Source organism: Arenibacter sp. P308M17 (assembly GCF_003426735.1).
In the GTDB taxonomy this organism is placed as follows: Bacteria; Bacteroidota; Bacteroidia; order Flavobacteriales; family Flavobacteriaceae; genus Arenibacter.
The window spans coordinates 1-42,275 of record NZ_QVON01000014.1; the positions used below are offsets into that span (position 1 = coordinate 1).

28 protein-coding genes are annotated in these 42,275 nt (G+C 39.9%); 20 read left to right on the forward strand and 8 right to left on the reverse strand.

Annotation, left to right across the window (positions count from 1 at the left end; translation table 11 throughout):
• Positions 1-248: 248 nt before the first annotated feature.
• From D0S24_RS20415 to D0S24_RS20430, 4 genes are all read right to left on the reverse strand, one after another.
• Entirely contained in the window at positions 249-791 is a 543-nt protein-coding gene (locus tag D0S24_RS20415; protein ID WP_147321487.1) for a hypothetical protein, read from the reverse strand.
• 129 nt (positions 792-920) lie between these two features.
• On the reverse strand, positions 921-1,673 hold the full coding sequence (locus D0S24_RS20420) for a hypothetical protein (protein WP_117021692.1): 753 nt from the start codon (positions 1,671-1,673) through the stop codon (positions 921-923).
• Positions 1,666-2,361 (reverse strand): hypothetical protein, encoded by a 696-nt coding sequence (locus tag D0S24_RS20425; RefSeq protein ID WP_117021693.1) that lies wholly within the window; start codon positions 2,359-2,361, stop codon positions 1,666-1,668. Before D0S24_RS20425 ends, D0S24_RS20420 begins: the two co-directional genes overlap by 8 nt.
• Positions 2,362-2,460: 99 nt before the next feature.
• Complete coding sequence (locus D0S24_RS20430) at positions 2,461-3,030, reverse strand: hypothetical protein (RefSeq protein WP_117021694.1); 570 nt, start codon at positions 3,028-3,030, stop codon at positions 2,461-2,463.
• A 311-nt stretch (positions 3,031-3,341) separates the two neighbouring features.
• Between D0S24_RS20430 and D0S24_RS20435 the strand changes: the two genes are divergently transcribed.
• Both D0S24_RS20435 and D0S24_RS20440 read left to right on the forward strand, forming a co-directional pair.
• Positions 3,342-3,701 (forward strand): hypothetical protein, encoded by a 360-nt coding sequence (locus tag D0S24_RS20435; RefSeq protein ID WP_117021695.1) that lies wholly within the window; start codon positions 3,342-3,344, stop codon positions 3,699-3,701.
• Between the two features lie 152 nt (positions 3,702-3,853).
• Entirely contained in the window at positions 3,854-4,660 is an 807-nt protein-coding gene (locus D0S24_RS20440) for a hypothetical protein (protein ID WP_117021696.1), read from the forward strand.
• Positions 4,661-4,812: 152 nt separating this feature from the next.
• Here the strand turns inward: D0S24_RS20440 and D0S24_RS20445 are convergent, their stop codons facing one another.
• On the reverse strand, positions 4,813-5,214 hold the full coding sequence (locus D0S24_RS20445; protein WP_117021697.1) for a helix-turn-helix domain-containing protein: 402 nt from the start codon (positions 5,212-5,214) through the stop codon (positions 4,813-4,815).
• 124 nt (positions 5,215-5,338) lie between these two features.
• Here D0S24_RS20445 and D0S24_RS20450 point away from each other — a divergent pair, with 124 nt between their 5' ends.
• From D0S24_RS20450 to D0S24_RS20460, 3 genes are read left to right on the forward strand one after another with little or no spacing between them, the layout of a single operon-like run.
• A complete protein-coding gene (locus tag D0S24_RS20450) occupies positions 5,339-6,418 on the forward strand; it encodes a hypothetical protein (RefSeq protein ID WP_117021698.1) in 1,080 nt (359 codons plus the stop codon).
• A gap of 5 nt (positions 6,419-6,423) precedes the next feature.
• Positions 6,424-6,789, forward strand: a complete 366-nt coding sequence (locus D0S24_RS20455; protein WP_117021699.1) for a hypothetical protein — start codon at positions 6,424-6,426, stop codon at positions 6,787-6,789.
• Between the two features lie 27 nt (positions 6,790-6,816).
• Positions 6,817-7,176, forward strand: coding sequence for a hypothetical protein (locus tag D0S24_RS20460; protein ID WP_117021700.1), 360 nt, complete (start codon positions 6,817-6,819; stop codon positions 7,174-7,176).
• 1,163 nt (positions 7,177-8,339) lie between these two features.
• Here D0S24_RS20460 and D0S24_RS20465 read toward each other — a convergent pair.
• Complete coding sequence (locus D0S24_RS20465; RefSeq protein ID WP_117021701.1) at positions 8,340-9,377, reverse strand: metallophosphoesterase; 1,038 nt, start codon at positions 9,375-9,377, stop codon at positions 8,340-8,342.
• A gap of 617 nt (positions 9,378-9,994) precedes the next feature.
• Between D0S24_RS20465 and D0S24_RS21215 the strand changes: the two genes are divergently transcribed.
• From D0S24_RS21215 to D0S24_RS20510, 10 genes are all read left to right on the forward strand, one after another.
• Positions 9,995-10,168 (forward strand): hypothetical protein, encoded by a 174-nt coding sequence (locus D0S24_RS21215; RefSeq protein ID WP_181938153.1) that lies wholly within the window; start codon positions 9,995-9,997, stop codon positions 10,166-10,168.
• 411 nt (positions 10,169-10,579) lie between these two features.
• Positions 10,580-13,684 carry a TonB-dependent receptor gene (locus D0S24_RS20470; RefSeq protein ID WP_181938154.1) on the forward strand — a complete coding sequence of 1,035 codons (3,105 nt, stop codon included), beginning with the start codon at positions 10,580-10,582 and terminating at the stop codon, positions 13,682-13,684.
• Between the two features lie 17 nt (positions 13,685-13,701).
• Complete coding sequence (locus D0S24_RS20475; protein ID WP_117021704.1) at positions 13,702-15,420, forward strand: RagB/SusD family nutrient uptake outer membrane protein; 1,719 nt, start codon at positions 13,702-13,704, stop codon at positions 15,418-15,420.
• Between the two features lie 619 nt (positions 15,421-16,039).
• Positions 16,040-19,000, forward strand: a complete 2,961-nt coding sequence (locus D0S24_RS20480; protein WP_220377797.1) for a LamG domain-containing protein — start codon at positions 16,040-16,042, stop codon at positions 18,998-19,000.
• Between the two features lie 95 nt (positions 19,001-19,095).
• Positions 19,096-21,276 (forward strand): hypothetical protein, encoded by a 2,181-nt coding sequence (locus D0S24_RS20485; protein WP_147321489.1) that lies wholly within the window; start codon positions 19,096-19,098, stop codon positions 21,274-21,276.
• Positions 21,277-21,424: 148 nt separating this feature from the next.
• Positions 21,425-24,136 carry a glycosyl hydrolase 2 galactose-binding domain-containing protein gene (locus D0S24_RS20490; protein ID WP_220377798.1) on the forward strand — a complete coding sequence of 904 codons (2,712 nt, stop codon included), beginning with the start codon at positions 21,425-21,427 and terminating at the stop codon, positions 24,134-24,136.
• 217 nt (positions 24,137-24,353) lie between these two features.
• Positions 24,354-27,614, forward strand: coding sequence for a glycoside hydrolase family 2 protein (locus tag D0S24_RS20495; protein ID WP_117021707.1), 3,261 nt, complete (start codon positions 24,354-24,356; stop codon positions 27,612-27,614).
• A gap of 430 nt (positions 27,615-28,044) precedes the next feature.
• On the forward strand, positions 28,045-28,317 hold the full coding sequence (locus D0S24_RS20500) for a hypothetical protein (protein WP_117021708.1): 273 nt from the start codon (positions 28,045-28,047) through the stop codon (positions 28,315-28,317).
• 36 nt (positions 28,318-28,353) lie between these two features.
• Positions 28,354-31,389, forward strand: coding sequence for a glycoside hydrolase domain-containing protein (locus tag D0S24_RS20505; RefSeq protein ID WP_147321490.1), 3,036 nt, complete (start codon positions 28,354-28,356; stop codon positions 31,387-31,389).
• Positions 31,390-31,399: 10 nt separating this feature from the next.
• Positions 31,400-34,180 (forward strand): glycoside hydrolase family 2 protein, encoded by a 2,781-nt coding sequence (locus tag D0S24_RS20510; RefSeq protein WP_181938155.1) that lies wholly within the window; start codon positions 31,400-31,402, stop codon positions 34,178-34,180.
• A gap of 319 nt (positions 34,181-34,499) precedes the next feature.
• On the opposite strand, the gene D0S24_RS20520 is transcribed toward D0S24_RS20510, so the two are convergent.
• Positions 34,500-35,183, reverse strand: coding sequence for a GntR family transcriptional regulator (locus D0S24_RS20520; RefSeq protein ID WP_117021713.1), 684 nt, complete (start codon positions 35,181-35,183; stop codon positions 34,500-34,502).
• Positions 35,184-35,570: 387 nt separating this feature from the next.
• Between D0S24_RS20520 and D0S24_RS20530 the strand changes: the two genes are divergently transcribed.
• The 5 genes from D0S24_RS20530 to D0S24_RS20550 all read left to right on the forward strand — a co-directional run bounded on the left by D0S24_RS20530 (position 35,571) and on the right by D0S24_RS20550 (position 41,023).
• Entirely contained in the window at positions 35,571-36,941 is a 1,371-nt protein-coding gene (locus tag D0S24_RS20530; protein ID WP_147321491.1) for a hypothetical protein, read from the forward strand.
• Between the two features lie 38 nt (positions 36,942-36,979).
• Positions 36,980-37,762, forward strand: a complete 783-nt coding sequence (locus D0S24_RS20535) for an SDR family NAD(P)-dependent oxidoreductase (RefSeq protein WP_117021718.1) — start codon at positions 36,980-36,982, stop codon at positions 37,760-37,762.
• A 1-nt stretch (position 37,763) separates the two neighbouring features.
• Entirely contained in the window at positions 37,764-38,408 is a 645-nt protein-coding gene (locus tag D0S24_RS20540) for a cyclase family protein (RefSeq protein WP_117021719.1), read from the forward strand.
• A gap of 205 nt (positions 38,409-38,613) precedes the next feature.
• Positions 38,614-39,663 carry an Ldh family oxidoreductase gene (locus tag D0S24_RS20545; RefSeq protein ID WP_117021720.1) on the forward strand — a complete coding sequence of 350 codons (1,050 nt, stop codon included), beginning with the start codon at positions 38,614-38,616 and terminating at the stop codon, positions 39,661-39,663.
• Between the two features lie 22 nt (positions 39,664-39,685).
• On the forward strand, positions 39,686-41,023 hold the full coding sequence (locus tag D0S24_RS20550; protein WP_117021721.1) for a sugar porter family MFS transporter: 1,338 nt from the start codon (positions 39,686-39,688) through the stop codon (positions 41,021-41,023).
• 978 nt (positions 41,024-42,001) lie between these two features.
• Here the strand turns inward: D0S24_RS20550 and D0S24_RS20955 are convergent.
• The gene (locus D0S24_RS20955; RefSeq protein WP_147321492.1) at positions 42,002-42,196 is read right to left on the reverse strand and encodes a hypothetical protein; all 195 of its coding nucleotides are present in this window, start codon (positions 42,194-42,196) and stop codon (positions 42,002-42,004) included.
• Between the last annotated feature and the right edge of the window lie 79 nt (positions 42,197-42,275).

A 42,275-nucleotide genomic window follows, 5' to 3' on the forward strand; every position in this document is an offset into this window, starting at 1 on the left:
AATTACAAGAAATTACAGCAAGTTTAGATCAAGTTTACAAGAAGGGAATCCGGTAAATAAAATTATGCTAAGTTAGTAAATGTGGTTGGTGGGCCGCATACAACGAATAAGCATTCGTGATAATAAGCATTAGTTTATTTTACTATTCCATTTTTAAGTTGGATTGTTAATATCTGGGTTACTCAAATATTATCCCATTTGTCATATTAGTCTTGCTAGGAATTGATGTTTGCACCTCTAATCTAAAGTTATTTAATATTCAAGGATTTCTTTAATGCTTGAAAGTTGCTCCATTTTATAGAAGAATGGTCATGAATTATAAAAGTAGAATCCTTGTTGGTAATAAAATTTATTAATCCAAATTGTGAGAATTGGGGAATTGGATCATTTAATTTATGTTTCGTGAGCTCTAAAATAGCGCGATATGCCAAATCTACCTGATTTTTATCTAAGGGAATACAACTCGATTCTTGGGAGATCAACCTTTCATAATATGCTTGAAGTAATGGGGAATGGGAAGGTGGAGGCGGTTCCTTTGTTCCTTTGATTTTCTTTATATCGGCACACAATTCTTTTTCCTTAGGCATCTTTTTTATTTGTATAATAACCCTATTACCTCCCCATTCCCCTAAAGAATCATCTTGCTGGCTTAGTTCAAAAGACTGTCCTAATAAAATGGACTCCTTAAAACTCTCAATTTCACTTGTTGAAGCAATATTGGTGTTCATGGGTTGTTCACCACATGAATTTAGTATTGCGAGAATCATTATCGCCAGAATGGATTTTTGCACAACTTTTTTATTTTGAATTATGTTTTCCTATCAGGGCAAAGTCCCAATGATTTTGATACTACCTATAGACAAAGAAAACATGGAATTGAACACCAAATCCCCACTACAGAGGATATGTTGATAAGGCAATTAGTCTTGTGTTTTTTTTGATATAATTAACTCCTTTAATTTAGTCAACGAGGTTTTTATTTCTTCTGAATTGCTTTTATCGTACATCAAATTGATTTTCTTTAGCATATTCCCGTAGTTTGCCTTTGGATAAAGTTCGACCAAGTCTGTAAAATATTTATCAATCCCTTTTGCCAGCATTTTTTTTCCTTCTTCCGAATATGCTTTTTCTTCATTTATTTTGTCCAGGTAGATGTTGAAATTATCGATTAAGGTTCCGATATTGGAGTTGATTTTATTTATGATCAATTTTGAGTTGGGGTCGTCAGCTCTCTCAATGATTTGGTCATTTCCTAATTTAAAATATAGTAATTGTAGCCCAAGTCCAAATTCAAACACCGCTAATTGTTCCTTATCGTATAGGTAATTATCTTTGAGGTCTGTTGCTTGGTAAATTTTGTTCATATCTTTCCATTGACTAAAGAACTTTTGTGCGACCTCGTTTCTGTATTTAATTCCTAATTCTTTGTCTTCCAGCACTACTTTGTAGTTTTCATGGTCAACTAATTTTTCGACAATGATTCGTGTTTGTGGATCATCGAAGGAAGGAAGTTTTTCGTCACTTTCATAATCGTAATTCAATTCCAAATTGGCCGCTCGATAATCTTGAATGTCCCAGAATCGCTTTTCTGTGGGAAATGCATGTTTTTCTTCTTTACAATTAATCACTATTAAACAAAAAATAGCAATTACTACTGGTTTGGTTCTATTCATTTAATTTGATTTGTGGATTTTCAAATTCGCTCAATAAATTTAATAAACTATCAATTTGTTTTTCGTATTTTTTTTGTTCGCTAAAAACATAGCTGTGAAAGGTGTCATAATCATATTGCTGTTGAAACTCACGTTCTTCGATTTTTTTTTGGTTGATTATGTCCTTGATCTGGTCTTTTTTATTATTCTTTAATTCCGATATACACTTCTTGATTTTTCGTACATACAACTCCATTATTTTAAAGTGGTACATTTCGTGAGTTAGAAGTTCTTTACTGTTTGAATAGGAATTGTAAACGAAAGAACGTGATGGGTGGAAAAGTGATTTTATCACAACATAATCTTCCTTAATTTCACTTTCCATGGATACAACGACATAGGCAAAACGTTTATTACCGTATAGTGATTTTTTGAAAAATTCCAGCCCTCGAAAATTTTCAAAGGTGATTTGATCAATTTTGTCATAAGTAATCGGCTTTTCGTAGTCGAGGTAATTGGTGTGCGTTAAAGCGGCAAATCCCAATAATAGTGGTGTTAGGATCAGAAAACTGTATTTCAAAATGTTTTTAAGTCGTCTTAAGGGTATTTTGTTCCCTTGCTTGTTCTCCTTAATAACAATACCAATTTGATAAAATACAGGGGAAAAATAGAATGCCAAAAATGATATTATGATTAGGGTATCATTCATTAAAAATAATTATAGGATAATTGATTATCGTTTTAGGCTATGATTATTATATGGATCATTATCTTGTTAGTAGGCTGGTGGTATTCAAACATTTTTAGTTTAGTCAGTTTCTTTGGCGACGAGATCTATAAGTTGTTTCAATATAGAATTTTGGTTTGTTTCGAAGTTAATATTGGGCTCATTCTCTTCTATCATTGATGTATTTAACTTAAAATCGCTTATAACTTTTTCAAAATTTTCTCCTTTAGTTTGAAATTTAAATACCCATTCGTTGTCATGGGAAGTAACTATTTCGACAATTTTATTTGATCTTGCCGGTAGCAATTTAGCGTTTTTAATCTCGTCAAAATTTTCTGATACCATATTCAAAAAGTCATAGTTTCTAAGCTCCATTACAGGATATGTTTTGCATTCCGTAAATTTTTGTTTGTAATAAATACCGTCCGCTATCCAAAATAAATAAAGTGTTTGGTAATTGAAGCAATCATCATTTTCGGGAATATATTTAATTCCATGTTCTATAAATTGGTATTCAACGAGGAGATTGACTTTGTTGGAGATAAGGCTGTCTCTTTTAAGATTATATTCAGGGATAAAGCCTTGAGAGTATCCAACAACCGGGGTTTGAAAAATACAAACAAATATCAATATTATATCCCTGATGCCCATTAAAATGATTTACAACTTTTATGTTAATTGAAGGTAATCAATTCAAATTTAAAAAACGAGGTGTTTTAATACGCTTAATTATTAGGTATAGAAAACTCTTGGCTTGTTTCCGTCATTCGAGTTGAACAGTCTCTTAAAAATACTTAACAATGTATTGGAACAACTAACCTACAATGGTTCCTGATTCGATTTTATAGTGTTCGGGAGGATAAGCGTTAATTAAAATCGAATTAGGGGTGCATGTGGGCTATTTTGCCACGAACAGTCTTCATTGCAATTAAACAATTTTAATTTATTAGTTTAGCTTGTATATGAACTTTGACTTCAAAAAACTACAACAATGCGAATGGAATACTTTGTTCCAAATTGAAACTAAATCAAAGGAATTGATAGTAATTCTGATTTTTGAAATAATTATTGACGGAATAAAATATGAAAACGTTACGTTGGAATGTTCAAATCCCAGAAATGAATGGGCTGCTTATTGGAATGAAAATATAAGGGATTGGATAGATTACTCGGATTTTGATTTACTAATAGGTAATCGTATTACCACCTTTAATGCAAAACCAGTTGGTGGGAATTTATCCCTAAGTTTTGGTGGAAATCATGTATTAGGGTTTGCCAGGTGGGGATTTTTTTCAGACAAAGTCGAATTCAAATGTGGATAAATCAAATCTACCATATAAAATTAATTGCTAATTCGAGCCTACTTTCTAAAATTACACAGTATTTTTATTCGGTTTGCATTGGATAAATTAGTTGCTTAAACTAGGTAACTTATCATAATTTAAAACCTTATATACAACCATTAAACAATCATTTGAAGACAACAATTCTAATAATATTCATACTTTTATTTCCTGCTTGTCAAGGTGATAAAAAGTTAACCCTTAAAGATTCAAAAAGGGAAATCATATCCAGCGAAGTCCTATTGGATAGTTTATACGTGGCTTATAATGAAAATTCTGAGGAGAGAATCAAGTCATTTTTCCGAGAATGGAATAATGCCGTTCCATCCATTTCAAGCCAGATTATAAATGAATCGGATACATTGAGAAATGTCTTTAAAATCTTTAAGCAAATGTACAGACCCTGTGATTTGCTAAAGTTAGGGGATTGGGAATGGGGTAATAAATTAAATTCTAATAGCCAATATGTAATCGTCCAGAAGAATTTGACTTATGTAATTTTGGAAACAACTTCTCTGGATAGTTATAGTAGCGAAGATGTTAGAAAAATAACTATTGAAAACTTTAGGCCTTCTATACACGTTAATCCTGATAGTACCCTGTATTTAACCAGCGAATATGAAAATGCGTTAAACAAGTTTTTAGAGGATGATTCGTCTGAGGTAGGTGAAGAAAATATAATGAATCCTTCCCAGCCAAAGAATGAAAGCAAAAGGAGATACGATTTCCTGCGTAAATATATTCCAATATTACACGGACATTGGGGCGGATTATGGCATCTCGAAACCCATCCGGAAATAAATCTGATAGTACTTGACAAAACCCTATCTAAAGCTCTCGTTTTCTTTCGTGTTGGTTTCCAAGGAGGGGAGGCGCAATTGACCAAAAATAATAACGCTTGGATAATTGAAAATAGTGAAGCAACTTGGATAGAATAACTACTTGTACTACCGGAAGTCGCATCCTTCCAAAAGATGATATACTTCTATTTCATTTGTTTTTTGTTCCTCAAACAGGCTATAATAAAAAAGGGAGTGATTTTTTCACTCCCTTTCCTTTTAAAAAATACGACAGTAAAAATGTATTGTCATTATTTTTTCATCAGCTTCTCCAAATAGGAAACCTTGTCCTTTTCAGCCTCTAAGAGCCTTTCGTACAGTTTTTTGTTCTCCTCGTAAGATTCAACTAGCTTGTCCAAAGGATTGAAGTTACAATGATAGTTCACCGCAGAAGAATTGTCTTGAAAAGTATTATTCATAATATTAAAAACAGCTTCCTCCGAAAAATTTTTTATAGCTTCTGGGCTAACTCCTAAAGCACTTGCTATTTCCTTTAATTTTTCATCGTCAATGGTCTCCGATTGTTCGATGTTTGAGACTGCCTGTTGGCTAATGCCCAACTCAATGGCCAAGGTCTCCTGTTTCATGCCCCTCAGTTCCCTGATACGGCCTATTTTCCGTCCTATATGGTTATGTTTAGTCGCTGTTTCCATATTTCAAATATAAGATTTTTTGCAAAACATACAGATGTAAAAAACAATTGCTCTATGGTAAGGAACAAGGGGTTGTGGTTGGGTACGGGGAAAAGAGGTCGTTGCTTTATACCAAAACAAGATTATGGAGCTTGCAGGCAACACATCGAAAAAGGAAGAAATCCCCTTTGGTATTAGCGGTATAATTACGAAAATAGTAAAGGAAATAGAGGTCGACCGTATCTACCTGAACAGGGGTACGGACAGGCATGCGTTCACCTATCGATTGAACATTGTTACCAAGCTTATCCAGAAAGATTTTTCAGAACAGATAAGACCTGTCATCAATTCGATTTTGGAACAATACCCGGACTATACCTATACTATTTTTGCATTTGGCTATGTAAACAGTGAAATTCAACAAGGGAACTTGTATTTTCTGAACAATTGCCATGAAAAGGACCTGGTATATAAATCCAACAATAGCAACCTAATTGGGACCGATCCCGCTAGAGAGCCAACCAAACTATATGAAGAAATCAAGCAGGATTTTAAAAGGGATATGTCGCGGTTAAAATCCTTTAAAAAGGGTGTCCACTATTTTAAAACGCAGAAGAACCTATCCCAAAGCGCCTTTATGATGCACCAGACCTTTGAGCAGGGATATAGGATTTTGGAGCGTTTTATTTGTGGAAGGGTCAAGATATGCCACAGCATCAAGAACCACCAGACCTATATATTGAAATCATTGGGCAAGCTCGAAGGCACTTTCCAGATAGAATCGGATTCGGACAGCAAATTGCTCGATTTGTTGGAAGATGCCTACTCATCGGCAAGATATACCAATGACTATGATATTACCAAGAATGAAATAGAACAATTATCCCAAAAATTAGGGTCGTTCATCAAGGAAATCAAATTTTGGTTCCATCACGAGCTAACTGTTTTTGAGAAAAACATAACCGATAATCAAATTACCCAACATCCAGAACCGGAAACTGTCTCTCCAAACCATTGTGATACAGATACAGCTCATTTCGTTCGCAAATTCCAATTCGATAGTAGTTTTGAAATGCTATATCTGGTAAGATCCCTGATGAACGTATGTGTGACCTGCTTGCAAGAAGAAGTCGACCCGCCAAAAGGAGTCCGATTGGACTTTGATATCCAGAACACATTGGAATTTGCCATTCAGTTACTACCTCTTAAAGAAACCAGTCCTTAGAAATCATGAAGAATAAAAAAAAGAAAAAACAGTCCAAAAAGAAGTATGGGAAGAAGCTTCAGGAGTTGAATAAAATAGCAGAAGAACACTTTAGGCTGCTTACCCCAACGCCACAATATGTATATAGGCAAGGGAACTATCTCAACTATGCTTTTATCCTCAATTATGAAGAATTGGGGTATACGTTCGAATCTATCTTAAATGTCTGTATCATGGCATTGGACGGATATGATGGGTACAGCGAAAGGAGAGACATAAAAGAAGCACACAGACAATTTGCAGATGTACTGGAATTTGCCAAGACCTTAATACCCCATGAGGAGTTTGAGTTTTTGGACAAATCCAGAAGATTACTACTTGGGAATGATTAAGGATTTCAAAACAAACCTTTGCCAATAATGAAAAAGAAAAGCGGAAAGCACAAGCAACTGGACAGTAACAAACTGGAAGCTATTAAAGGGCTTTTAAGACCAAGAAAGCGAAACCATTATAATAACGGGGACAAACCAACACAAGATGTCACCTTCAGAGTGGCGGACAATAGCGAACTGCGTTATGTTATTTCCTGTCTTTTAAGGGTTAGCATGATGGCATTGGAGTTCGAGGGCACTTTATGCTCTCCAAGACTGCCCTATTTCTCCAAAGAGTTGGCAGTTGTGACCCTTCTTGAACTGATAGATGACCTCCTGCCCGACGACCAATTGGATAGTTATGACAAAATAGAGGAACTATTGCTATCCGATGAAGAAATCAAGTAATCCAGGATTGTCCTCATTTACCAATATTTTTGGTTTTTCGAATTTTTTCCAACCATGCCATTGCATAATAAGGTAAGTTGTGAAACAAAATGAGCAACTGATTTTCAAATCATGTTGTCCGGAAAACTTGGTTACGTAGGGGCGAAGTTTGGAGGAGCAAGAGGGTAGCGTGCTGGCGCAGCGCTACGGTTATACTTTCCTCTGGAAAGCCCTAATTTTAAAGAGTTTTTCCAAAATGTAAGTTGTTTCCCATTGCATAGCTTTTTATGAAAAAACCCTCCCGAACCAATAAAACCAATAGATTTTTGGTGAAAAAATGGTGAAAAACACTCCTGAGCGACGTTCAATCGCCACTTTGGCTATCATTTTAAAAAGCCGAAGATTGCCTTTGCGCCAAAAAATCCACCGCCTGAATCTTCATCTTTTTAAAACGTTGATTTGTCCAAGACTTTGTTGGAAGCTGAAAGGGAAAAGAATTCTCATTTTGAAAAACTATTAGACCAAAATTAATTTTTCTCTTTTAATAGAAAGTTTAAAGCCTTCAGTGATTTCACCCTAAGGCGAATTGCTTACGGTTATATTTTTTAATACAATACATAAACTCTTAATCTGCTTGACCCAATTTGTTCTATAAAAATCAGAACCTCAGAAGGCTTTTGACCCAATGGAGCAAAATTCAGATATATTTTTAAGGGTATAAATAAATGATAATCAATTGGTTGTGATTCATAACATCGCTTTAGCGTGTTATCCTCTTGCTATTCCCCCCTTAGTTTAGCAAACACACTTTACATAGAGGTTTTTATGATGAAAGTTATCAGATTAATTGCCAGCATAGCTAAATCAAGGTGTATATTTAATTTTTTTCACGTTTTATTTTGGTCAATATATCAATTAGGTTTTGAAAATCTCTTTGCAATTTGAGAACTTAAAACGAACTAATTTATTATAAATATAAGTCACACAGTATTAATAAAACAGTTACTAGGAAGATAACATCTTGCTTAAATCGATTTTGCCTGAGAAGGTTTTTGTTAATTGACCTTCTAAATAGAGCGTAATAATTTTGTGTTTTGTGCGAGAAAGTTTATTTTACTATCATTTTAAATGTTATTTCAGACAGAAATTTAGAATAGCATTATTTTTATTCGTAGTGATTGGTATTAAATTTTTCCCCAAGGGTAGTGTTTACGATCGGGATTGTCCATATAACCAACTAGTCCGTAGTCATTGAACCGGTATTCGAAAGAACCATCGGAGAACAGATCGACCACACCATAACCGGCTTCGAATTCCGGTCGGTAAGGGAGTGGGGCCTTCCAGTAATTGGCACAAACAGCACCTCCGCAGATATGGTGTACGCCTAGGTACTGGATATGGTCTATCTGGTGGTAGTGACCGCTCAGACAAAGTTTTACGTTCCTATGTTTCCGAAAAAGGTCATGAATTTTTACGATGTCCTGGTGCACACAACTATTATCAATGACCAGGCCATCTGGGTGCTTCTTACCGAGCGGTTCGAAGAAACAGGCGGCCGATAGAATTGGGGCATGGCTTGCAATCAGAATAGGTGTGATGGGGTCGGTTTCTTGGAGATCCTTTTCGAGCCAGGCGAACTGTGCATCGTCCAGATAAATTTGGAAACCTACCCAACCACCTGGCTGGGTGTCATCAAGTACAATGAAGTGCCATCCACCGTGGTCGAAGCTATAATAAGGCGAGATCATTCCGAGCTGTTCCATGGCGAGCGCCTTACCAGGAAACAAAGCTCCCTCGCCACCGTAACCCCAGTCAAAATTAACATCGTGGTTGCCCAGCGTGTAATGAACGGGCAGGTTACAATGTTCCTGCATTATCCCTCGGTAAATTTCCCACTGTGACTTGGAGATCTCCTCGGTGGCCCAAAATGCATCGGTAATAATATCTCCGGTATGCAGGATAAATTCCGGCGTGTCTTTAATAGCTTGAACGTGCTTGATAGCTTTCGGAAGGCCTTCGGGGCTCGCGCAAAGGGGCATGGTTGAACCACCTCCGACATGGGTATCACCAAAATGCGCGAATCGAAATGCACGCTTCGTTTTGACAGGTTCCTCTGTGGCTTGGGCGCACGATGTGAATCCCGATGCAAGAAGCCCGCTTCCAGCAGCGATCAATTTTTGGGTAAATTTTCTACGGTGTAAATTAAGCTTTTCTTTATTCATATAAGTCTATTTTTAGATTTCGGTCTTGTATTTATATTGAAATCAACGAATATTTTTTCATGGATTGCAATATACACTTTTAAATTCAAAAGTGTATACACTTAAAACGATAATACACTATGTAAACGTACATTTCAGAAATACCATTCAAAGGATTGTTCAAAATGATTACGTTAATTATGTATAAAAACGGATGGTCAGTTTTTCAAATTTCAATTTAGAGTATTGTCCAAGTTGTCTCTATCTTGATTGGGAAAGTTCCTGATGTTCCATCCAGTGATATCCCATTTGCACAAAATCAGTTTTTGAGGTATAAATTTCTCTAAAGGAAACTAGTTGTACTTAACTATTTTTTGGTTTTCTATTGAAACATCAATATTTGTTCTGTTGCCTTTTCCAGTATTATACTATTAAAAGGATTATGCCTAGGGTATATTTTATATTGGGTACTTATTATTGGTTGATTCCGATCCACCTTCCAGTATCCTTTGATTATTCAATTTTTAATATTCTTTTATTTTTTTAAATGTGTATGCACTTTTACGATAAAAAATATTATATTGCAATAAATTTAAAGTGCATACACTTTTAAAGATCTCTAATTTTAAATAATATTGATGATGAAAATCTTATTCCCAGACCTATTTAAAGAGCGCAGATCCGATAAAAAAAGTGATTATGAAATTAACCATAATGAGGACCATGATTTCTTTTCTGTTAGGAAAGAGTTGACTTTCAAGGGAATATATATAAGGGATCCAAACATCAGTATAACCTTGGATTCTTCCTGATAATTCGCAGTTTATGTCCGAATAATTAAAAAAATAGTATCAATGAATGTTTTTGGAATAGTATGGAAAGGAAATTTTTGAACGAATAACGGGGGACATAAATAATAAAAAATAGATCTGAAATATTCTTCAAAATGGTTGGACAGACTTTCGGGTACTATATGATAATGGCAACAATGGCCTCTTGTTTTTCAAATTTTTTTTGATGATGCAATCCAAAAGGTTAGTCAAAGAAAATCAATTTAAAAGGACGTACAATTTATACATATTTCTAAATATTTAAAATCAAATCAACTAATGTTTAATAAATCAACCATTTAAAGAATTATGAAAAAAATCAATCAACAGAGGTCTTTCCATTTGGCTTGCCCATATAAGGACCTATTAAAAATTAAGTTCACAATACTCATTATGATGGCTTTTATTGGCTGGGCCAAGGCCAATGCTTATGGGCCCAACACAAAGGTATCGTTCAAGACGGGTCCCATTACCGTAAAGATGGATCTGGAATCAATGGAACAATCTTTCGTTGTCAATGGTACCGTCACCGATAATTATGGAGAACCGTTACCGGGAGCCAATATTATGGAAAAGGGTACCTCGAACGGTACCCAAACTGATTTTGACGGAAATTTTCAGTTAAGTGTACTTGATCTGGAAGCGGTTCTGGAGGTGTCCTATCTCGGTTTTGGAACAATGGAAATTCCTTTAAAAGGACGGACCACTCTTAAGATCCAACTAGAGGAAAGTGCATCCGGTCTGGATGAGGTTGTTCTTGTTGGATATGGTTCTCAAAGCAAAGCTACATTAACCGGATCCATAACCAATATGACTACGGAAAAGATAGCGCAAATACCCTCGGCCGATCTAACCACACTGTTGGCGGGAAGGCTTTCGGGAGTAACGATCTCAAGCAATACGGGAATGCCCGGAATATCCTCGGATCTAACAATTAGGGCTAGGGGAACATGGAACAATGCTACTCCTGTGTATGTTATTGATGGTATTGTAAAGAGCAAGGCCGATTTTGATGCACTTGATGTTAATGAGGTAGAGGAAGTCAGCATCCTAAAGGATGCCGCTTCAGGGGCTATTTATGGAGCTAGGGCCGCCAATGGAGTTGTTCTGGTGAATACTAAAAAGGGACAATCCGGTAAGCCTACCATAAACTATATTTCAACCTATAGTGTGGAAAGGCCTACTATAATGCCGGAAATGATGTCCGGGATAGATATTGCCAAAATGGCGAATACTATAAGTGAATCCTCCTGGTTCTCCTGGAGTCAGGAAGATTTGGATTGGTTGCGTACCGTAAACAATGGGTATGGGTACGATTATCTGGATGAAGTCTATAAGGATCCTTATAGTAGCCGTCATGCCGTTAGTATATCAGGGGGATCCGATGCTGTTAAATACTACATAGGGGGATCTATCTTTAAACAGACGGGTTTTCTTGAACCGATCAGTTTTGATAAGAACAATTTAAGGGCAAATATTGATGTTAAAATCTCCGATAACCTAACTGCAAATGTAAATCTTGCTATTTCCAATAGCTTACGCCAAAGAATGGACCCGCCGGGTGATGGCAGTGATTCGGGAGGAGAAGGGTTATGGACAAAGTTACAGACCTGGAACTTTTACGACCCAATTTTTATAGATGGCAAGGCCCCTAATTTGGGATGGTTAGGTAATGTGGGCGGATTGATCAATGATTCCGGATATATGAAAAATAGAGGTCAAAATCAAAATGTGGTACTTGGTTTGACCTATAAGATTCCAAATTTGGAAGGCCTGTCGGCCAAGATTACCTACGCCAATAACCAGTCTACAAACGATGTGAAAATATTTCAAAAAAAGCATACGTTATACGAAATAACCGGGCATACTCCGCATAATTTTTCACAAGTGGAATTTACCGGAGAAACGGTTCAGAGCAATTGGCCATCCAGGGAATCGCTTTCGGAGACGGCCTATTTTAACAGGTCATATCAATTTAATACACAAATAAATTATAAGAGGACTTTTGGTTATCATGGTATTGATGCATTGTTCGCCTACGAACAAAGCGAGGGTTTTGACAGCAATTTTGGTGCTGGTCGCTATGATTTTCCCATCTTGGTCAGGGATCAATGGAATCAAACAAGTGGAGTACCCGAAGATTCATGGGCCGGCGGATCGGAAAGTGAAACCGGTAGATTATCGTATGTCGGCAGATTAAACTATGATTTTAGATCCAAATATTTACTTACGGCATCATTTAGATATGATGGGTCCCTCATATTTAAGCCGAGCGAACGATGGGGATTGTTCCCGTCTATTTCTGCCGGTTGGGTGGTAAGTGAAGAGAAATTCTTTGACATCAATTTTATTGAGCGATTGAAATTAAGGGCATCTTATGGTACCGTAGGTAATGACGCGGTCGATCCTTGGAGGTGGCAGGAGCAGTACGTTGCGGGTGCAGGATATTTTTTGGGGCAGAGTCCCAGGGAAGTCAAGGGAATACAATATGGAGGGATCACCAACCCCTTCATGACTTGGGAAACTTCCGAATCCACAAATTTTGGTCTTGATATAAATTTGACCAACAATCTTAGCTTTGCCCTGGATATATGGGGAAAAAGAACAAAGGATATTTTGGGATCGCAACTTGATGAGCTTCCGTCCACGGTCGGTGGAAATATACCAAATACCAATTATGGTGAAATGAAGTCCCATGGTTATGAAATAGAAGTGGACTATAACAATAATATAGGGGACTTCAACTATTACTTGGGGGCAAATTACGGATATGCCACGGATGAAGTCGTAAAAATAGCCCAGGGGGATAATATCAGGGATTTTCAAAATAGGATCGGCCGTTCCTGGAATTATATTGCCGGATTGGTTTATGACGATATTTTAAGAACCCAGGAAGATATAGATGCCTTACCAGAAGGTTATACGATCTATGGCCAGACTCCTCAATTGGGCCAGATCAATTACCGAGACATAAGCGGGGTAGATGGTGTGCCGGACGGCAAGATCGATGGTTGGGATAACACCGTAATCGCTGATAATGCCGCTCCTACTTCAACCTACGGGATCAAGCTGGGCGGTAGTCTGAAAGGAATAAGTGTAGACGTATTGTTCCAAGGAACTGGAGGCTATAAAAAAATTCTTAGTGCCCAGGCTCCGTATGGATGGACGCGGGTGTATGGTATTTGGCAGGACTATTGGTCTCCCGAGAATGTAAATGCTACCATGCCAAAACCCAACTGGGATATTGCATCGGATCGTTATCATTCTACTTTTTGGTTAAAAAATGCGGATTATATGAGACTGAGATATTTGAACATAGGGTATGATCTGCCAGAGAAAGTGCTCAATACTATTGGGGTTAAAAAATTAAAATTGTTCATTTCAGGGACTAATTTATTTACGATCTCGAAATTCAAAGACTATGATGTGGAACTGGGTAGTGCGGGCGTTTATCCAAATATGCAGAATTATAGTTTAGGTTTAGACATAACACTTTAATATAAAAAACATTACAAATGAAAATAAATAATCACCTAGTAGTACTTTTTATTCTGATGGGGCTGGCTTTTGGTTCCTGTGAAAAAGTATTCGAAAAAGAAAACCTGAATGCGATCAACCCGGAAGATGTCTGGTTGGACGAAGGACTGGCAGACGCCTATATCAACAATATTTATAGTCTATTTATGCCCGGAATGGCTTTTAACGGGGGAGCATCGGACGAGGCACCAAATTCGGATGGTTTTACCATGCAGCCCCTTCTTAAGGGAATGGCCGATATCAATACGGTAAATTATTGGCCTTATGCCAATATTAGAAAGATCAATATTTTGCTCAAAGAAGTGGAAACCAGTACCCTTGATCCCGATTTTTTGGGTAGGCTTAAAGGGCAGGCCCTGTTTTTTAGGGCCTGGGCATATTTTAATATGACAAAACTTTATGGAGGTGTCCCTCTGGTATTGCATCCACAAGGTCTGGAAGAGGAAGATTTGTCCGTTCCGAGAAGTAATGCGGCCAGCTGTTTTGAACAGATAGTTAAGGATCTGGACGAGGCAATTTCATTGTTGCCCGATGAGTGGACGGGTGCAGACTATGGTAGAATAGATAAAGGTACAGCCATGGCCTTTAAAGGCAGGGCCCTATTGTTTTATGCAAGTCCGCAATTTAACCCTACGGCGGATGCTTCCAAATGGACAGCTGCCTATAATGCCAATAGGGAAGCATTGGCCTTTTTGGAAGCTATGGGAAAGGGATTGTACCAAGGCAATTACGAGGATATTTGGTATCAGGAATTGAACGAAGAGGTAATTATGGTAAACCAATTTTTGAATCCGGGCCGTACCTATAACCAAAATGTATTAAGGCCTTTATGGGCTACCAATGGTAATGTCGGTTATGATCAACCTGCTTTAAAACTTGTAGATGCATTTCCTATGAAGGATGGATCCAATTTTAATCCCAATACCGGTTACGGAGAGTTCTATAAAAATCGTGATAATCGTTTTTATGCCAATATTGCATATAACGGGAGCTATCACTATAATATAAAAGATCTCGATGTTTTCGAGTCGTATCTATGGCTATATAAAACTGCTGCCGGAGAAGATTCGGAACAATTGTTCTATGGTTTTTCCGGATTTAGATGGACCGGGTTCTATAGATTAAAGGCAGTGGACAAGGATGTGGACGGGGCCACTATTAATCTGTCGGACGTAGATTGGATCGAAATCCGATTTGCGGAAGTCTTGATGAATTATGGCGAAGCGGCCAATGAAATTGGTAATACGGCCGAAGCACTTCAGGTATTGTACGATATAAGGGCCCGTGCAGGTATAGAAGCCGGATCCGGCAATTATGGGGTCACAGCAACGGATCAGGCCGGTATCAGGGAAGCGTATATCAACGAAAGATTTGTTGAGTTCGCTTTTGAAAATAAAAGATGGGACGACCTTAGAAGATGGAGGAGATTTGATATCCTTAACGACCAAGGAGTGCATAAGGGCTTGGCATTTACCTTAAATTCAGGAGAACAGGCACCCCAAGGTTATGATAATATTGATGATTTTTGGGATAAATTTTCATGGAGTATTTATGATGTGGAAACCGCTCCGAATGAAAGATTTAATGTCCCTGATACCTATTATTTCTTTGGGATTCCGGAATCTTATATTCAAAAGGATGCCAATTTGGAGCAGACCATCGGCTGGGACGGAGGAACTTTTGATCCCTTGAATTAATAGGAATATAAATAATTTCAAGTTTGCCCAAATGGATAGGCCAGAACATTTGTACAAATCAGTAATATTATCATTTGTATATGTATTGTAACTATTGATCATTGGAGTTAGTTAGGTTAGTTTTAGTAGAGGGAATGGGGTGTTTAAAGCACTCCATTTCTTTTTTGAATATACGGTCCAGTTTACTGGGCATAGGAGAGGAGGCCATTTTTGGATCGTTTGCATTGTTGTTAATGGTCACATAAAGAGCTTTGAAAAAAAACGGTATAAACCTGGACTGCCAAAAGTATATATATCGGAAAGAAACAGTTTTCCGATATATCTGATATCTTATTCCAAATAATTGTTAAATGTGTATACACTTTATTTGAAATTTAGTATCTTGCCGATAAAATTAATGTGTATACACTTTGATGGTGGCCATGGCACGCATTCAAAGTAAGGGCAAAGGAAATTAGTAAGGGTTGAATTTTTACAGGGTAAAAATCTATGGGAAATGGGATCCATATTTCGGCAAGATCTAGAACCCATCAACCTTGTCAGGTAAGCAATTGTGCTGCTCTTAGGAATATATATTGGAATAAAATGATCGATAATAAAAAGTTTAATTAAAATAATCATGACCGTATTTTTAAAGCACAGTTTTGTTCTCTTATTTATGGTAGCCGGGATCGGCGCCAAAGCACAGATAGATGTGAAAGCCCATTTTAAAATGGGACAGGGAACAGCGGTTACCTATGCTATAGGACCTAAAAAGATTATAGCGGAAGATAATGCCCAATTGACGCTATCCCGTAAAGGAAGTCCGGTGTTTTATGCCAGTGCCCCTGAGGGTAAATCTGGTGGGTCCTTACTGTTTACGCCCGATAATGGATATTACCATATGGAAAAGGGCATGATCCATCTGGATGATAATTTTGTTTTTGAGGTCTGGGCAAGACCCAGATCGTCCGGGGGGAAGGATCTGGATGCCAAACATACTTCTGGAATCGTTGGTCTAGGGGATGAACAAAATGGATATGCCATTGTTCAGCAAGGTGATAAATGGTTTGCCAAGGTCGGGGAGTTTGGGATGTTTGAAATAGGAGTTGTAATCCAAAACAAATGGACCCATCTTGCGTTGGTAGCGGATGGCAATCATTGCACAGTGTGGATGGATGGGGCGAAACGGGGAGTGTTCAAAAAAGGAAATAAAATTGGACAGGGATTTACTGTTGGCCATAATATGGGAAGCGAGCAATTTAACGGAGAGGTTTATGAGGTGCGATATGCTACCTTTAAAACGGGAAAATTTAATCCGGAAAAGGATTTTTTGTTGGGATATGAAAAAGGGACCGACACCAAAAGAACAGTAAAAACAAAAGCACTTGTCCGAAACATAGAATCCCCGGGAACGGGCAAAGAGATTGTGGATGCCCTTCCCGTATCATTGCACCCCAAAGACTGGCTTATAAACAAAATAGATGAACCCGTTAAGCTTTTCGTCAAAAAGTCCATGGATGGCCTAACATCAATGTTTCAATTGAATAATGGATTGGTAAGCCGTACTTTTTATGTGTCGGACAATATAGCATGTGTCGGATATACTAATTTATCAAATGGCGCGGAGTATGTCCGTGCCGTAAAACCCGAGGCAAGGATTATGCTGGATAGTACCTGGTATGATATCGGGGGGCTGCAAGGGCAGCCCGAAAAATCGTATCTGATGGAAAGCTGGTATTCGAAAATGACGTCAAATCCCAATGCATTTGGTTTGGTGAAGATAGAAACGGCAATGCCTAAAGAGCGTTATCACTGGGAACAAAAATACAATGCCCTTTCTGCACCTTGGCCCGCTAAAGGACTTAGGTTGACAATGACTTTTAGGCCTACGGAAATAATGACGGCGGTAAAGGACATTGAAATAAAAATAAATTATGAGATCTATCAGGGTATTCCCGTCATTTCCAAATGGCTGGAAGTTATCAACCATAACGAAAGGGATGTTACTTTGGATCGTTTTGAATCCGAAGTATTGGCAATAAACCAAGACCAGGTACAGCGGATACATGTAGAAAGTGATTATTCCTTCGCTTTGGCCAACTGGGACAAGGACGGGAGCGGTTTGCTCCATTTTACCGGAGATCCCAAGCCATATCAGGCAGGTCAATCTACTACGAAATGGGTAGTGGATCCTGACTACCATACCTGGGCCACCCAAAATGCGGCCGAGGATATTTATTTGGATTTTCCACATCGAAATTTGTTGCTGAGCAAGTTACCTATAGGACCTAATGTATTGATAAACAATAAAGAACCTTTTATTTCAAATATTACTTTCGAATTGTTGAATGATAACGATGATAGGGAGAGACAGTCACTGGCCCATCGCAGAATGTACAAAACGTTGGCACCACAAGTGACCGAATCATTGATCGGTGCCGCTATTACATCACATGATGAAACGCAGTTGAAGTCCCTCATAGACCAAATGGAGGAGCTTGGCATGGAAAAGCTTACAATTGATCCATGGCCGGGGGTGAATTATGATAATATGGATAAAAGCTATCTGAAGCATTGGGGAACAATCGGGAAATATGCGGAGGAGCGAGGGATAATAATGGCGGGTTACGAATTGCAGGTCGCTTCCAGGGGCCGCGGACCTGAAGTGGACTGTATTGACCCTGCAACCGGAACCCCTGGAACCATGTTCGGGCAAAGCGTCTGTATTGCCAGTAAGTGGCGGGATGATTATTACCCGAAGATGTGGAGGTTTTACGATGAGTCCAAATTTATGGTTTACAGTGCGGATGGGCCTTACCATGGAGATGCCTGCGGATCCAGGATACATAGATATCATCGAGGATTGGAGGATTCCCAATGGGAGCAATGGAAGGCCCAGATAGAGGTTATCCATGAGGCCCAAAGGCGTAATATGAATATTCTTCTTCCGGACTGGTATTTTCTAAATGGGGGCAGCAGTACCGGAATGGGATATCGGGAGGCCACCGCCAATCTCTCGCCCCAACAACAATTACTATTAGGGCGTCAATATATATATGATGGAACATGGTACAAGCTGCCTACCATGGGATGGATGACATTGCAATTGATAGGTTTTTACACGGACGATCCCAGAGTTGGACTGGAACCGTTAAATGAAAATATCGAACGATATGAGCAGCAGTTAATTCAATATTTGGCAAGTGGTTCCCAACTTACCATACGGGGAAATAGAATGTACGATACCCCCCGTACAAAAGCAATGGTACAAAAGTGGCTGAACTGGTTTAAATCCTATCGCCAAATTTTAACTTCGGACATTATTCATGTGAGCCGTCCTACCGGACGTGATCTGGATTGCATTCTCCATGTGGATCCCTTCGGAAAACATAAAGGAATGGCCATTGTCTTCAATCCAACGGACAGGGATATAGAAAAGGAGCTTAAGTTGCCCTTGTATTATTCCGGATTAAAAGACAGTGCAATCGTAAGGAAAGAAGGGGGCAGCCCTTTAAAGTACGATCTTAACGATAAAGGGGAATTATTGATAACCGTAAAAATAAAGGCAGGAGGCACTTCGTGGTTTGTATTGGAGTAAAATAACAAAGTTTTCAGGCACATTATAATAGGACAAGTGATTTGTCCATGACATTATATACTTTGACTAATTAATAAAACATGGATATACCGTTTATGCGAAATATAACTTCCTTGGCAATGGTAGTTTCATTGTTAATAATTATTTGTGCTTGCAGTAGATCGAAATTTTCGGACAAAACAAGTACAAGTCAGGAGCCAGAAACCCGAGAAAGTAGTATTGTTTTAGAAAATAGAACATTCCGGTTAAAAATTGATACCATAAATGGGCTAAATCCTTATTCTCTTTTTGATAAAGGGAATAATATTGTTCTGGCCAATGGAGACTACTATTATGGATTTGGCCGCCCCAGGGAGGTGAAAGTTAAAACTGGACAAGTGTCCGAGCATGTCAGAGAGGTTACCTTTTCTGGAAAAGTCAATGGTATTAGGGTTTCACATGTGTTCCGAATTCCGGATGACCAGGAATGGTTTGAGGAATATGTTGTACTTAAAAATCTGAACGACGAGGTGTTGGACCTTGATCGGGAGAAGTTGAATTTAAGACATGGATTCACCAGCATGATTGGAGATGCCGTAGGAGGAAATGTTTTAAACTCAAACTGGCGTTTTATGGCCGTGCCCTATCTCCTTAATACAGGATCCGGTAAAAAACAGGAGTATAAAATAGGTGATTTGATCTGCACAGAACCGAATCAATTGGCATCTGAAGGGTGGGTACTTACCAATGATAAGGCAGGCTGTCTTGTCATTAAGTATGCCCAACAACAAATGGAATATTCGCTTATTGATAATTATCTGTCCAATGATGATTTCGGGGATGCGGATCCAAAGCCTACCATGGTATGGGGCGGTTCGGGAATATATCGGGGCGACCCCGAGGTTGCAATGCGTTTGGTTTCAAACCAGACGCTGCAAACTGGAATGAACAGATATATTTCCTTTACAGGCGGTTGGAAGTTAGGTTATAGCCTTTTCAAGAGTTTTATGGATGGGAAAGGCCATCGCTTCCCTCAAGATTTCAATCCGCCAGTACATTGGAATGAAATTTATGACAACCCACTTTGGTGGGATGCTCCCGATGTTCCGGAAAAACGGGCTAAATATTATCGCCTGGAAGATATGGAAAAGGAAGCTGTCAAAGCTGTAGAGCTTGGGTGCGAAGCAATATACCTGGATCCGGGATGGGATACCGAGATGGGTTCGACCCAATGGGCGGATGACCGTTTATTGTCTTGTAAGGAATTTTGTGATTTGATGAAGGAGAAATACAACTTGAAGGTAGCGTTGCACGTGCCTTTGGCCGTATGGAACGATCCATCAACTTATCCCGAATCGGCGCGCAAACCTTTCCCAGTTAATAATAACTATTTGTGCAGCGGCGCACCGGGATGGTGGGATACAAAACTTGAGCGTTTATTAAAGCTCGCTTCGGACGGAATTGTGTATTTTATGTTTGATGGAACAAACTTTACTGGTCCTTGTGAGGTAATGGAACACAGACATTCTGTTCCCTACACCAGGGAAGAGCATATACGTAATTATGCACGACTGGCCAATGAGGTCAAGAAAAAATTTCCGGATGTGTTAATTGAAATGCACGATCAGATTCTTGGTCCTACCACCAGCCGTTATGTGCCAACTTATTATACCCATCATGCAAAAAACTTCGATGCAATCTGGGCTTTTGAATATATGTGGGATCCAATGCACGATTTGACCAGTGGCTTATCAAAATCGCTATATTATTATAACCTTTCGTATAATATTCCGTTATATGCCCATGTGAACCTGAAGACCGATAATAAGAATGCTCTCATGTTTTGGTGGTATGCATCTACTTGTCGCTACCTAGGAATGGGAGGCCGTTATGGGGTCAAGGCTTCCCCTCCGAGTGTTGAAGTACAGTATGCCCACCTAGGAATTGGAGAAAAGAATAGTCCGCCACCCGAAATCTGGGTGGCGCAGAAAGTAGCTATGAAAACATACATGCGTCTAAAGCCATTTTTCGTTAGGGGAGATTTTTATGGAATCGATGAATTGACCCATGTGCATACCCTTCCGGAAAAGAATAGTTCGATTATTAATTGTTTTAATTTGGAAGATGAAATGATTCCCAAGGAATTTTCAGTACCCTTGGCCGAGCTAGGACTTGAACCCAGGGATGTGTGGCAGGTTAAAGGAGCGAACAAATGGGAAATAGTGGATCATGTAATCCATATTGTAGTTGAATTGCCGGCCAATGGGATGCAATTAATAGAAATCAACCCTAAATAATAGAATGTGGGTTAAGATAATATGTAAAACGAAAAAGAAGCGTACATCCGGCATTTTATTGATCCGTTCATAAATATAATTACATCAATGTTCATCTAGCTTCGATAACTCAACGGGGTATTGTTAAAAAAAAATCAAATTACTGAATATGAAAAGAATGAACTACAGGAAGGGGAAAATTGCCTTGTTCTTTTATTTTGTTTTCGCCGGGATACATTTTACTAACGCACAGACCGTAGAGCCCTTGTCACTTCCTGAAATCGGGCAAAAGACGGTACTTCACAGCAATTGGTGGGCCAAGCGCGCAAGTGAGATAAAGATGGATGGAAATACACTTACCTCGGCCCCGATAATAGTGGATTCGGGATGGGTCGTAAAATCACCTCCCTCATGGGTCATTTTGCCTCCTCCGGACCATAGTGTAGGATGGATGCCTGCAAAGGTTCCCGGGACAATCCTGACTACCATGTTGGAAAATAAAATATTCCCCGCTCCGGAAATCGGAATGAACAATGAACTGATCCCGGATGTATATCATGTGGGAGCGGATTTCTACACCTTTTATTTTCTCAACCAGTTTTCCCTAAATGAAATTCCGAAGGATGAAAAGGTGTGGCTCAATTTCCGTGGAATCAACTATAAAGCTGAAATTTTTCTCAATGGAAAAAGGATCAATACGACCACCCATGAAGGGATGTTCCTGCGAAAAAGTTTTGAGATAACACCTTGGCTTTATTTTGACAAACCAAATGTATTGGCAGTAATCGTCTATCCGCCAACCCATCCGGGCAATCCGAATGGCGGACAAAGTGGAGATGGTATAATTGGAAGGGACAATACGATGCAATATATGCCCGGATACGACTGGAGCCGTCCTATACGCGACAGGAATACCGGGATCTGGGATGAGGTCTCCCTTACAAGGACAAAAGCGGTAAAGGTAGAAAACCCCTATGTGGTAACCAAGGTGCCGGGGATTCGACAAGTGGATGGCCCCCAGAAAGAGGCCTATGTTAAAACGACCGTTGAGTTAAGGAATACGGTAAATAAAGCACAGTCCGGAGTATTGATCTGTGAAACCAATGGGCAGCAAATGACGAAAGAGGTTACCATACCCGCCAATGAAAGGATCGAGGTTGCTTTTGACGAGTTAATAATTATAAATCCACAATTGTGGTGGCCCAATGGAATAGGGGACCAAAATTTAAATGATATGAAAATATCATTTAAGCTTAACGGGAATATAAGCGATACCAAAGAGCTGAGGTACGGTATTAGGGAAGTAAGTTCGGAACCATCTCCGCTTAATAAAGGACGTGTTTTTTATGTAAACGGACAAAAGATTTTTATCCCTGGAGGGAACTATATATCATCGGACTGGCTCCTTAGGCTCTCTCCCGAGCGTTACCGGACAGAGATACGGTTCCATGCCGAGATGAATCTTAGAATGATCCGCGTCTGGGGAGGTGCGATGATTGAACGTCCCGAATTTTATAATGCCTGTGATGAATTTGGTATCCTCGTTTTTCAGGACCTATGGGGTACGGCCGATGTTATCGGTGCATGGGATGATCCTATGAAGCTGGAAAGCAGACAACGTAGACGGGAATATCCTGATAACCAGTACCTTTATATTGAATCTGCTGTTGATCAGATCAAAATGATTAGGAACCATCCTTCCTTAAGTTTATGGTGTGGAGCCAATGAAGCGCCTTTATCGGATTACCTTAATGAGACTTTGACGGACCGGGTATTTCCCAAATTGGATCCGAACAGATGGTTTGTAAGTCATTCCACCAATGCCCAGTTGGTCGGGGAAGGATTTGACGGTCCACACGATATACAAGAGCCGGAATGGTTTTTTACCAAACATATTCCCTTTAATCCGGAATTGGGATCAGTTGGTTTACCTGAGATAGAAACACTTCGCGAAATATTACCGGAAAAGGATCTGGATATGTTTCCGATTGAAGGACTGTCCCGAAATTACACATGGAGCTATCATTTAAATTTGGGCTATGGCAATCAACTGGAACGCTATGGTAAAATACATGATGTGGAAACTTACGCCAAGATTGCCCAAGTTGTAAATTATGACCAGTATCGTTCATTAATGGAAGGTAGGACATCAAAAATGTGGGAATGGTACACAGGATTTTTAATTTGGAAAACACAAAACCCCTGGACAGCGCTACGTGGCCAGGCCTATGATTGGTATTTGGATGTAAATGCCATGCTTTTCGGAGTAAAAAAGGGATCGGAACCCCTACACCCCTTGTACAATTTGGAGAGCAAGAGAGTGCAATTGGTAAATTCAACGCTAAAACCCTACAATGGATTGAACGTTAAGGCCCAATTGATTGATCTGAACGGAAAAATTGTGTGGGAAAAATCCGAGAAATCGGATGCCGGGGCAAATACGGTCACTACCATGTATAAAATACCGGCACCCAAGGATTTGGATGGAGTTTATTTTTTGAAGTTGACATTGGTGGATAAAAACAATCCGATTTCGGATAATATATACTGGTTGACCACAAAGGAAAAGGATTACTCTCAATTGGAGCAGTTACCTAAAACACAACCAGAATTCTCATTAGAGTTGGATAAGGAAGGAGATAATTATTCGTATACAATTAGTATGGAAGCTACCGATAATATCTCATTTTTTAATAGGATAAAAGTTTTTGACAAACGTAATGGAAAGCGAATTCTTCCGGTGCATTACACTGATAATTACATCACCCTTATGCCAAGGGACAAAAAAATTATCAAGTGCGAATTTTCATCCCCCATAGATAAGGAAAATATAAGTGTGGTAGTGGATAGCTGGACCTCAGACCGGATAGAATTGAATTAATATGGACATATACATATACGTTGCAAATGCAGGTAGTGTATATGTAATACTTCCCAATATTGGACGAATACCCAATTTGCACAATTAGGGATTAACGGTAGGTCGACCTTTGGTTCCTAATGGTATCCTTATGGATTGGGCCGATAATTTAAGCATAGGTTCATAAAGCAGTATTGACATTTTTCCCTAAAATGAGGTCTGAATAAAAATAAAATGTATGGATAGGATTACTTTATGGTTGTTTTTGTTTCTTAACATTTTTTCTGTAAGTACTGCCCAATCGTTGTTATTAAGTGGTAAGGACTGGGAAATACAGGATATTCCAATCGATGATGGCCAAGGAGTATTTTGTAATGATTGGATACCGGCTACTGTACCGGGTAATATTCAGGGCGATCTTGAAGCCTCGAGGTATCTTAAGCCCCTATGGTACGGGATGGGCGATCCGCGTTTACCTGATGTTGCATTTAGGGACTGGTGGTATCGAAAGGATTTTATGGTTCCAGTAGAATTCATTGGGCAACGTATGACCCTTACTTTTGATGGGGTAGATATTGAATGTGAAGTATGGGTAAATGGTCAAAGGTTAGGTGGGAATTCCGGAATGTTCAAGCGTTTTAGTTTCGATGCAACCAATGCGGTTTTGCCTGGACAGATAAATCGTATCGAAGTCAGAATAGCCGGTATGCCAAAGGAGTTACATGATTTGTTCTATGCAGCTGATGATCCTGGAGGTTTAGGCAATACAAAGGTTAATAATGCCGTTCGAAAACAGCTTAAGGAGTTAAAAAGTAAAACCAATGGTGGTTATGACTGGGCTGTTGCAATCTATACCATGGGTATCTGGAAGGATGTCTGGTTAAAAGCAACCGGTTCCATCAATACTGAGCAGATCGGAGTCCTTTCTTCCATGAATTCTAATTATACAAAAGCAGATTTGCGTATCTTGCTTGATGTGGATAGTTGGTCAGAAATGCCCGTGAAGGTTTCTGTTAGAGCTAGATGTGAGGATTCAAAAGCAGATACTGCCATTATTTCGCAAGTAACAAAAGGTAAAAATCATCTCGAAATTCCATTATCAATCAGCAAGCCCTTGCTTTGGTGGCCTATGGGGCACGGCAAACAGCCCTTATACGATTTAGTCGTAGAAATTAGCCACCCGGAAAATGGTACGGTAATGGAAAGCCAATCGACACGCTTTGGAGTTCGCGAAATTTCATGGCAGCAAGTTCCGGGGGTAGCTGCAGATTTCTACAACCCTATGAAGTTGGTTGTCAACGGTAGGCCGATCAGACAGATGGGCTCCAATCTCCTGCCACCGGATGCCCTATTTGGGCGAATGAATGAACCTGGCTTGAGGTTATTGGAACAGGCACGTGATGCCGGCATAAACTGTCTACGACTTTGGGGAGGAGGAGTGATTCTTACGGATTCAATGTACAATCGAGCCGATGAACTTGGAATCATGTTGATGCAGGAATTTCCGCTGGCCAACTCAGATCCAGAAACCGATTCTGTCTTTCTTTCAAATCTCAAAGAAACCGCAGTAAACATTATTAAACAGATACGTAATCATCCCAGTATTGTGGAGTGGACGGGTGGAAATGAAATGCCAACATTCACATTGGGTTCAGATCATCCGGCATTACTAATTTTAGGGGATGCTGTAAAAGAACACGACAACAGGTTCTTACGGGCTACGGAAGCCGATGAGGGCTCTGGACCCCACGGTCCTTATGTTTACCACACAAAGCCAGATTCCCATATGTCATGGCTGGGAGCAGGTGAGCAGAATCTTTACCAACGTTTTAATACAAGGGATGAAATGCGTCTTAGTGAATTTGGCACAAATTCTCCCGCGAATCTGGAAGTTTGGCAGCGTACAATACCCCCCTTATCCCAATGGCCCTTATCTAATTATGAAGATCCAGTGCTGATTCGTAAAAATGTCTTTTGGGGTGCCCTGATAAAAGAAAACTGGCTGCACAAAGAGATTACAGAAGATCTATTTGGCCCACTGGACGGGTTGGAGCAACTGGTGCCGGCGGGGCAGTTTCTTGCCGCAGAGGGTCTACGCTATGCCATGGATGCGTTAAGGCGAAAAGGAGATGCCCTGGGAGGAGGTTTCATGTCTTGGAACTACAATGAACCATGGCCCAATGGTGCTGGAAGCTATATGGTGGATTATGACGGTCGCCCACTTATGAACTATTACTTCACCAAACAAGCTTTATCAAAAGTAAGTCTCAATCTCAAATATGACTCATTACTTTTTGATCCTGCCGAAGGGGTTAATGCAGAAATATTTCTAGTAAGCGATGCACCTGAAGCGGTTGAAAATGTTAAATGGCACTGGCTTGCACGTGATATTGGAGGCAAGGTTATAGGGCAGAAAGAAGGCACAGCCTCAATTGATCCCATTGAAGTAAAATCTCTTGGCCAAATCAATATAGTTCCTCCTATGGAACTCGGATTAGGCCCAATTATTATCGAAATGCAACTCTTCGATTCAAATGAAAATCTTCTTACAGAAAGAGTTCATATTTTCGGATCCGATCGCATTGCTGCACCGTTGGCAGGACTTTTGAAAAACCAAACAGATTACAATAATAAGAACCCAGGTACAACTAGGTTTAAAGCACTGAATGGTTTGGGTAATCTTTCTATTGGAACTGATAGCATAGATACAGACAGACTTTGGTTACCGTTGAGCCGTACGTCATTGCAGGCAAAAGTTATGCCCTTAAGGACAGAGAATGATCAGGAAATATTAGAAATTATTATTACGAATTCCGGTTCGATGACGGCATTATTTTGTGAGCCGCATCCCATAGCTAATTATCGTACTGACATTATGATAGACAATAATTATTGTTTTATACCTCCTGGTGAAAGTCGTTCTATAATTATTCGGTCTTTAAAAAAGTCATTCAATCCACTAAATTTGGCCCAGACTGGCTGGAAAATAACCAGTTGGAATGCCAATCCCCTCATAATCAAGCCTACTATAGACGTACTTTTTTCATTAGGGAGACAAGATAGTATGTGCCGTGAATTTGGGGGTTATACCGGTCTAAATACCTCGGAAAGTACAAATAATATTAGTTTAAAAGGGCAACTAATCGATCCCAAACGGGTTCATTATTTGATGGATGGAAATAATATTCTGGAAATCGAGTTCGATGGAACATCCACTTTGCGGGATAAAATAGGATTAATCAATATAAACTCTTCCGATCAATCATCGATCGGAGCCAAAATTCGCATTGAACTTAACGGGGAACACTTTGACTCGGAGTTAAAAGAGGGATATGGTTTTCAAAAGGAAGACCCTTCGCAGTTGGCTCAAGCAAAAACCGTTGGGATAATAATTCCTGAAGGAATAATTAAACCAAAGAGAAATGTTCTGAAAATACAAGTATTGGGCAATGGTTGGTTTACATGGGATTCCCTTGACTTACGAATATGCAAAAAATAGGAAACTTTCAGCCAACTAGTGTCAAGTCAACGTTTAAATGCCGGGTAAGGAATGATGGATCTTGAGTTGGTCCAAGGCGCAAAAAACGTACATAGCCGTAGCTACGTAAGGATTTTTGCAACGCAGGAGCGGCTCAAGAGACACATTAAATTTCCCGTAGGTTTAGGCTTGACTGGACACTAGGTTATTTAAATAAAGGTAGGGTAACTGTCCAAAAAATTGCCTGAACATTATTTATGTAATTTCTCCTTCAAAGCCCCAAGGCGGATACATGTACTTCTTTTTAAGAGTTATAATATGAAAAAAATAATTAAAAAGTGTATACACTTAATTGATAAAGGCGTATATTGCCCCAAATATTGAAGTGTATATATTAACAAGGTTGTGAATTTCAACTGAACGGCACTGCTGTAAATTATAACATAGCTTAATGATCAAATATCTACTCAATAATTTTCTTTTTTTAGTTTTTATGCACAGCCATAGTTTAAAGCCGAACGGATTGGATCCACTTAATATATCGGCACTTAAAATAGAGCTGGATATGAAGAAATTCATTGACCGTATCAGCTTGTATAACAATAGGTGGGCCGCTTTTAAAAGCCCGGGGGTCAAGAAATTTCCTGGGCATGTAAACAGTGTGCCGGACATGTCCGGTGGAGGTATGTCGATCTATGGTGCTATAAGTCGAAATAGCAGATAGTAAACTTCTAAGTTTTTTTAATGATAATATATGATTATGGGATTATTTAATATAAAGACTTTGTCTTTTCTTTCAATGCTTTGTTTGATTTCTTTTGATTTGTGCAACGCACAGGAAGAAAAGCTCGATTTTCCTGAAGTAAAATATAGTCTTGGTAGCTGGCCGGTAGAATCCTTTGGCAATTATAGGGCCGTGGTAGAGGTAAGGGAAAAAGCGAATACCTGTTTTATCCGTCTTCCGTGGAGAAGGAGGGATGTTGACCCCCATAAAAAACAGATCATAGTTGTGGATGCGAAAACGGATCAAATAGTAAAAAATGTGGTCTGCCCTGAGATCAATAGGGAATACGGAGATGTAATTTTTCAGCCCGGGACCGTTCCTGGTAGGTACTATATTTATTATATGCCTTATTCCATTGGCCATGGCTATTTTCCCAACACGACCTATCTGACACCGGAAGATCTTGCGGATCCACTGTGGAAAGCTTCTCTTCCGGATGATTATTTGAATGGATTGGATAAGGGGAAATTGACCGAATTTCAGTCTGCTGACCCATTTTACAGGGTCGATCCCATGGAGGTCATTGCCACGGCAGGGGAGACTGCCGGATTGTTGGAACGTTTTAAAAAGGACGATTATCTTCTTTTTCCCGAAAAAAGGGAGTTCCCCATTGCAATGAAATATGATCTACCCCTAAGATGGGTACGGAAAGGCCCTTCCGATATTTTCAATGGGGAAGCCCGGCCGGGAGAATATTTTACGTTTCAGATAGGAATGTACGCATTAAAAGATGTGGAAAATATAAAGCTCGAATTTGAAAGCGGACAAATTTCCAAAGACGCCTTCACTTGTTTCAATACGGGGGGGACCGACTGGATGGGCAAGGTGTTTGAGAAAAAGTTATCGGTGAATGCCGGCGAGGTACAACCTCTATGGTGCGGGGTGCAAATTCCGGATAATTTCAAAGGTTCGCTGTCGGCTACTTTAGTGATAAAGCCGGTAGGGATGAAGAAAAAAAAGATGAAGATCAATATACAGATAGCTGGAGTAAGGCTAGCGGATGGCGGAAGCAGTGATATTAACAAAATGGCAAGACTCAAGTGGTTAAATTCTACCATAGGTTTGGATGATGAGACCTTTGGCATATATCCACCGATGACCTTGAAGGATGATCGGATGCAGATCCTTGGGCATAAGATCATTTTCGATGAAAGCGGATTGCCAGGACAGATTGCCAGCTCATATGATGACATGTCTGCCCTAACGGATGGGCCGGAACGGAAACTACTTTCGGCACCGGTCAAATTTGTGGCGCTAAAGGGGAACAGGGAGGTCATTTTTAAATATAGCCCGCATAAGGTAATCGATAGGGCCTCAGGTGCCGTTACCCAAGTAACGCAAGGAACAAGTGAATCGTTAAACCTGGAATGTCGCTCCAAAAGTGAAGTTGACGGGTACATGAACTATACCATAACGGTAACTGCAAAGGAGGATGGTAGTTTTAACGACATGAGATTGGAAATACCCTATCGGAAGGAAATCGCAGAATATATGATGGGCATGGGACGTAAGGGAGGGACCCGTCCCAAGAATTGGAGTTGGAAATGGGATATAGAAAGCAGTAACAGTGTTTTCTGGCTCGGGACCGTGGGAGCCGGTCTTCAGTGCAGATTAAAAGGGCAGACGGACACCTGGGAAATATTTAATTATAAAGATACGGGCATTCCTGAAGATTGGTATAACCAGGGAAAGGGGGGCTGCGATATGCAGGAAAAGGGCGATTCCTTTTTTGTGCAAATCTTTAGTGGCAACAGGGAAATGAAAAAAGGGGATCAGCTCACGTTCCGATTTGGGCTATTGATGACCCCGGTTCGCCCTTTGGATAACGACCACTGGCAATGGCGCTATTGGCATTCGGATAAAAACCTGGATCAATTGGACAGTATCGATGCATCGGGTGCCAATATCATCAATATCCATCATGCCAACGGACTAAATCCTTATATCAATTATCCCTTCGTAGCCACCGACACCCTTGCACCTTTTGTTGCGCGGGCGCATCAAAACGAAAAAAAGGTAAAGCTCTATTATACCGTTCGAGAACTGAGCGTAAGGGCCCCTGAAACGTTTGCTTTGCGAAGTCTCGGGGATGAGGTTTATCGTACCGGTGAAGGTTTCAGGCTGGCAGATAGGTTCACCCTTCCCACTGAGACAGGAGGGGTTACCGGGGAATCATGGCTTTGCGAACACCTGATCAATGATTATCTACCGGCATGGCACCATTATTTCAGTGAGGGACATTGGGATGCATCCATTGCACAATCCGGTCTCTCTCGCTGGCATAATTATTATCTTGAAGGGTTGGATTGGTTGGTCAGGGAGGTAGGTATTGATGGTATTTATCTCGATGGATTGGGCTATGACCGGGAGATTATGAAACGGGTAAGGAAGGTGATGGACAAGGCACGGCCAGGGAGCTTAATCGATTTTCACTGCGGAAATCATTTTCATCCCCAATATGGGATGAACAATATCTCGAATTTCTTTATGGAGCATTTTCCTTTTATAAACAGCCTCTGGTTGGGAGAGGGCTTCGATTACAATGAAACCCCGGATTATTGGCTCATTGAGTTAGCGGGTATTCCTTACGGATTGTACAGCGAAACGCTAGGAAACAATAATCCTTTCAGGGGAATGGTCTATGGCATGTCAGAACGTATTTATGGTAATTCCAATCCATCGGAGATATGGAAATTATGGGATGATTTTGGTATTCAGGGGTCAAAGATGCTGGGATATTGGTCAAAACGTTGCCCTGTAAAAACGGGAGAAACAGATGTAAAAGCGACCGCTTACGTGAAAGATGGTAAAACGTTGATTGCTATCGGTAATTGGGGGGGCGATAAATCCATTACCTTGGATATTGACTGGGACGCTATCGGATTGGATAAAAATAAAGCGATTGTGAAAGCCCCTCTTATTAGGGGAGTACAGGAAGAACAACTATTCCCTGCCAATGGGAGTCTAAAGATTGGTGCGGAAAGGGGTATGATCCTAATTATAAATGAATAAGATAAAAACAATGGGAATAAAATATATTGTCCGCGCATTACTACTTGTTCTAGTGATGTCATGTACCGATCAAGGGACCGAAAACTTTCAAAAAAGCGAATTGCCGTTGTCGGGCGATGATTGGCACTTGGTCTCATTTGATCCCGGACAGGGAGAGTCAATGCTTGCTATGGATTCTGGTTTTCCGTTGGATAGTGCCATTGCTGCCACAGTTCCAGGTGACATCTATTGGGACTTGATGCGTGCCGGGGAACTACCTGATATTTATATTGGTATGAACGCGCAAAAAACCTACGGCCTTCCAATAAAAGAATGGTGGTACAGAAAGTCGTTCATTGTTGGGAAGGACTGGTCTAAAAAGCATGTCAGGTTGCATTTTGAAGGTGTTGATTACGCCACTAAGGTATGGTTGAACGGGGAGTACCTAGGATCCCATAAAGGGCAGTTTACACCTTTTGAGTTTGATGTTACGGATAGATTAAAATTTGATGGGGAGGAGAATACCCTTACATTAGTGATAGAATCAGCTCCAGAGAATGTAGTGAATAAACTGTTCCAACTTCCAAGGGGCCAATGGCAACGTCAATATGCACAGGATGAAGTAACCAACACTTTGGATTATTGGAAAAGTAGAACCATGACCGGTTGGGATTGGGGTACTCCTTTATGGACTATGGGAATTTGGAAAGATGTAAAACTTATTGGTTCTACAGGCCTTTTTCTTGATGATTTGCTCATATACCCTCAAATTGGGGCACCTTATGATAAAGCAAATGTACATACGAAGATAAATGTAAATTCAGAGGTGTTCAATGGAGATGAAATTGTCCTGGAGTATAAGGCCGAGTGTATTAATGCAAATGCCCCGGCTTCCAGTGCTACACAACTTTTAAAACCCACCAAAAAAAATAGTAAGGGTGTTGAATTTTCATTTTCCATATCATCACCGGCCCTGTGGTGGCCCAATGGTTATGGCGAGCAAAATTTATATAGCCTGACGGTTACCGCAAAGCACAAGGAAAGCGGAAGGATATTGGATCGGATAAAGAGAAATTTTGGAATTAGGGAAATACAATTTTTGAAAAATCCCCAGGCCCACGATTACCAAAAAATGATGTGGTTTTCCCATAGGCCATCTGGTTCCGGTGAACGGGATATTCCAAAAGATTCGACGCCGGAATTTCTGGTTCAAATTAATGGGAGGCCTATATTCCTGCACGGGGGCAATTGGCTTCCCGCCGACCTGTTATATGGCAGACCGGGAAAAGAAGAATATGAGCATTTGATACGGATGGCTACCCTGGCAAATTACAATGTATTTCGTGTTTGGGGAGGAGGGATAATTGAAAAGCAGACGTTTTATGACCTATGTGATAGGTATGGGATTCTGGTCTGGCAGGAAATGCCGAATGGTGGGTCCATTCCCCTTGAAACGGATAAAATTCTGGCTACGGCAAATGAACAACAACGGGAGATTATGCCACAGCTTATCAATCATCCAAGTATCTACCGCTATGGTTTTGGCAACGAGCTATATATGACAAGGAACAACAGTAAACAAGTGGCCCAGTTTGAGGACATATGTCGAGAAATGGATCCGATGCGACAGGTTGTTGGTCCCAGTCCTGTTGTAGAATATCAGAGGCATGGCCCGCATTGGTTCAATATACCGGCCGAGTATGATCTGTACAATACGGGCTATCCTTTGACGGCTGGGCCGGACAATCCTGTAGAATGGTCCGAATATGGCGCTTCGGGTGCATCCTCTCTACAGACATTGAAACGCATATTGCCGGATACCGAACTTTGGCCATTGCCATACAGTGATTCCATAATGCAGTGGCATAATAGTGCTGGGGCCTATACTCAATCAGACTGGCTTAAACCTGAAATTTACCTATCTCTATTTGGGGAATTGCCGGATCTGGAAACGGAGATCAAAGTCAGTCAATTTGTCCAGTCGGAAGGCCTGCGTTATGCCAATCAGTCCCATCGGCGTAAAAAGTGGCATAGGAGCGGGTGTTATATGTGGACTTTCAATGAACCATGGCCCAATGTTGCGCACGGATCAATAGTTGAGTATTACGGGCTGCCCAAAATGGCCTACTACTATGTAGGAAATTCGTATGGGCAGATAGACGTAAGTGCGGAGTACAACAATATTTCCCTTCATCCCAATGATACCTTGACCTTGCCTGTTTTTGTTACCAGTGCTATGTCCGATCCAATTGAAGGGGCAAGACTGGTGACAAAAATTATGGATCTGGATGGAAAACTGTATTATGAAGACAGTAAAAATATCCTGATAGATGCCAACTCATCACATCGGATAGATACTCTTAAGTTTATAGTTCCGGAAGGGGCAAATAATAATGTCCTGTTGGTTAGATTAGACTTGGTAGACGATCGCAAGTCAAATCTCTCTTCGCAAACATATACTTTTGGCATTAAGAATTCGTCGGTCGATAACCTTGCCGGAAAAAAGCACCTCCTTCCGATGCTAAATGCCCCCAAAACGAAGATCTCCCTTTCAATTAATTATGATGAAAGGAAGAAAATAGGGGGAAGTGAAATGGATTTATATCGGGCAAAAGTAAAAAACACGTCAAATGTTCCTGCATTATTTGTGCGATTCAAAAGCCCATACAAACCACAGGAAGTTTATTTTGGGGATAATTGTTTTGTCTTGTTGCCGGGAGAAGAGAAGATGATTGATGTACTGGTCTCACCGGATATGAAGGAAAAATTTAGGATTACAGATATTTCTTTGGAAGCATGGAACAGTAATTGACAGCTATTAAGGACTTTAGTGGAAGGAAGAATACTATAGACCATTGTTCCATAAGTAAGAATTCCGTTGCTGCCCAACGCAGATTTCATAAAAAACGGACAGATTGGCGGTAATGTAAATTGTACCTTTCAGGAGTAGTATCGGAATGTGAGGGATAAATAGTTCCTTGCTGTGCCAATAAAAAAATGGCGAATAGAAGATCAAGGAGGGCTTTATGCCTTCCTTGATACGTTGGTATAAAATTTTGGGTGGAGTACCTCCCAATAGCATTATCCGATGGACATGGGTTTGACAAGTCCTTTAAAGGTCTTGAGCAATGTTATTTAGGGGGTTCTTTTTTTTCTTTTAATAGTTCCTGAAGGATCGGGGTGGAAGACCTTAAATGTTCATCCAAGAGTTTACGTGCAGCATGTATATCTCCCTTATGTATGGCTTGGAGGATGGCTATATGCTCGGATAACGCTATTACGGCCCTGTTTAAATCATTGGCCGCAGCACGTTGTAAGATACGTATAAAGGTCCACAATGATTCAAAGGCCAATACTATAAATTGGTTTTCGCAAGAATCCACCCATAATCTATGTAGGTTCGTATCAAGTTCGAGTGCCTTTTCGGTAAAAGGATCGTCAGGCCCGAAATTTTGTAGCTTAATGGATATGTCCAACAATTTTTTTACTTTTTTGGACCCGACCAACATATCGATGGAAGAATCAAAGGCCAATAATTCTATTACCGCCCTAACATCGGTTAATTTAACGAGGTCTCTTTGACTAAAATCCTTTACCAAAGGGCGTTGGTTATGCCTAATTTCCATTAGCCCCATAGCAGCGGCACTTCGCACGGCCTCCCGAACCGGTGTGCGGCTTACTCCCCAATCTTTGGCAAGCTGTGTTTCACGAATGGGTTCTCCGGGAGCAAATGAGCGGTTTACGATAGCTTCCAGAAGCTTTTGCAATACGATGTCCGAGGTATCCCCGACCCGTTTTGTTTTTAATGAATCCATATTTTTTATTTAAAAGTGCATGCACTTTTAAATAAAAATCATATATTGCGACTCATTTAAAAATGTATACACTTGCAAAGATATTATTTTATTGGATATAACCATTGTGACACCATAAATATTGATATGGCGGTTAATTGGCAATAACCGAGTAGTATGTTGTATTTCTCAATTAGTAGAATTCATATAAGCTATTATCCAAAGTTCCGGTTTATGGAAAAATGCAAGTTGTCTATAATTGAAGAACACCAATATTTAAAGATCCGGATGCCTGCCGATAACAGACGATTTTAATCCAGGTGGGGAATAGGTCAAATAAAAAGGATTTTCTATAAAATGTACAAAACCATTTCAATCTTGAGCTTTATATTTTAATCTAAAATTATTTTGAAAAAAGCAATCAATTTCACAGGGAAAACAATACTGATTTTATGTTTTCTAGGGTTCATCACATCATCGAATGCCCAATCGGACAGATCGCCGAAAAAGGATATTTTAAGTGGTAGGGATTTTCGATTCCTGAAAACACTTGCCCAGGTTGTTATGGATAGTTCGCGCATATATCCCGGACAGAAAATTGCCGATATGATGGGAAATAATAATACTGGGGGAGTACTTATAAAACCGGGGGGAAGAGGAAGTTACCCCGCTTTTTGGATACGGGATTATGCCATGTCTTTGGAAACCGGATTTGTGGACCGGAAAGAACAAAAGCATATGTTGTTATTGACGGCGTCTACCCAGGCGGATCGGACCTGGATAACAAAGAACGGGGCCATGGTCCCTTATGGAGCTATAGCAGATCATATACGTATGGACGATAGTCTGCCCATTTATTTCCCCGGCACTTATAGCTATGGGGAACAAGGAGCACCGGAATGGGGAATGACGCCGCCTTATGGGGATCAGTTTTTCTTTATCCATATGGCCCATTATTATCTGAAATCGACCAATGAAATTACAATTTTGGGACAGGAGATAAATGGTAGCAGGCTTATAGATCGTTTGGAACTTGCCTATAAGGTACCCCCATCAAGACTGGATAATCATATAGTGACTACTACCGATAATTTTAGGGGCATCGATTTTGGGTATAGGGATGCGCAGACCATAACCGGTGACCTTTGCTATCCGTCCATTTTAAAATATAGGGCATCCCTACAACTGGCCGACCTGTTTGAAGCGTTGGATAACAAAATAAAAGCGGCCAAATATAAGGGTATTGCCCATAAGATAAAGGAAGCCATACCTTTAGTGTTCATGGATGATAGGGGCATGTTAAGGGCTTCCAACGGCAAAGGGGGCCAGGCGGACGTATGGTCCACCTCCCTGGCAATGTATCACAATATTTTAAACAAGGAAGATAGTGATAAAACGAGTCGTTTTTTGTCCGATGCATATAGAAATGGCCATTTGGCCTATAGGGGCAACATTAGACATATCCTAACTACCGACGATTTTGATAATTCTACGGCATGGGAGTTTTCCATGGCACCCAAGAATACCTATCAGAACGGGGCCTATTGGGGAACGCCAACCGGGTGGGTGTGCGTTGCAATAGCCAAAACCGATATTCTACTGGCCCAAAAACTGGCAAAAGAATTTATTGATGATCTAAAGGAGAACGACTTTAGAAAAGGATCCGGATTAGGAGCTCCCTATGAGTGTTTTCATCCGTCAGGTAACCTACAAAACCCTTTGTACATGACAACGGTAAGTTGTCCCTTGATTGCTTTTAGTTCCTTTTCCAATCCTTGAAGAAAATACACAACATTATAATAATCAATAAAGTATCTATGAGATTAGCAAATAAAAAGGTAATTATAACCGGTGCGGCAAATGGCATTGGTAAAGCTATTGCAAAGCTTTTTGCAAAGGAAGGTGCCATAATATCCATTTTGGATATTGATTGTGAAAAAGCTTCCTCAGTTGCAAATGAAATACAAGGAGATGGTGGTACTGCATATGCAATCCAATGCGATGTTGGGGATTCGCTTCAAGTGGATACTGCTTTTAAGGAGGCCATCAAAAAAATGGGAGGATTGAATATTTTGGTCAATAATGCGGGAATTATTAGGCAATCCCCAATTGTGGACATGCTGGAAAAAGATTGGGATGATATTATCAAAACCAACCTTAAAAGTGTGTTTTTGTGTACACAGAAGGCATTGCAGGAAATGGTCAAGAAAAATGAAGGAGGGAGAATTATTGCGATGTCCAGCATCCACGCCCAGTTAAGTGAACCTTCCTGTGGCCATTATACCGCATCAAAAGGAGGTATAGAAGCTTTTATCAGAACGGTGGCCTCAGAGGTTGCCCCGTATAAGATTACGGCCAATTTTATCAGGCCCGGTGCAACATATACCGAATTGACAACCCCGATGTATACCGACTCGGTGAAGAGATCCCTATATGAAAGAATTCCGCTGCGCGAAATTGCCCACGCCGATTGGGTTGCCCAGGCGGCATTATTTTTAGCCGGTGATGAATCCGGATATATGACGGGTCAGGATATTACCATTGATGGCGGATATTTAATGAACGGCTCATTGCCGGGGGCTCAATATTGGGAAGAGTAATATGGAGAAATATATAGACATAAGTATTCCGTCATCATCCTCTATAACCGTATTTCCCGGAGACCCGAGCCCCCGGTTAACATGGCCGTTTTGGAGCCATGAAAAGGGGAATCCGGCCAATGTAGGGTTTTATAACGGAGGCCTGCACCATGGCTCCCATGTGGATGCACCATGGCATTTTATCCCCAATGGAAAAAAGTTACATGAGATCCCCTTGGATTACTGGTTGGGTCCGGCCTATGTTCTGGATTTGACCCATCTAAAAAAATGTATAGATGCCCCTGCACTGGAATCGTGCAATATTCCCAAAGATGCTGAACGGTTATTGTTCAAAACTAAGAATAGCAATTCTGATTACTGGACAGAACCTTGGGATCCAAATTTCATCTATATTGAAAAGTCGGCCGCTGAATGGTGTACTTCCAATGGAATTATCCTCGTAGGGTTGGATTACCTTACCATAGACCCTCCTTCCGAACCAACATTTCCGGCCCATTTGGAGCTATTGGGAAACGAGACGGTTATTTTGGAAAATATATGCTTACGGAATGTTTCCGCATCCAAATATGAATTGTTTGCTCCACCTATAAATCTGGTAGACGTTGACGGAGGATGGTGTAGGCCATTATTGGGTAAATTTTATTAATATCTCAAATTAAAAGTATGAAATGAGCATAAACAAATTTAATTTTTTGCATACCCACCGAAATCGAAGATTCACGAACACCTAAAAGTAAAAAGCAGGGATTTGTGAGTAAACAATTAAATTTTTTGTGTGAAAGCACAGCGGTTGATCTATGCAGAAAATTTTTATTATACTCATTTTCAAATTAATATAAATTTTTAAATAGATGAAATATGTAAACTCAGAATCTTTTTCCAAATGGGGAAGGGCTTGTTTAATAAAAATGGGACTATCGGATAAGGATGCCGCTGTAGTTACGGATTGTTTGGTGCAAACGAGTCTATGGGGTATCGATTCACATGGAATTGCCCGTTTTCCACATTATTTAAATAGAATAAAAGCGGGATCGCTAAACCCTGTTCCTAAGCTTAAAATTGAAAATACCGGGCCGTGTTCGGCAAATATGGACGGTGATCATGGGTTGGGAATTGTTGTCGTTGATGCCGCTACCAGGGAAACAATTGCACTGGCCAAAAAAAATGGGATCGGAATCGTTGGGGTAAGGGAGTCTTCCCATTGTGGTGCTATTGGAGTCTATGGAAGAATGATTGCGGAATCAGGATTGATAGGCATAGTATTTACCCATTCGGATGCTTTTGTGGCCCCGCATAGGGGATTCAGGAAATTCGTTGGAACAAACCCTATTTGTATAAGTGTTCCCAACAGTAATGGCAGGCCGTTATGTTTGGATATGGCTACTAGTGCAATAGCATGGAACAAGGTTATGAACGCGAGGTATGAAAACGCAAAAATCCCTTCCGATGTGGCTTACACCATTGAGGGGAATCTTACGGATGATCCCGATTTGGTAGGGTGCCTAAAGCCTATGGCCGAGCATAAGGGATATGCCCTGGCCTTTATGATCGATTTGCTTTGTGGGCCTCTTAACGGTATGCCATGGGGACCGAATATATCAGAAATGTATGGGGACCTATCAAAGAAAAGGCATTTGGGATCTTTGGTCATCGCAATTGATCCTTCCCGTTTTTTTGGGGGAGCCAATTTTTCGGAAATCGTATCGAATATGGCCGATGAGACACGAAAACAGCCTGCAAAAGATCCCAACGTACCAGTGGAAGCTCCTGGAGATGATCATTATAGAAACGAAAAGGAAAGAACAAAAAAGGGTATCCCTATGGAGCCCGCTTTATGTAATCAAATCAAAGATTGGAGCATTGAGTTGGGGATAGATCTTCCCAAAGAACTCGTTCAATAAACCTTATAACAGACCAATTTAAATGTCAAAAACCGGCTATGTTTACGTAATCAGCAGTATTGCCGCCATTGGCGGTATATTGTTCGGATATGATACCGCTGTAATTTCCGGTACTACCGAAGCATTACAATCGCACTTTAAACTGAATGATAACACTTTGGGGTGGATCGTATCCTGTGCATTGATCGGATGTATCCTTGGTGTTGCCGGTGCAGGTTGGATCCTAGATACCTTTGGGCGTAAAAAAGGAATGTTCTTTTCCGGACTTCTATTTACGATCTCGGCATTGGGCTGTGCCTTTCCGATAAATATTGAATTTCTTATAATGGCAAGACTGGTCGGTGGTATCGGAGTTGGTGTGGCGTCTATGGCAACACCCATATATATTGCGGAAATTGCACCTCCTGGTATTCGCGGCAAATTGGTTTCCATAAATCAGGTTGCCATTATTATTGGAATGGTAATGGCCTATACCGCAAATCGATATATTATTGACTTGGGCGATGAATATTGGATGAACAATTTGGGATGGAGATGGATGTTTGCAACGGAAATGGTACCTGCCGTTTTATATCTGTTGTTACTATATTTTATAGTGGAGAGTCCCAGATGGCTGGCCAAAAGTCAAAAATTGGAAAGAGCAAAGTTGGTTCTCCAAAAAATAACACGGCCTGAGTCTGTAGAGGCAACCTATTCCGCAATCCTTAATAATTTAAAGGAGGAAGAAGGGAGCGTAGGGGAATTGTTTCGGCCCAAAAGACGACGAATTACCATTATGGCCATGATACTTGCACTTTTTCAGGCCATTACGGGTATAAATGTAATTATGTATTATGCTCCCCGAATTTTTTTAACGGCCGGAATCGCAACAGGGGATGCCTATGGCCACTCTATAATTATAGGTTTGGTGATGTTGGTCTTTACCTTGATCTCTTTGTTTCTGGTGGATAGGACAGGTAGGCGTTTATTATTGTTGGTCGCCTCATTTGGAATGGGTGTTTCTCTTATTTTACTGGGTATTGCTTTCCCGAATGCGGAAGAGCGAGGCACTTTATTACTGTTGTGTACATTAAGTTATGTCTCTTTTTTTTCCGTCGGTATGGGAGGTGTTTATTGGATAGTGGTTTCCGAAATTTTTCCCAATAGGGTAAGGGGAAGGGCTATGACCATTTCGGTAATTTTTTTATGGGGCGGTAATTTTTTGGTAGCACAATTCTTTCCTGTAATGCTATCGGTACTTAAGGAGCAGGTCTTTTTTGTTTTTGCAGTGAGCTGTGCCATATGTTTTCTGTTTGTTTATCTGACCGTTCCAGAGACCAAGGGTCAATCATTGGAAGACATTGAAAAAAAATTATTTTAACATAACCTCATCTTCAGTCTATTGAGTAAACTTAAAAAATGAATTCTACTTTTATAATGATTTAGAAATAATAGGATATAACCATACTATGGTGATATTTAATGTCCCAGGGGTACTGTTAAATTATTTCTTCATTTATTGATATAATATTGACTCAAACACTTTTGAAACTGGCTAGAATGCATGTAATGAAGATAATATTTTATGGTTCCTGTCTATTTGTTGTTTAAATATCCTTCATAAAATTTAGTAAATATTAATGGTTTAACTCGGTAGCTCATAGATTATATTCCTTGATGGTCACATCAAAAAGAGTTTAATGGTAACCAGTGATATTTATATTTTTGATGTTCTTCCATTATACTAATCAATAGATGGTTTCAGGATACGGTCTTCATTGACGGTATATATTAAGGAGGTTTTGCAAGTTGGAGTGTTTCTTGCTCAGAAATGTTAATTTGGATTAACGGATGAAAAGTAATCATGACTGACCATTTGCCAACTTTCATAGAATGGGCTATTAGTGTTAATCGTTAAACTAGAATTTCTAATTTTATTTGATTAGAACTGCTTAACCGTCAATTAATTCAATTATTTCCCTTATAACCGCAAAATTTATTTTTTTAGCTTTGCTTACTTGAAATGTAGTATGTAAGGTCAAGGAATTAGACCTGATTAATTTTTTTGTACCTTTATAAAACTAAAGAACACCAAATAATATCTTTAGGGTTCTTACTTGGTTTTGAGTGTGCAATTAGGTGTGCAAAACGAAATTAAATTTTGTATATAACTGTAAAACAGTGTTTTGGGTTTTGGTAGTTAGGTCTGCCACCCCGACGAACCTAGAAATAGGGAACATCAAAAACACTGTTAATCTATTGATTTTCAGTGTTTTTTGTTTTTATGGATATTCTTTGATATCAAATGATATTTCATGGTGGCAATATCGGACATTGAACAAGCCAAAATTAAACGGGATTACCATTTACTTCCCTCAGCCGGTAAGATGGCCCATTCGCCTTTTTCGTTAATATAGCCCTTGGTGGTCTCAATAGCATTATGGCCTCCTTTTTTCACCACCGTATCTACCTCGGCATAGGCCAATTTTGAAACAGGGTCGAAGTACCCGATTCTTGAAAAAGCTGGGAGTACCGTATGCGGCCCACCAACCACATTTACTAACTTAGCATAATTTTATTTACCGGATTCCCTTCTTGTAAACTTGATCTAAACTTGCTGTAATTTCTTGTAA

Excerpts from the sequence above, each read along its gene's own strand:
- D0S24_RS20420 (WP_117021692.1), bottom strand. The coding sequence starts at position 1,673 with ATGAATAGAACCAAACCAGTAGTAATTGCTATTTTTTGTTTAATAGTG.
- D0S24_RS20425 (WP_117021693.1), bottom strand. The coding sequence starts at position 2,361 with ATGAATGATACCCTAATCATAATATCATTTTTGGCATTCTATTTTTCC.
- D0S24_RS20430 (WP_117021694.1), bottom strand. The coding sequence starts at position 3,030 with ATGGGCATCAGGGATATAATATTGATATTTGTTTGTATTTTTCAAACC.
- D0S24_RS20435 (WP_117021695.1), top strand. The coding sequence starts at position 3,342 with ATGAACTTTGACTTCAAAAAACTACAACAATGCGAATGGAATACTTTG.
- D0S24_RS20445 (WP_117021697.1), bottom strand. The coding sequence starts at position 5,214 with ATGGAAACAGCGACTAAACATAACCATATAGGACGGAAAATAGGCCGT.
- D0S24_RS20450 (WP_117021698.1), top strand. The coding sequence starts at position 5,339 with ATGGAGCTTGCAGGCAACACATCGAAAAAGGAAGAAATCCCCTTTGGT.
- D0S24_RS20455 (WP_117021699.1), top strand. The coding sequence starts at position 6,424 with ATGAAGAATAAAAAAAAGAAAAAACAGTCCAAAAAGAAGTATGGGAAG.
- D0S24_RS20460 (WP_117021700.1), top strand. The coding sequence starts at position 6,817 with ATGAAAAAGAAAAGCGGAAAGCACAAGCAACTGGACAGTAACAAACTG.
- D0S24_RS20465 (WP_117021701.1), bottom strand. The coding sequence starts at position 9,377 with ATGAATAAAGAAAAGCTTAATTTACACCGTAGAAAATTTACCCAAAAA.
- D0S24_RS21215 (WP_181938153.1), top strand. The coding sequence starts at position 9,995 with ATGATGAAAATCTTATTCCCAGACCTATTTAAAGAGCGCAGATCCGAT.
- D0S24_RS20470 (WP_181938154.1), top strand. The coding sequence starts at position 10,580 with ATGATGGCTTTTATTGGCTGGGCCAAGGCCAATGCTTATGGGCCCAAC.
- D0S24_RS20475 (WP_117021704.1), top strand. The coding sequence starts at position 13,702 with ATGAAAATAAATAATCACCTAGTAGTACTTTTTATTCTGATGGGGCTG.
- D0S24_RS20480 (WP_220377797.1), top strand. The coding sequence starts at position 16,040 with ATGACCGTATTTTTAAAGCACAGTTTTGTTCTCTTATTTATGGTAGCC.
- D0S24_RS20485 (WP_147321489.1), top strand. The coding sequence starts at position 19,096 with ATGCGAAATATAACTTCCTTGGCAATGGTAGTTTCATTGTTAATAATT.
- D0S24_RS20490 (WP_220377798.1), top strand. The coding sequence starts at position 21,425 with ATGAAAAGAATGAACTACAGGAAGGGGAAAATTGCCTTGTTCTTTTAT.
- D0S24_RS20495 (WP_117021707.1), top strand. The coding sequence starts at position 24,354 with ATGGATAGGATTACTTTATGGTTGTTTTTGTTTCTTAACATTTTTTCT.
- D0S24_RS20500 (WP_117021708.1), top strand. The coding sequence starts at position 28,045 with ATGATCAAATATCTACTCAATAATTTTCTTTTTTTAGTTTTTATGCAC.
- D0S24_RS20505 (WP_147321490.1), top strand. The coding sequence starts at position 28,354 with ATGGGATTATTTAATATAAAGACTTTGTCTTTTCTTTCAATGCTTTGT.
- D0S24_RS20510 (WP_181938155.1), top strand. The coding sequence starts at position 31,400 with ATGGGAATAAAATATATTGTCCGCGCATTACTACTTGTTCTAGTGATG.
- D0S24_RS20520 (WP_117021713.1), bottom strand. The coding sequence starts at position 35,183 with ATGGATTCATTAAAAACAAAACGGGTCGGGGATACCTCGGACATCGTA.
- D0S24_RS20535 (WP_117021718.1), top strand. The coding sequence starts at position 36,980 with ATGAGATTAGCAAATAAAAAGGTAATTATAACCGGTGCGGCAAATGGC.
- D0S24_RS20540 (WP_117021719.1), top strand. The coding sequence starts at position 37,764 with ATGGAGAAATATATAGACATAAGTATTCCGTCATCATCCTCTATAACC.
- D0S24_RS20545 (WP_117021720.1), top strand. The coding sequence starts at position 38,614 with ATGAAATATGTAAACTCAGAATCTTTTTCCAAATGGGGAAGGGCTTGT.
- D0S24_RS20550 (WP_117021721.1), top strand. The coding sequence starts at position 39,686 with ATGTCAAAAACCGGCTATGTTTACGTAATCAGCAGTATTGCCGCCATT.